General features: G+C 63.2%; 60 protein-coding genes and 2 tRNA genes (2 of these 62 running past the window's edge). 19 read left to right on the forward strand and 43 right to left on the reverse strand.

Annotated elements, in window-relative coordinates:
• From LZ496_RS03085 to thiE, 26 genes are all read right to left on the reverse strand, one after another.
• On the reverse strand, positions 1-391 hold the 5' portion of the coding sequence (locus tag LZ496_RS03085; protein ID WP_249903125.1) for a ribonuclease J. It extends 1,250 nt beyond the left edge of the window; 391 of the gene's 1,641 nt are visible here — the first part of the coding sequence; the start codon lies at positions 389-391; its stop codon lies beyond the left edge, outside the window.
• Positions 388-1,164 carry a type III pantothenate kinase gene (locus LZ496_RS03090; protein ID WP_249903126.1) on the reverse strand — a complete coding sequence of 259 codons (777 nt, stop codon included), beginning with the start codon at positions 1,162-1,164 and terminating at the stop codon, positions 388-390. Before LZ496_RS03090 ends, LZ496_RS03085 begins: the two co-directional genes overlap by 4 nt.
• A 39-nt stretch (positions 1,165-1,203) precedes the next feature.
• Positions 1,204-2,892 carry an FAD-dependent oxidoreductase gene (locus LZ496_RS03095; RefSeq protein WP_366516681.1) on the reverse strand — a complete coding sequence of 563 codons (1,689 nt, stop codon included), beginning with the start codon at positions 2,890-2,892 and terminating at the stop codon, positions 1,204-1,206.
• 55 nt (positions 2,893-2,947) lie between these two features.
• Positions 2,948-3,838: an alpha/beta fold hydrolase gene (locus LZ496_RS03100; RefSeq protein ID WP_249903127.1), complete on the reverse strand. Its 891-nt coding sequence runs from the start codon at positions 3,836-3,838 to the stop codon at positions 2,948-2,950.
• Positions 3,839-4,007: 169 nt separating this feature from the next.
• The gene (locus LZ496_RS03105; protein ID WP_283937931.1) at positions 4,008-4,703 is read right to left on the reverse strand and encodes a biotin--[acetyl-CoA-carboxylase] ligase; all 696 of its coding nucleotides are present in this window, start codon (positions 4,701-4,703) and stop codon (positions 4,008-4,010) included.
• Positions 4,700-6,136 (reverse strand): NADH-quinone oxidoreductase subunit NuoN, encoded by a 1,437-nt coding sequence (nuoN, locus tag LZ496_RS03110; RefSeq protein ID WP_249903129.1) that lies wholly within the window; start codon positions 6,134-6,136, stop codon positions 4,700-4,702. Before nuoN ends, LZ496_RS03105 begins: the two co-directional genes overlap by 4 nt.
• Positions 6,136-7,677, reverse strand: coding sequence for an NADH-quinone oxidoreductase subunit M (locus tag LZ496_RS03115; protein ID WP_249903130.1), 1,542 nt, complete (start codon positions 7,675-7,677; stop codon positions 6,136-6,138). Before LZ496_RS03115 ends, nuoN begins: the two co-directional genes overlap by 1 nt.
• Before the next feature lie 8 nt (positions 7,678-7,685).
• Positions 7,686-9,737: an NADH-quinone oxidoreductase subunit L gene (gene nuoL / locus LZ496_RS03120; protein WP_249903131.1), complete on the reverse strand. Its 2,052-nt coding sequence runs from the start codon at positions 9,735-9,737 to the stop codon at positions 7,686-7,688.
• A complete protein-coding gene (nuoK, locus tag LZ496_RS03125) occupies positions 9,737-10,042 on the reverse strand; it encodes an NADH-quinone oxidoreductase subunit NuoK (RefSeq protein ID WP_249903132.1) in 306 nt (101 codons plus the stop codon). Before nuoK ends, nuoL begins: the two co-directional genes overlap by 1 nt.
• Positions 10,039-10,644, reverse strand: coding sequence for an NADH-quinone oxidoreductase subunit J (locus tag LZ496_RS03130; RefSeq protein WP_249903133.1), 606 nt, complete (start codon positions 10,642-10,644; stop codon positions 10,039-10,041). Before LZ496_RS03130 ends, nuoK begins: the two co-directional genes overlap by 4 nt.
• 124 nt (positions 10,645-10,768) lie before the next feature.
• On the reverse strand, positions 10,769-11,251 hold the full coding sequence (gene nuoI, locus LZ496_RS03135) for an NADH-quinone oxidoreductase subunit NuoI (protein WP_249903134.1): 483 nt from the start codon (positions 11,249-11,251) through the stop codon (positions 10,769-10,771).
• Positions 11,248-12,306: an NADH-quinone oxidoreductase subunit NuoH gene (gene nuoH, locus LZ496_RS03140; protein WP_249903135.1), complete on the reverse strand. Its 1,059-nt coding sequence runs from the start codon at positions 12,304-12,306 to the stop codon at positions 11,248-11,250. Before nuoH ends, nuoI begins: the two co-directional genes overlap by 4 nt.
• Positions 12,307-12,400: 94 nt before the next feature.
• Complete coding sequence (gene nuoG / locus LZ496_RS03145) at positions 12,401-14,404, reverse strand: NADH-quinone oxidoreductase subunit NuoG (protein ID WP_249903136.1); 2,004 nt, start codon at positions 14,402-14,404, stop codon at positions 12,401-12,403.
• Positions 14,404-14,994 (reverse strand): hypothetical protein, encoded by a 591-nt coding sequence (locus LZ496_RS03150; RefSeq protein ID WP_249903137.1) that lies wholly within the window; start codon positions 14,992-14,994, stop codon positions 14,404-14,406. The genes nuoG and LZ496_RS03150 overlap by 1 nt, the downstream gene beginning before the upstream one ends.
• Positions 14,991-16,298, reverse strand: coding sequence for an NADH-quinone oxidoreductase subunit NuoF (gene nuoF, locus LZ496_RS03155; RefSeq protein ID WP_249903138.1), 1,308 nt, complete (start codon positions 16,296-16,298; stop codon positions 14,991-14,993). The genes LZ496_RS03150 and nuoF overlap by 4 nt, the downstream gene beginning before the upstream one ends.
• A complete protein-coding gene (locus LZ496_RS03160) occupies positions 16,295-16,438 on the reverse strand; it encodes a hypothetical protein (RefSeq protein WP_249903139.1) in 144 nt (47 codons plus the stop codon). The genes nuoF and LZ496_RS03160 overlap by 4 nt, the downstream gene beginning before the upstream one ends.
• The gene (locus LZ496_RS03165) at positions 16,438-17,103 is read right to left on the reverse strand and encodes a complex I 24 kDa subunit family protein (protein WP_249903140.1); all 666 of its coding nucleotides are present in this window, start codon (positions 17,101-17,103) and stop codon (positions 16,438-16,440) included. Before LZ496_RS03165 ends, LZ496_RS03160 begins: the two co-directional genes overlap by 1 nt.
• Positions 17,103-18,311, reverse strand: a complete 1,209-nt coding sequence (locus LZ496_RS03170; RefSeq protein WP_249903848.1) for an NADH-quinone oxidoreductase subunit D — start codon at positions 18,309-18,311, stop codon at positions 17,103-17,105. Before LZ496_RS03170 ends, LZ496_RS03165 begins: the two co-directional genes overlap by 1 nt.
• A 20-nt stretch (positions 18,312-18,331) precedes the next feature.
• Positions 18,332-19,153, reverse strand: coding sequence for an NADH-quinone oxidoreductase subunit C (locus tag LZ496_RS03175; protein WP_366516682.1), 822 nt, complete (start codon positions 19,151-19,153; stop codon positions 18,332-18,334).
• A complete protein-coding gene (locus LZ496_RS03180) occupies positions 19,150-19,698 on the reverse strand; it encodes a NuoB/complex I 20 kDa subunit family protein (RefSeq protein ID WP_436286448.1) in 549 nt (182 codons plus the stop codon). The genes LZ496_RS03175 and LZ496_RS03180 overlap by 4 nt, the downstream gene beginning before the upstream one ends.
• Complete coding sequence (ndhC, locus tag LZ496_RS03185; protein ID WP_249903141.1) at positions 19,689-20,066, reverse strand: NADH-quinone oxidoreductase subunit A; 378 nt, start codon at positions 20,064-20,066, stop codon at positions 19,689-19,691. The genes LZ496_RS03180 and ndhC overlap by 10 nt, the downstream gene beginning before the upstream one ends.
• Before the next feature lie 110 nt (positions 20,067-20,176).
• Positions 20,177-20,989 carry an inositol monophosphatase family protein gene (locus LZ496_RS03190; RefSeq protein WP_249903142.1) on the reverse strand — a complete coding sequence of 271 codons (813 nt, stop codon included), beginning with the start codon at positions 20,987-20,989 and terminating at the stop codon, positions 20,177-20,179.
• Between the two features lie 167 nt (positions 20,990-21,156).
• Positions 21,157-21,720 (reverse strand): elongation factor P, encoded by a 564-nt coding sequence (efp, locus tag LZ496_RS03195; protein ID WP_249903143.1) that lies wholly within the window; start codon positions 21,718-21,720, stop codon positions 21,157-21,159.
• Positions 21,721-21,907: 187 nt separating this feature from the next.
• Positions 21,908-22,435, reverse strand: coding sequence for a M23 family metallopeptidase (locus LZ496_RS03200; RefSeq protein WP_283937935.1), 528 nt, complete (start codon positions 22,433-22,435; stop codon positions 21,908-21,910).
• Positions 22,436-22,551: 116 nt separating this feature from the next.
• On the reverse strand, positions 22,552-23,706 hold the full coding sequence (locus LZ496_RS03205) for a L,D-transpeptidase family protein (RefSeq protein WP_249903145.1): 1,155 nt from the start codon (positions 23,704-23,706) through the stop codon (positions 22,552-22,554).
• Between the two features lie 59 nt (positions 23,707-23,765).
• Entirely contained in the window at positions 23,766-24,440 is a 675-nt protein-coding gene (thiE, locus tag LZ496_RS03210; RefSeq protein WP_249903146.1) for a thiamine phosphate synthase, read from the reverse strand.
• A gap of 35 nt (positions 24,441-24,475) precedes the next feature.
• Between thiE and LZ496_RS03215 the strand changes: the two genes are divergently transcribed.
• Positions 24,476-24,844 (forward strand): hypothetical protein, encoded by a 369-nt coding sequence (locus tag LZ496_RS03215; protein ID WP_249903147.1) that lies wholly within the window; start codon positions 24,476-24,478, stop codon positions 24,842-24,844.
• 9 nt (positions 24,845-24,853) lie between these two features.
• Here the strand turns inward: LZ496_RS03215 and LZ496_RS03220 are convergent, their stop codons facing one another.
• The 5 genes from LZ496_RS03220 to tkt all read right to left on the reverse strand — a co-directional run bounded on the left by LZ496_RS03220 (position 24,854) and on the right by tkt (position 31,000).
• Positions 24,854-25,639, reverse strand: coding sequence for a hypothetical protein (locus LZ496_RS03220; RefSeq protein WP_249903148.1), 786 nt, complete (start codon positions 25,637-25,639; stop codon positions 24,854-24,856).
• 81 nt (positions 25,640-25,720) lie between these two features.
• Positions 25,721-26,629, reverse strand: coding sequence for a fructose bisphosphate aldolase (locus tag LZ496_RS03225; RefSeq protein WP_249903149.1), 909 nt, complete (start codon positions 26,627-26,629; stop codon positions 25,721-25,723).
• A gap of 73 nt (positions 26,630-26,702) precedes the next feature.
• Complete coding sequence (locus tag LZ496_RS03230; RefSeq protein WP_249903150.1) at positions 26,703-27,908, reverse strand: phosphoglycerate kinase; 1,206 nt, start codon at positions 27,906-27,908, stop codon at positions 26,703-26,705.
• A 102-nt stretch (positions 27,909-28,010) separates the two neighbouring features.
• Positions 28,011-29,018, reverse strand: a complete 1,008-nt coding sequence (gene gap / locus LZ496_RS03235; protein ID WP_249903151.1) for a type I glyceraldehyde-3-phosphate dehydrogenase — start codon at positions 29,016-29,018, stop codon at positions 28,011-28,013.
• Complete coding sequence (gene tkt, locus LZ496_RS03240) at positions 29,015-31,000, reverse strand: transketolase (protein WP_249903152.1); 1,986 nt, start codon at positions 30,998-31,000, stop codon at positions 29,015-29,017. The genes gap and tkt overlap by 4 nt, the downstream gene beginning before the upstream one ends.
• 145 nt (positions 31,001-31,145) lie before the next feature.
• Here tkt and LZ496_RS03245 point away from each other — a divergent pair, with 145 nt between their 5' ends.
• The 5 genes from LZ496_RS03245 to LZ496_RS03265 all read left to right on the forward strand — a co-directional run bounded on the left by LZ496_RS03245 (position 31,146) and on the right by LZ496_RS03265 (position 33,901).
• A complete protein-coding gene (locus LZ496_RS03245) occupies positions 31,146-31,319 on the forward strand; it encodes a hypothetical protein (protein ID WP_249903153.1) in 174 nt (57 codons plus the stop codon).
• Positions 31,319-31,633 carry a cell division protein ZapA gene (locus LZ496_RS03250; protein WP_249903154.1) on the forward strand — a complete coding sequence of 105 codons (315 nt, stop codon included), beginning with the start codon at positions 31,319-31,321 and terminating at the stop codon, positions 31,631-31,633. The genes LZ496_RS03245 and LZ496_RS03250 overlap by 1 nt, the downstream gene beginning before the upstream one ends.
• Positions 31,634-31,801: 168 nt before the next feature.
• A complete protein-coding gene (locus LZ496_RS03255) occupies positions 31,802-32,392 on the forward strand; it encodes a 5-formyltetrahydrofolate cyclo-ligase (RefSeq protein ID WP_249903155.1) in 591 nt (196 codons plus the stop codon).
• Positions 32,393-32,527: 135 nt separating this feature from the next.
• Positions 32,528-32,746 (forward strand): DUF2842 domain-containing protein, encoded by a 219-nt coding sequence (locus LZ496_RS03260; RefSeq protein WP_249903156.1) that lies wholly within the window; start codon positions 32,528-32,530, stop codon positions 32,744-32,746.
• A gap of 84 nt (positions 32,747-32,830) precedes the next feature.
• Positions 32,831-33,901, forward strand: coding sequence for a cell wall hydrolase (locus LZ496_RS03265; RefSeq protein WP_249903157.1), 1,071 nt, complete (start codon positions 32,831-32,833; stop codon positions 33,899-33,901).
• Between the two features lie 51 nt (positions 33,902-33,952).
• On the opposite strand, the gene LZ496_RS03270 is transcribed toward LZ496_RS03265, so the two are convergent.
• From LZ496_RS03270 to LZ496_RS03285, 4 genes are all read right to left on the reverse strand, one after another.
• Positions 33,953-34,029, reverse strand: a tRNA-Asp gene (locus tag LZ496_RS03270).
• 67 nt (positions 34,030-34,096) lie between these two features.
• Positions 34,097-35,254: an AI-2E family transporter gene (locus LZ496_RS03275; protein WP_436286449.1), complete on the reverse strand. Its 1,158-nt coding sequence runs from the start codon at positions 35,252-35,254 to the stop codon at positions 34,097-34,099.
• 193 nt (positions 35,255-35,447) lie between these two features.
• Positions 35,448-35,533: transfer RNA gene (locus LZ496_RS03280), tRNA-Leu, on the reverse strand.
• A 42-nt stretch (positions 35,534-35,575) separates the two neighbouring features.
• On the reverse strand, positions 35,576-37,084 hold the full coding sequence (locus LZ496_RS03285) for a YifB family Mg chelatase-like AAA ATPase (protein WP_249903158.1): 1,509 nt from the start codon (positions 37,082-37,084) through the stop codon (positions 35,576-35,578).
• A gap of 101 nt (positions 37,085-37,185) precedes the next feature.
• Between LZ496_RS03285 and LZ496_RS03290 the strand changes: the two genes are divergently transcribed.
• The 8 genes from LZ496_RS03290 to LZ496_RS03325 all read left to right on the forward strand — a co-directional run bounded on the left by LZ496_RS03290 (position 37,186) and on the right by LZ496_RS03325 (position 42,919).
• Positions 37,186-38,349 (forward strand): alpha-hydroxy acid oxidase, encoded by a 1,164-nt coding sequence (locus tag LZ496_RS03290; protein ID WP_249903159.1) that lies wholly within the window; start codon positions 37,186-37,188, stop codon positions 38,347-38,349.
• Between the two features lie 67 nt (positions 38,350-38,416).
• Positions 38,417-38,833, forward strand: coding sequence for a hypothetical protein (locus LZ496_RS03295; RefSeq protein WP_249903160.1), 417 nt, complete (start codon positions 38,417-38,419; stop codon positions 38,831-38,833).
• 84 nt (positions 38,834-38,917) lie between these two features.
• Positions 38,918-39,052: a 50S ribosomal protein L34 gene (gene rpmH, locus LZ496_RS03300; RefSeq protein WP_037504084.1), complete on the forward strand. Its 135-nt coding sequence runs from the start codon at positions 38,918-38,920 to the stop codon at positions 39,050-39,052.
• Between the two features lie 5 nt (positions 39,053-39,057).
• Positions 39,058-39,375 (forward strand): ribonuclease P protein component, encoded by a 318-nt coding sequence (gene rnpA, locus LZ496_RS03305; protein ID WP_366516699.1) that lies wholly within the window; start codon positions 39,058-39,060, stop codon positions 39,373-39,375.
• Positions 39,376-39,454: 79 nt separating this feature from the next.
• The gene (gene yidD, locus LZ496_RS03310; RefSeq protein ID WP_249903852.1) at positions 39,455-39,667 is read left to right on the forward strand and encodes a membrane protein insertion efficiency factor YidD; all 213 of its coding nucleotides are present in this window, start codon (positions 39,455-39,457) and stop codon (positions 39,665-39,667) included.
• A gap of 30 nt (positions 39,668-39,697) precedes the next feature.
• Positions 39,698-41,416 carry a membrane protein insertase YidC gene (yidC, locus tag LZ496_RS03315; RefSeq protein ID WP_249903162.1) on the forward strand — a complete coding sequence of 573 codons (1,719 nt, stop codon included), beginning with the start codon at positions 39,698-39,700 and terminating at the stop codon, positions 41,414-41,416.
• A gap of 91 nt (positions 41,417-41,507) precedes the next feature.
• Positions 41,508-42,149 (forward strand): ribosome biogenesis GTP-binding protein YihA/YsxC, encoded by a 642-nt coding sequence (gene yihA / locus LZ496_RS03320; RefSeq protein ID WP_249903163.1) that lies wholly within the window; start codon positions 41,508-41,510, stop codon positions 42,147-42,149.
• A gap of 107 nt (positions 42,150-42,256) precedes the next feature.
• Positions 42,257-42,919 carry a glutathione S-transferase family protein gene (locus tag LZ496_RS03325; RefSeq protein ID WP_249903164.1) on the forward strand — a complete coding sequence of 221 codons (663 nt, stop codon included), beginning with the start codon at positions 42,257-42,259 and terminating at the stop codon, positions 42,917-42,919.
• Here LZ496_RS03325 and LZ496_RS03330 read toward each other — a convergent pair.
• Complete coding sequence (locus LZ496_RS03330) at positions 42,916-43,368, reverse strand: cupin domain-containing protein (protein WP_249903165.1); 453 nt, start codon at positions 43,366-43,368, stop codon at positions 42,916-42,918. The two genes, LZ496_RS03325 and LZ496_RS03330, sit on opposite strands and share 4 nt — an antisense overlap.
• A gap of 197 nt (positions 43,369-43,565) precedes the next feature.
• On the opposite strand from LZ496_RS03330, the gene dapE reads away from it, so the two are divergent.
• Positions 43,566-44,696 (forward strand): succinyl-diaminopimelate desuccinylase, encoded by a 1,131-nt coding sequence (gene dapE, locus LZ496_RS03335; RefSeq protein WP_249903166.1) that lies wholly within the window; start codon positions 43,566-43,568, stop codon positions 44,694-44,696.
• Here the strand turns inward: dapE and LZ496_RS03340 are convergent.
• The 4 genes from LZ496_RS03340 to LZ496_RS03355 all read right to left on the reverse strand — a co-directional run bounded on the left by LZ496_RS03340 (position 44,693) and on the right by LZ496_RS03355 (position 48,820).
• Complete coding sequence (locus tag LZ496_RS03340) at positions 44,693-46,300, reverse strand: putative bifunctional diguanylate cyclase/phosphodiesterase (RefSeq protein ID WP_249903167.1); 1,608 nt, start codon at positions 46,298-46,300, stop codon at positions 44,693-44,695. The two genes, dapE and LZ496_RS03340, sit on opposite strands and share 4 nt — an antisense overlap.
• Positions 46,301-46,474: 174 nt before the next feature.
• The gene (locus LZ496_RS03345) at positions 46,475-47,002 is read right to left on the reverse strand and encodes a Smr/MutS family protein (protein WP_249903168.1); all 528 of its coding nucleotides are present in this window, start codon (positions 47,000-47,002) and stop codon (positions 46,475-46,477) included.
• Positions 46,983-48,167, reverse strand: coding sequence for a murein transglycosylase A (mltA, locus tag LZ496_RS03350; RefSeq protein ID WP_249903169.1), 1,185 nt, complete (start codon positions 48,165-48,167; stop codon positions 46,983-46,985). The genes LZ496_RS03345 and mltA overlap by 20 nt, the downstream gene beginning before the upstream one ends.
• Positions 48,164-48,820, reverse strand: a complete 657-nt coding sequence (locus tag LZ496_RS03355; protein ID WP_249903170.1) for a Tim44/TimA family putative adaptor protein — start codon at positions 48,818-48,820, stop codon at positions 48,164-48,166. The genes mltA and LZ496_RS03355 overlap by 4 nt, the downstream gene beginning before the upstream one ends.
• A gap of 196 nt (positions 48,821-49,016) precedes the next feature.
• Between LZ496_RS03355 and secB the strand changes: the two genes are divergently transcribed.
• From secB to LZ496_RS03375, 4 genes are all read left to right on the forward strand, one after another.
• Entirely contained in the window at positions 49,017-49,556 is a 540-nt protein-coding gene (secB, locus tag LZ496_RS03360) for a protein-export chaperone SecB (protein WP_249903171.1), read from the forward strand.
• A gap of 15 nt (positions 49,557-49,571) precedes the next feature.
• Positions 49,572-51,137, forward strand: coding sequence for a murein biosynthesis integral membrane protein MurJ (murJ, locus tag LZ496_RS03365; RefSeq protein WP_249903172.1), 1,566 nt, complete (start codon positions 49,572-49,574; stop codon positions 51,135-51,137).
• Between the two features lie 14 nt (positions 51,138-51,151).
• Positions 51,152-52,147, forward strand: coding sequence for a tryptophan--tRNA ligase (gene trpS / locus LZ496_RS03370; protein ID WP_249903853.1), 996 nt, complete (start codon positions 51,152-51,154; stop codon positions 52,145-52,147).
• A gap of 140 nt (positions 52,148-52,287) precedes the next feature.
• Positions 52,288-52,941 carry a DUF4136 domain-containing protein gene (locus tag LZ496_RS03375; RefSeq protein ID WP_249903173.1) on the forward strand — a complete coding sequence of 218 codons (654 nt, stop codon included), beginning with the start codon at positions 52,288-52,290 and terminating at the stop codon, positions 52,939-52,941.
• A 162-nt stretch (positions 52,942-53,103) separates the two neighbouring features.
• Here the strand turns inward: LZ496_RS03375 and dnaA are convergent, their stop codons facing one another.
• From dnaA to mutM, 3 genes are all read right to left on the reverse strand, one after another.
• Positions 53,104-54,480 carry a chromosomal replication initiator protein DnaA gene (gene dnaA, locus LZ496_RS03380; protein WP_249903174.1) on the reverse strand — a complete coding sequence of 459 codons (1,377 nt, stop codon included), beginning with the start codon at positions 54,478-54,480 and terminating at the stop codon, positions 53,104-53,106.
• 396 nt (positions 54,481-54,876) lie between these two features.
• A complete protein-coding gene (rpsT, locus tag LZ496_RS03385; RefSeq protein ID WP_249903175.1) occupies positions 54,877-55,140 on the reverse strand; it encodes a 30S ribosomal protein S20 in 264 nt (87 codons plus the stop codon).
• Positions 55,141-55,254: 114 nt separating this feature from the next.
• On the reverse strand, positions 55,255-55,959 hold the 3' portion of the coding sequence (mutM, locus tag LZ496_RS03390) for a bifunctional DNA-formamidopyrimidine glycosylase/DNA-(apurinic or apyrimidinic site) lyase (RefSeq protein WP_249903176.1). The gene runs 111 nt beyond the window's last position; only the last 705 of its 816 coding nucleotides appear in the window; its start codon lies off the right edge, out of view — the gene reads right to left on this strand; it ends in the stop codon at positions 55,255-55,257.

Genomic DNA, 55,959 nt, shown 5'->3' on the forward strand with positions numbered 1-55,959 from the left:
ATGGATCGAGATCGATCGAGCCGCCACGGTCAATGACCCGCAACTCCACCTGTCCGGTCAGCCCCTCCTCCTCGAGCTTTCCGGCGATGAGTCCAGCAGTGAAGGGCGTGGCATAGAGCGGCACCTTGAGATCGGCGGCGAGATAGGGGAGCGCTCCGATATGGTCCTCATGGCCATGGGTCAGCACGATTCCGACCAGATCCTTCATCCGTTCCTCGATGAATTCGAGTTCGGGAAGGATGAGCTCAACCCCCGGATAGTCGGGATCCGCGAAGGTCAGGCCAAGGTCGGCCATCAGCCATTTGCCGCGACAGCCGTAGAGATTGACGTTCATGCCAATCTCGCCGGACCCGCCGAGGGCGAGGAAAAGCAGTTCTTCGCCCGGCGTCATTTCGAGCTTCCGGCCGCGAGCAATGCGAGTCCCTGGATCGTCAGGTCAGGTTCGATCACGTCGAATGCGTCAGTATTCTTGTCGAACAATATGGCGAGGCCCCCGGTGGCGATCACCGTCACCGGCCGCCCGATCTCCGCTTTCAGTCTGGCCACCAGCCCCTCGATCATTGCCACATATCCCCAGTAAACGCCGATCTGCATTTGCGTTTCCGTGGTTCGCCCAACGACGCTTTTGTCTTCCGGCGCGGCGATCGCGATGCGTGGCAATTTCGCGGCGGCTGAGACGAGCGCGTCGAGGCTGAGGTTGATGCCGGGCGCGATGATCCCGCCCTTATAAGCCCCGCTGTAATCGACGACGTCGAAGGTGGCGGCGGTTCCAAAGTCGATGACGAGCAGGTCGCCCTGATGCTTGGCATGAGCGGCCATGACATTGAGTGCCCGGTCGGCGCCGACGCTTTGCGGGTCGGCAACGTCCAGCGCTAGCGGCCACTCCGCATCCCCCTGCCCCGCGACCAGCGCCTTCACGCCGAAATATTTGGAGCTGAGCACCTCAAGATTGTGAAGCGCCCGCGGGACGACCGTGCCGATGATAACCTGGCTGACATCGTCCCGGCCATAGCCTTCCAGTTCCAGGAGCTGGTGCAACCAGACGGCATATTCGTCGGCGGTCCTCCGGGGATCGGTGGCAATTCGCCATCGCGCCTTGATCTCCTGCCCGTCGACCAGGGCAAAGACGAGGTTGGTGTTCCCGGCATCGATCGCAAGCAGCATGGATCGCGCCTTAAGGCATGAACCGAGGTTCTGGAAGCGTCAGACGGCGGCCGGCATGGGCTGGGCAGCGATGATCGGCCCTTCCCCTGCTGCCGCGAGGTAAAGGTGGATGGCAGCAACCACCTGCGCCCCATCGCCAACCGCCGCCGCGACGCGCTTGACCGAGCCCGACCGAACGTCACCGATCGCGAAGATGCCGCGCCGACTGGTGCCAAGCGGATAATGGTCGTCGCCAGCATCGGAGCCGGTCAGAACGAAGCCGCGCGGGTCGAGCTTGATGCCCGTCCCCGCCAGCCAGTCCGTGTTCGGTTCGGCGCCGATGAAGGAGAAGAGGTGGGATATCTCTCGCCGCTGCTCCTCTCCAGATGCCCGATTGCGCAAGGTGACGGCGGAAAGCTTGCCCTCTTCCCCCTCCAGCCCGGCGACTTCCGCCCCGATCACGACGTCGACGTTCGGCAGGCTTTCGATCCGTTCGACCAGATAGCTCGACATTGTCCGGCTTAATGGCCGTCGGGCGACCAAAGTCACCTTCTTGGCCTTGGACGCCAGATAGACCGTCGCCTGCCCCGCGGAATTCCCGCCGCCGACCAGCGCGACCTCATTGTCGGCGCAAAGATCCCCCTCCAGCGGGGAGGCCCAGTAATGTACCGAAATCCCCTCGAACAGATGAAGATCGGCAACCTCCAGCCGGCGATAGCGGGCGCCAGAGGCAATGACGATCGACCTCGCCTGCACCTCCTCGCCGTTGGCCAGCTCCAGCTTGCAGGGATCGTTGCCGCAGTGGAGCCTTATGGCTTCATCGGGAATCGCCATTTCGACCCCGAATTTTTGAGCCTGGCTATAAGCCCGGCCCATCAGCGCCATGCCCGAAATTCCGGTCGGGAAGCCGAGGTAATTCTCGATCCGTGAGGACGCCCCCGCCTGCCCGCCGAACGAACGGCAATCGAGCGCAAGCACCGACAGTCCTTCGGAGGCGGCATAAACCGCTGTCGCCAGGCCCGCCGGTCCGGTGCCGATGATTGCTACGTCGAACAGCTTCTCGGGATCGATCGGGCCAACCAGCCCGAGACAACGAGCCAGCTGCTCCTCTCCTGGATTTCGAAGCAGCTTCCCGCTCGGGCACAGCACGATCGGTAGCGCGCGCTCGTCGACGTGAAAGCGGTCCACCAGCGCCTGGCCGCAAGTATCGGTTTCAGGATCGAGCCTCAGGAACGGGTGGCCGTTCCGGCGGAGGAAATTGACCAGCCGGAGGACATCGCCGTTCGCTTCGACCCCAACGATGATCGGACCCGCGCCGCGCTCGATCAGGCCGACACGGCGCAGGATCAGGGCGCGCATGATCCGCTCGCCAAGCTCAGCTTCGGCGACCAGCACCGCCCGAAGGCGGTCCGGTGCGATCGAGATGAATTCGCCGTCGGTCAGCGCCTCCGCATTGACCAGCGACGGACGTCCGGAAAGCTGGGCCAGTTCGCCCATGAACGATCCGGTCTCATGTGTCACAATGGAGATGCGGCGACCGGTCTGGTCGTGCTGAAGAATCTCTACCTGCCCCGAAAGCAATATCTTGAGGCCGTGCCCCTCCTCACCGGCTCGGACCAGCATGTCGCCAGTGTTGAACGTTTGGAGCTCGCCAAAGCGCCGCAACCGATCGATTTCGAGCGCCGTCAGACGCGGGAACATCTGCTCCTCGCGCCCATCGAGCGTCGTCCGGGTCAGCGACTCGCTCACAGTTGGCGGAGGCCGGGCTTTCGCCCGGCCTCCCTCCCGAAATGACCGCCTGACATCATGCGGGGGTCGGCGCCTCCAGATGGACGTCGACCTTCGGCTGCTCGTCCGGCAGCTCCTCGCCGCGGAAGAATGCCAAGAGATCGGCGTTCACGATATCCGGGTGCGTCTGGGCACAGCCGTGCGGCAAGTCCTTGTAGGTCTTGAGGCTGCCGTTCTTCAGCAGTGCAGCGGACAAGGGCCCGGAATCCGCATAGGGAACGATCTGGTCGTCCTCGCTGTGGATGACCAGGACCGGCACATCGATCTTCTTCAGATCCTCGGTGAAGTCGGTCTCGGAGAATGCCTTGATGCATTCATAGCCGGCCTTGGCGCTGCCCATCATGCCTTGACGCCACCAATTGTAGATCAGGCCCTGGCTGACCTGTGCCCCCGGACGGTTGAAGCCGTAGAAGGGGCCGGACGGGATATCGAGGTAGAATTGGGCGCGGTTGTCCAACAGCGCCTTGCGGAAGCCGTCGAACACTTCGATCGGCAATCCGCCGGGGTTGGATTCCTTCTTCACCATGACCGGCGGCACCGCTTCGAACAGGACAGCTTTGGCTACCCGGCCAGGCTGCGCGCGCGCGACATAATGGGCGACCTCGCCGCCGCCGGTCGAATGGCCGACATGGAACGCATTTTTGAGATCCAGCGCAGTCACCAGGTCTTCGACGTCCGATGCGTAGGTATCCATTTCATTGCCGCCATCGGTCTGGTCCGACCGTCCGTGACCGCGCCGGTCATGGGCGATGACCCGATACCCTTCGTTCAGGAAGAACAGCATCTGATTGTCCCAATCGTCGGACGACAGCGGCCATCCGTGGTGAAAGACAATCGGCTGCGCATCTTTCGGACCCCAATCCTTGTAGAAGATCCGGGTGCCGTCCTTGGTGGTGACTATGCTCATCTGTGTGGCTCCAGCAGGGAGTGCCGGCCAACAGGACCGGCGCTGGGTCTCGTTAATGGGCCGTGGTGCGCGGGGGCACTGACGCACCGAATATACGCTCGACTCGGTCGCGAAACATCAATTGCATTATCAATAGGAGTTAACTTCGGCGAGATGTGAATTCGCCAGCTCAGCGAAGCAGCACGTCGCCCGAACGAATGATGTCGATCATTCCGTCGCGACGGAGACGCAGCGCACCATCGGATTCGATCCCGTCGAACGTCCCGCTGACCAGATCGCCGGGCGCATTATGCACGCTGAGCGCTGTTCCGACGGGATGGGCGCGGGCCATCCACGCCTGGGCGAACTGGGCCGGGTCAGCGGTCCGCCACATGGCGAGGATCTGGGCGAACCTGGCGGCCAGAAGCGGACAAAAGGCCTCAGCAGCTATTTCGGCCAGCGGCTTCAGCGCGGCGGTCTTCCGGCCCTCGATCTGCGGTGCTCCGGCGAGATTGACGCCGAAACCGACGACGACCCGGCCGCCCGACCGTTCGAGGAGGATTCCAGCCAGCTTGGCATCGGCCAGCATCAGGTCGTTTGGCCATTTCAGCGACAGAGGCGCGCCGGGCGCCGCAACCTCGACAGCTTCGATAAGCGCCAGTCCGGCGACCAGCGTCAGCGCCGGCGCGGTTGGATCGCCGGGCCGAACCTCGACGATCGTCGACCCCAGGAAATTGCCATCGATCGATTGCCAAGGGCGGCCCTGGCGGCCCTTTCCGGCGACTTGCCGACTGGCAATCAGCCAGTCACCCTCGTTCGCTTGGGAGTCCGACAGCAAAGCACTGTTCGTCGACCCGATTTCTTCGACGATGCGTATTCGGCTCAGAAGATCGACCCCGCGGCCCGGCCCGTCAGTTCGCCGAGCGGTCCGATCAGCAGATAGCCGAGCGGCGAGACGATCAGCGCGAAGAGGAAGATCATCGCGGTTTCAAGCGCATTGCCGCCGCGCGCATAAGGCTGGCCCGCCGGCGCGTCGAAATACATCACCTTGACGATGCGAAGGTAATAGTAAGCGCCGATAACAGTGCCGAGGATGCCCGCCACAGCCAATGCGATCAGGCCTTCGGTCACGGCCGCATTGAATACCATCAGCTTCGGCCAGAAACCGAACATCGGCGGGATGCCAGCCAGGCTGAACATGAAGATGGCCAGGGCGAAGGCCAGCCCGGGCCGGGTTTGTGAGAGCCCGGCCAAGCTATCGATCGACTCGATATACTCCCCGTCCTCGCCCTTCATGCGCTGCACGCAGAGGAAGGCGCCGAGCGTCATGACAACGTAGACGGCCATGTAGAACAGCACCGAGCTGGCGCCCTGCGGCCCGCCGGCGACGAGGCCGATCAGCGCGAAGCCGACATTGTTGATCGACGAGTAAGCGAGCAGCCGCTTGATGTTGGTCTGGCCATAAGCCGCGATCGCACCAAGGAAGATCGATGCTAGCGCGGCAAAGGTCATGATCTGCCGCCATGCGTCCATCGCCGGACCCAGCGCATCGAGGCAGACGCGGACGCCGAGCAGCACAGCGGCCACCTTGGGCGCCGATGCGAAGAAGGCGGTCACCGGCGTCGGCGCGCCTTCGTAAACGTCCGGCGTCCACATGTGGAACGGGACGGCGCTGATCTTGAACGCCAGGCCGGCGAGAAGGAACACGAGGCCGAACAGAAGGCCGATCGACGTGGTGCCGTCGCGCGTGAAGGCTGCAGCGACACCTTCGAACTGCGTCGTTCCGGTGAAGCCGTAGAGCAGCGAAATGCCGTAGAGCAGGATGCCCGAGGCAAGCGCGCCAAGGACGAAATATTTGAGGCCGGCTTCCGCCGAACGATCGTCCGTCCGCCGGTAGGAGGCGAGGACATAGGCCGACAGGCTCTGCAGCTCGAGACCGACGTAGAGCGTCACGAGACTGGTCGCCGATACCATCACCGACATGCCGACCGCCGAGAGCAGGATCAGCACCGGATATTCGGCGGCATGCTCGAAATCCCGCTCGAACCAGTTGTGCGCCATGACGATCGCGACCGCCGCGCACAGGTAGATGATCAGCTTGCCGAAGGCGCTGAACCCGTCCGCGACCAGCTGTCCCCCAAACAGGGCGCCTGCATGTTGCGGTTCACCGCCAAGGGTCGCGACCGCGCCCAGAAGCAGGGCAACCGAGGCCCAGCTGCACAGGTTGCTTCCGCGCTTGCCCATGAAGGCAGCGACCATCATCAGCACGATCGCGCCGATCGTCAGGATGAGTTCGGGAAGGATTGGGGCGAAGTTCATCAATGCGCTTCCGCGACAGGGGTTTCAGCATGGGCGGCATGCGCCGGAGCAGGCTTGCCAGCGGTCAGATGCGCATCGCCCGCGGGCTTGGCGCGTTCGACACGCTCCAGCAGCCGCCCGATATCGGCGCGCATCGGCCGCATGAAGCTTTCCGGATAGACGCCCATCCACAGGACGGCGGCGGCGATGGGTGCCAACAGCCACATCTCGCGCGCATCGAGGTCCGGCATTGCAGCCGCATCCTCATGGACCAGCCGCCCGTAGCAAATACGCCAGTAGAGGTAGAGCATATAGGCGGCGCCGAGGATGATCCCGGTAGTCGCAACGATGCCCGCCCAACTCGACACGGCGTAGGTGCCGACCAGCGACAGGAATTCGCCGACGAAGCCGCTGGTACCCGGAAGTCCGACGCTGGCCATGGTGAAGACCATGAACAGCAGCGCATACTTCGGCATATTGTCGGCCAGCCCGCCGTAGCGCGAGATCTCGCGGGTATGCAGGCGATCGTAGATGACGCCGACGCACAGGAAGAGAGCGCCCGACACCAGACCGTGGCTCAGCATGACGATCATCGCGCCTTCGATACCCTGCTGGTTGAAGGCGAACAGGCCGAATGTCACGAACGCCATGTGCGCGACCGATGAATAAGCGATCAGCTTCTTCATGTCGTTTTGCGCAAGCGCGATCAGCGACGTCACGACGACCGCGATGCCCGACAGGATGTAGACGAAGGGAATGAACTCGGCCGACGCTTCGGGGAACATGGGCAGGCTGAAGCGGATGAAGCCGTAACCGCCCATCTTCAGCAACACGCCGGCCAGGATCACCGAACCCGCCGTTGGCGCCTGCACGTGCGCGTCGGGAAGCCAGGTGTGGACCGGCCACATCGGCATCTTGACCGCGAAGCTGGCGAAGAAGGCCAGCCATAGCCACCATTGCAGCGACGGATCGAAATCATAGGCCATCAGCGCCGGGATGGACGTCGTCCCCGCCGTCCAGATCATCACCAGCATGGCGATCAGCATCAGGACCGATCCGGCCAAGGTGTAGAGGAAGAATTTGTAGCTGGCCTTGATCCGCTCGGCGCCGCCCCAGATGCCGATGATGAGGTACATCGGGATGAGGCCGCCTTCGAAGAAGATGTAGAACAGCAGCAGGTCCTGCGCGGTGAAGACGCCGATCATCAGCGCCTGCATCAGCAGGAAGGCCGCCATATATTCGGGCACGCGCTTTTCAATCGAACGCCAGCTTGCGCCGATGCAGATCGGCATCAGGAACAGGGTCAGTTCGATGAGCAGTAGCGCGATGCCGTCGATGCCCATCGCCCAGCTGATGCCGCCACCAATCGGGAAATGCTCGACGAACTGCCATTGCGGGCCGTTGGGATCGAAATCCATCCACAAAAGGACGCCAAGCGCCAGGCTGACCAAGGTCGCGATCAGTGCCGTCCAGCGCGCGCCATTGGCCGACTGGAACATGGCGATGATCGCCGCGATCAGCGGCAATGCGACCAGGATCGAAAGAATGGGGATACCCGTCATCATGCCGCTCATCGTACCCACCAGAAGACCCAGGTCGCGGCGCCGATCAGGCCAAGCAGCATCACAAGGGCATAGCTATAAACATATCCGTTCTGCAGCCGCGCGGTGATGCGGTTGCCGACGCCGACGGCATAAGCGGCGCCGTGCGGGCCGAAGCGGTCGATCGTCTGCTCGTCGCCCTTCTTCCAGAAGAAGCGGCCGAGAACCATCGCCGGACGGACGAACAGGAAGTCGTAGATCTCGTCGAAGTACCACTTGTGCATCAGGAACTTGTGCACGCCCGGGAACATGGCGACGAACGCGGCCGGAGCATCCGGCTTGGCGATATAGTTGCGATAGGCGATCGCAAGACCGATCAGCATCACGATCAACGGCGTATATTTCACGAGCGTCGGGACTTCGTGCATCGCATGCGCGAGATGCTCGTCGAACGCGACGCTGCCCGCCCAGAATGCGAGGCCATGTTCGGCTTCGACAAACGCGCCATGGAAGATCTGGCCAGCCGCGATCGCGCCGATCGACAACAGGATCAGCGGAATGAGGATGGTCCACGGGCTCTCGTGCGGATGATAGCCCGCGGTGCCTTCCTTGGCCTTCACGTCATGATCGTGCGCGCTGTCATGATCCGAAGCGATCTCGCCCGCATCCTCGTGCACATGATGGACCGCGTGTTGGATATGCTCGCTACCTGCCCACCGCGGTTTGCCGAAGAAGGTCAGGAAGATCAGGCGCCAGCTGTAGAAGCTGGTCAGCAGCGCGGCGAAAGCACCGACGAAGAAGGCGACATGACCGGAAACGCTACCGGCTGCCCAGGCGCTCTCAAGGATCGCATCCTTGGAGAAATAGCCGGCAAAGCCGATGCCGAAGATACCGACACCGGTGATCGCCAAGGTTCCGGCGACCATCGCCCAGAAGGTCAGCGGGATCTCCTTACGGAGAGCGCCGTAGAAGCGCATGTCCTGCTCATGGTGCATTGCGTGGATGACCGAGCCCGCACCGAGGAACAGCAGCGCCTTGAAGAAGGCGTGCGTGAACAGGTGGAACATCGCCGCGCCATAAGCGCCGACACCAGCCGCAAAGAACATGTAGCCGAGCTGCGAGCAGGTCGAATAGGCGATCACCCGCTTGATGTCGTTCTGGACCGTTCCGACGGTCGCCGCGAAGATCGCGGTCGCCGCGCCGACATAGGTGACGACGGTAAGCGCGGTCTCGCTGGTTTCGAACATCGGCGACAGGCGGCAGACCATGAACACGCCTGCCGTAACCATCGTCGCGGCGTGGATCAGCGCGCTGACCGGGGTCGGGCCTTCCATCGCGTCCGGAAGCCAGGTGTGGAGGCCAAGCTGCGCCGACTTGCCCATCGCGCCGACGAACAGCAGGAGGCAGAGCAAGGTCATCGTGTCGACCCGCATCCCGGCAAAGCCGATGGTCGATCCGGCCATGCCCGGCGCGGCCTCGAGGATCGCCGGAATCGAGACGGTGCCGAACACCAGGAAGGTGCCGAAAATACCGAGCGAGAAGCCGAAGTCGCCGACGCGATTGACGACGAACGCCTTGATGGCCGCCGCATTGGCTGAAGGCTTGTGGTACCAGAAGCCGATCAGCAGGTAGGAAGCGAGGCCGACCCCTTCCCAGCCGAAGAACATCTGCACCAGGCTGTCCGCCGTCACCAGCATCAGCATCGCGAAACTGAATAGCGACAGATAGGCGAAGAAGCGGGGCTGGCTCGGGTCCTCTTCCATATAGCCCCAGCTGTAGAGGTGGACGAGGCTCGAGACGCTCGTCACCACCACCAGCATCACCGCGGTAAGCGCATCGACGCGCAGCGCCCAGTCGACGTTGAGCGCGCCGCTCTGGATGAACTTCAAGACCGGGACGACCACCGGCTCGGCACTGCCGCCGAGGTAGGAGAAGAAGATCGGCCAGCTGAGCAGCGCGCCGATCATCAGCGCGCCGGTCGTCACGACCTTCGACGCGGTCTTTCCGATCACTCGGCCGCCAAGGCCGGCGATGATCGCGGCGAGCAGCGGCAGGAAGACGATGAGGAGTACTGGGTGCATCAGCCGCGCATCCGGTTGACGTCGTCGACGGCGATCGAGCCGCGGCGACGGAAGAAAATGACGAGGATGGCGAGGCCGATCGCAGCCTCCGCCGCGGCGACCGTCAGGACGAACATGGCGAACACCTGCCCGGTTAGGTCACCCAGATAGGCGCTGAACGCCACCAGGTTGATGTTCACCGCGAGCAGGATCAGCTCGATCGCCATCAGCATCAGGATGATGTTCCGGCGATTGAGGAAAATGCCGAGCACGCCGAGCGTGAACAGGATCGCCGCAACGGCTAGATAATGCATCAAGCCGATCACAGCTTTACCCCCTCGCCCACCTTCGGCTGTTCAAGCTTGATCGCTTCGTCGGGCCGGCGGTCGACCTGCCTCCACACCTTCTGCCCGCGGGCGTCGCCGCGGCTGCGGTGCGTCAGCACGATCGCGCCGATCATCGCGACCAAGAGGATCAGGCCGGCGATTTCGAACGGAAACAGGAAGCGGCTGTAGAGCAGCTCACCAAGCGCCTCGATGTTCGGCTGCGTGGTTGCCGCCGGTTGTACGCCGCCGGTGACTGGTCCGGCCTTCCAAGCCGAAACCGCGACGACCATCTCGGCCAGCAGAACCAGAGCGATGATGAGGCCGAACGGCAGGTTCTTGCTGAAGCCGGATCGTAGCGCCGCAAAGTCGATGTTCAGCATCATGACGATGAACAGGAACAGCACCGCCACGGCACCGACGTAGACGATCACCAGCAGCATCGCGATGAACTCGGCGCCCAGGAGGAGCATGAGCCCCGCCGCGTTGAAGAAGGCCATGATCAGCCACAGCACGCTGTGCACCGGGTTGCGCGCGAAGATCACCGCCACCGCGGAAGCGATGGTCAGTGTCGCGAACAGGTAAAAGGCTAGGACGGCTATCAAGACATCACCTCGTCATTCCCGCGAAAGCGGGAACCTAGCGAAACAAGAAAACTGGGTCCCCGCTTCCGCGGGGATGACGAAAATGGGGTCACCGAAAAGCCCTGTTCCAACACCAGCCGCGCCCCTACCGATAGGCCGCGTCAGCGGCAAGGTTGGCGGCGATTGCCTGTTCCCAGCGGTCGCCATTGGCCAGCAACTTGGCCTTGTCGTAGAGCAGCTCCTCGCGCGTTTCGGTCGAAAATTCGAGGTTCGGTCCCTCGACGATGGCATCGACCGGGCAGGCCTCCTGGCACAGGCCGCAGTAGATGCACTTCACCATGTCGATGTCGTAGCGGGTCGTGCGGCGGCTGCCGTCCTCGCGCGGTTCGGCTTCGATGGTGATCGCCTGCGCAGGGCAGATCGCCTCGCACAGCTTGCACGCGATGCAGCGCTCTTCCCCGTTGGGATAGCGGCGCAGCGCATGTTCGCCGCGGAAACGGGGCGATTGCGGCGCCTTCTCGTAAGGATAGTTGATGGTCGCCTTGGGCTTGAAGAAATACTTCAAGGTCAGCGCGTGCGCCTTGACGAATTCCCACAGCGTAAACGCCTTGATGGTGCGAGCGATCATGCGCCAATTCCAACCTTGGTCCACATCAGCCAGCCGGAGATGAGGACGACAAACAAGAGCGACAGCGGCAGGAAGATCTTCCAGCCAAGCCGCATCAGCTGGTCATAGCGGTACCTCGGCACGGTCGCCTTCACCCAGCCGAAGACGAAGAAGAAGAAGCACATCTTGCCGATCAGCCAGATCCAGCCCGGAATATCGAACCAGGGGATCCAATCGACGTTCAGTGGCGGCAGGAACCCGCCCCAGAACAGGATGGCATTGAGCGCGCACATCAGGATGACGTTGGCATATTCGCCGAGCCAGAAGAGCGCGAAGCTCATCGACGAATATTCGGTCTGGTGACCGGCAACCAATTCGCTCTCCGCCTCAACCAGATCGAACGGGGTGCGGAAGGTCTCGGCCATCGAGCTGATGAGGAACACCACCGCCATCGGGAACAACAGCGGGTTCAAGCCATATGCGCTGACGATGCCGAAGATATTCCCCTTCTGCGCCATCACGATTTCGGTGAGGTTGAAGGTGCCGGCATAGAGCACGACACAGATCAGCACGAAGCCGATCGACACTTCATAGCTCACCATCTGTGCCGCGGCGCGAAGAGCGGAGAAGAAGGGATATTTGGAGTTGGACGCCCAGCCGGCGATGATCACGCCATAGACGCCCAAGCTGCTCGCCGCGAGGATGTAGAGCAGGCCGACATTGATGTCGGTCAGCACCACGCCAACGTCGAACGGCACCACTGCCCAAACGATCAGCGCCACCGTGAAGGTGATGATCGGCGCGATCAGGAACAGCCCCTTGTTGGCGCTGGTCGGGATGATCGTCTCTTTAAGGAAGACCTTCAGGCCGTCCGCGAAGCTTTGCAGCAATCCCCAGGGCCCGACCACGTTCGGACCGCGCCGGAGGGCGATGGCCGCCCAGATCTTGCGCTCGGCATAGATGATCATCGCCACGGCCAGCATCAGCGGCAGGGCAATGACAAGGATGCCGATGATGGTCGCGGTGAACCACGCCCAGTCGTAGCTCATGCCCCAATTCTCGAAGGTAGCGGTCATGAACGAACCTCAATCGTCATTGCGAGCGAAGCGAAGCAATCCAGACTGGGTCGCCACGTCGCTGCGCTCCTCGCGATGACGGAAAAGCGGGGAGTCATTCCGCGGCCTCCGCATAGGTAGAGCCATGCACCAGTTCTTCCGAGCAACGGCGCATCGTCGGGCTGGCCCGGCAGATGGCATTGGTCAGGTAGAAATCCTTGATCGCATAGCCGACCGGCCCTGACGCCTTGGCGTCAAGCTTCGGCGGCGCCCACTTCATGTCGACGATGCCGTCCCGGCCCAGTTCCGGCACGTCGGCGATCATCGCCGCGCGCAGCTGGTCGAAGCGGTCGAACGGAAGCGGCTTGCCGATGAGGTCGGAAAGCGCGCGGAAAATAGTCCAGTCCTCGCGCGCATCGCCCGGCGCGAAGGCCGCACGCTCGCTGCGCTGCACCCGCCCCTCGATGTTGACGTAGGTGCCGTGCTTCTCGGCATAGGTCGCGCCCGGCAGGACCAGGTCGGCCTGCCCTGCGCCCTTGTCGCCATGATGGCCGATATAAACCTTGAACGCGCGGCTGAAATTGGCTGCGGGAACCTCGTCGGCACCCATCAGGATCACCAGTTCCGGCTTGGCCTTCTCGATGTCCGTGATGCCGCCCTTGCTCGAATAGCCAAGCATCAGGCTCGCCATCCGCGCCGCCGCGATGTGCAGCACGTTGAAGCCGTTCCAGCCAGTCTTGATGAAGGGGCCCGATGCTGCGAGCGCGGCGCCCAACGCCCCTGCCCCAAGAGCACCCGGTCCGACGATCATTACCGGCCGCTCGGCGCCCTTGATTGCATCGGCGGCCGCCTTGGGCAGCTTGCCGAGCACCGACAGATCGTCGCCGAGCCATTCGACCTTGTAGGTCAAATCGACTTCCGGCCCGATCGCGAACACCTTGGCGCCACGCCGCACGGCCTTGCGCAGGCGCGTGTTGACCAGCGGCGCTTCCCAACGGACATTCGATCCGACGAGCAGGATCACATCGGCCGTCTCAAGATCGGCGATCGGCGTGTTGAAGCGCACCGAGGCAAGGTTGGTCACGTCGTAATCGAGACCGGTCTGCCGTCCTTCGAGCAGCTTCGAACCCGCGCCGGCGAGCAGTGCCTTGGCCGCATACATCGTCTCTGCGTCCAGAAGGTCGCCGGCGATTGCCGCGACATTCTTGCCGGCTTTCTTGAACTGCTTGGCAAAGACGTCAAGCGCCTCAGCCCAGCTCGCCTCGCGGAGCTTGCCCTTTTCACGAACCCACGGCCGATCGAGCCTGCCGCGTACCAGCGCGTCGACATGGTGGCGCGTCTTGTCGTGCGCCCATTCCTCGTTCACCGCGTCGTTGATGCGCGGCAGGATGCGCATCACCTGGCGCTGGCGGACGTCCATGCGGATGTTGGTGCCGACCGCGTCCATGACATCGATGCCGGGAACCTTGCGAAGCTCCCACGGCCGCGCCTCGAAGCTGTACGGCTTCGACAGCAGCGCTCCGACCGGACACAGATCGACGAGGTTACCGGCCAGTTCCGAATTGAACGCGCCTTCCAGATAGGTCGTGATCTGCTCGTCTTCACCACGGAACATCATGCCGATGGTCGGCACACCAGCCACTTCCTCGGCAAAGCGGACGCAGCGCGTGCACTGGATGCAGCGGGTCATCGCTGTCTTGACGATCGGCCCGAAATATTTGTCGTCGACCGCCCGCTTGTTCTCGTCGAACCGCGAATGACCGCGTCCGTAAGCAATCGCCTGGTCCTGCAGGTCGCATTCGCCGCCCTGGTCACAGATCGGGCAATCGAGCGGGTGGTTGATGAGCAGGAACTCCATCACCCCTTCGCGCGCCTTCTTGACCATCGGCGTATCGGTTTTGATCGTCTGGCCGTCCGCAGCCGGAAGTGCGCAGCTCGCCTGCGGCTTGGGCGGCCCAGGCGCAACCTCGACCAGGCACATGCGGCAATTGCCGGCGATGCTCAGGCGCTCGTGGTAGCAGAAGCGCGGGATCTCCTTGCCGGCAAGCTCGCACGCCTGCAGCACGGTCGCGCCCTGCGGGACCTCGATCTCAACGCCGTCGACGGTAACCTTGGGCATCAGCTTTTTGCCTGCAAATTATAAGTGGCGAGCCGCCATGTGCCGAGCGCAATCAGCGCCCGAAGCGACTCCCTCGAGAATTCGGATGTGCTCCCGGCACGCACGCAGCCCGAAAGCGCGGGGCCCAATGGTTTGAACGCGGCCAGCTCGTCCTGCGTAGCCGGCCTCGTATCGAGAAGTGCCGCAACCCCCGCCGGCGAAGCGCGAACCACGCACATGGCAATTAATTCGCCTTCATCGCGCGCTTCGATTTCGGGCAAGTCAGTACGGTGCTGCGTGGCTTCGACAACGCGACCTAGGACATCATCCTGGTGAAGCATCCCCTCGGCCAGGCTGCCGGCTACCAGAAGTCCAGCCGAATGGATGTCAAAACGGATAAGCGCGTTGCAGACGTTCCTGTCGCGCATAAGCTTCCAGAGCTGGTCACGATATTCGTTCGAGCGATAGTCCAGCGCCAGGACCGACCGCACCCGCTCTTCCTGATTTTGAGCGAGGCATTGGCCGACGACGTGCATGTCTTCGACCAGATTTTCATGTGGCGGTGTTCCGGCTTGAGCCGACGCCAGCGCCATTGCCAAAAGCAGGCTCACTCCGCCGCCTCCTGCATGCCCGCGTGGCGCTCGGAGATGCGGCGCTCGATTTCAGGGCGGAAGTGCTTGATCAGGCCCTGGATCGGCCATGCCGCTGCGTCGCCAAGGGCGCAGATGGTATGGCCTTCGACCTGCTTGGTGACGTCGAGCAGCTTGTCGATGGTCGCAACATCGGCATCGCCTTCGCGCAGGCGCTCCATCGTGCGCCACATCCAGCCGGTGCCTTCGCGGCACGGCGTGCACTGGCCGCAGCTCTCATGCTTGTAGAAGTAGCTGATGCGGCTGATCGCGCGGACGATGTCGGTGGACTTGTCCATGACGATGACCGCAGCGGTGCCGAGGCCCGATCCGACGGCCTTCAGCCCGTCGAAATCCATCGGCGCGTCCATGATCTGCTCGGCCGGTACCAGCGGAACCGACGAACCGCCGGGAATGACGGCCAGGAGGTTGTCCCAGCCGCCGCGAATGCCGCCGCAATGCTTGTCGATCAGCTCGCGGAACGAAATCGACATGGCCTCTTCGACCACGCACGGATTGTTCACATGGCCGCTGATCTGGAACAGCTTGGTGCCGGCATTATTCTCGCGGCCGAAGCTCTTGAACCATTCCGCGCCACGGCGAAGGATCGTCGGGACGACCGCGATGCTCTCGACATTGTTGACCGTGGTCGGACAACCGTAGAGGCCCGCGCCGGCCGGGAAAGGAGGCTTCAGGCGCGGCTTGCCCGGCTTGCCCTCAAGGCTCTCGAGCATCGCCGTCTCTTCGCCGCAGATGTAGGCGCCAGCGCCCCGATGCACGAACAGGTCGAAGTCGTAGCCCGAGCCGCAGGCATTCTTGCCCAGCAGGCCGGCTTCATAAGCCTCGGCAACCGCTTTCCGCAGCGCTTCGGTCTCGCGGATGAATTCCCCGCGGACGTAGATGTATCCCGCCCGCGCCCGCATCGCGAAACCGGCGAGCAGCGCACCTTCGACCAGCGTATGCGGATCATGGCGCAGGATCTCGCGATCCTTGCAGCTTCCGGGCTCGGACTCGTCGGCGTTGATCACCAGGAAATTCGGCCGCCCCGGCGTCGGCGCCTTGGGCATGAAGCTCCACTTCATGCCGGTCGGGAAGCCTGCGCCGCCGCGGCCGCGAAGGCCGGACGCCTTTACGATCTCGATGATCTCGTCCTGGCCGATCTTCATCAGGTCGGCGGTCTTGTCCCAATTGCCGCGCGCCTGCGCCGACTTGAGGTCCGCGCCCTGGAAGCCGTAGACGTTGGTGAAGATCCGGTCCTTGTCGGTGAGGGAGGTGATGCCGGTCATTTCAGCTGCTTCCCGCCGAACTTGTTCTGAACGAGCATCAGTCCGCCCACGACCAGTGCAATGACGATCGCAATCTTCAGCAGCTTGAACAGCAGCCCAAGCAACAGGATCGCGATGATGATGCCGATGATCAGACCCATCACTGCTGTCCTCGATAGTCGTAGTTGCGCTCAGCCATCTTCTTGAGCGTGGTCGGGCCGCCTTCGGGGCAGCTCGTCTGGCGCGCAACCTGCGGGCCCGGCTTGGGCGTCTGCCCCATCGCCAGCGCGTCGAGGATCGCCTTCATGCTGGACTCTGTCAGGTCCTCGTAATTGTCGTCGTTGATCTGGACCATCGGCGCATTGGTGCAGGCGCCGAGGCATTCGACTTCGGTCAGGGTGAACAAGCCGTCCGCCGTGGTGTGGCCCTTCTTGAGGCCACGCTTGTAGCAAGCCGACAGGACATCATCCGAACCGCGCAGCATGCAGGGCGTCGTACCGCACACCTGGACATGGAATTTGCCCACCGGAACCAGGTTGAACATGGTGTAGAAGCTGGCGACCTCCATGACGCGCACGGGCGGCATGTCGAGCTCACGCGCGACGAACTCCATCACCGGTATCGGCAGCCAGCCCTGCGTCCCCGTCATCTCGCCAACCTGCCGCTGGGCAAGGTCGAGGAACGGAATGGAGGCCGAAGCCTGCCGCCCCGCCGGATAGCGGGTCAGGATGTCCGCAGCGGCCTTGGCGCGGGTCTCATCCCAGGCGAAATTGCCCCACTTTTCGCGGAGTTCCGGCGTGTCAGCGGCGAAGTTACGTTCAGCCATTAGCGGTCGCACTCCCCGAACACGACGTCGATGGCCGAAAGCACAGCGGTGGTGTCGGCGAGCATGTGGCCCTTCATCATGAAATCCATCGCCTGCAGGTGGCTGAACGCCGTCGGCCGGATCTTGCAGCGATAGGGTTTGTTGGTGCCGTCCGCGACCAGGTAGACGCCGAACTCGCCCTTGGGGCTTTCGGTCGCGACGTAAACTTCGCCTGCGGGGACGTGATATCCTTCGGTGAACAGCTTGAAGTGGTGGATCAGCGCTTCCATCGACTGCTTCATCTCGCCGCGCTTGGGCGGGAAGACCTTGCGGTCGAGGCTTCCGACCGGGCCGGCCGGCATATCGCGGAGGCACTGGCGCATGATGCGCGCCGATTGGCGCACTTCCTCGACGCGGACCATGAAGCGGTCGTAGCAGTCGCCCTTGGTGCCGACCGGGATGTCGAATTCCATCCGGTCATAAACCTCATAGGGCTGCGATTTGCGCAGGTCCCAGGGAATGCCGGCGGCGCGGATCATCGGGCCGGAGAAACCCCACGCCAGCGCGTCTTCTTTGGAAACCGTGCCGATGTCGACGTTGCGCTGCTTGAAGATGCGATTGTCGGCGACCAGGCTGATCGCGTCCTCGAACAGCGGCATGCGCTTGTCGAGGAACGCGGCCATGTCGGCCAGCACCTTTTCCGGAATATCCTGACGAACGCCGCCGACGCGGAAGTAGTTGGCGTGCATGCGCGCGCCCGACACGGCCTCGTAGAGCTGCAACGTGTCTTCGCGCACTTCGAACAGCCACAAGTTGGGCGTCATCGCGCCAACGTCCATGATGTGGCTGCCGAGGTTCAGCATGTGGTTGGAGATGCGGGTCAGCTCCGCCATCAGCACGCGGATGTACTGCGCGCGGAGCGGCACCTCGAGACCCATCAGCTTCTCGATCGCCAGCACGAAGCTATGCTCCATGCACATCGGCGAGCAGTAATCGAGCCGGTCGAAGTACGGGATGTTCTGCGCGTAGGTGCGATACTCGATCAGCTTCTCGGTACCGCGATGAAGCAGGCCGATATGCGGATCGACTCTTTCGACGATCTCGCCGTCCAGCTCCATGATCAGGCGCAGAACGCCGTGCGCGGCCGGATGCTGCGGGCCAAAGTTGATCGTGTAATTGCTGACCGTCTGGTCGCCTGCCGTCGGCTTGTCGCTGGGCGCGCCGACCATCAGATCGAGTGTCTGGGTCGTCATGCGTCACCCTTTTTCTTGCGCGGCTTGGCAGGCGCCTTCGCCTTCGGGGCGGCCTTGCTCTTCTTGGCCGCTTCCTTGTTGGCCTTCGCTCCGGCACCTGTTTGGGCAGGCGTCTCGGTCGTCTTGGGCGTTGGCGGCGGCGCCTTGGCCTCGACCTTAGGCTGGGAGCTTGGGGCGGGCGCCGGACTCGGCGCGCCAGGCGCTTCCGGGACGGCCTTCTCGTCGCCTGGCAGGCGATACTCCGGGCCTTCCCACGGCATCAGGAAGTCGAAGTTGCGGAAATCCTGGGGAAGCTGGACGGGTTCATAGACCACCCGCTTCTCTGCTTCGGAATAGCGCAGCTCGACAAAGCCCGTCTGCGGGAAGTCCTTGCGCAGCGGATAGCCCTCGAACCCGTAATCGGTGAGGATCCGGCGGAGGTCGGGATTGCCGGCGAAGGTCACGCCGTACATGTCGAAGGTTTCGCGCTCCAGCCAGCCCGCCACAGGCCACAGCGACGTGACGCTCGGCACCGGCGTGTCCTCGTCGGTGCAGACCTTGATGCGGATGCGGTGGTTATGGGTCACCGACAGCAGGTGATAATTCACCTCGAACCGCTCGGGCCGCTCCGGATAGTCGGCGCCGGCGATTTCCATCAGCTGCTGGTAGCCGAACTCATCGCGCGCCGTCCGGCACGCCTCGATCAGCCCTTCGCGCGTGACGGTGAAGGTCAACTCGTCGACAGCATCCTTGGTCGCGACATGCGCCTTGCCGATCGCCGCCTTGAACGTGTCGGCAAAGCCCTTGCGCGGCTTGATGACGGGATAGGGTACGTTCACCGCTCGATCGTCCCTTCGCGGCGGATCTTCCGCTGCAGCTGCATGATCCCGTAGAGCAGCGCCTCGGCCGTCGGCGGGCAGCCCGGGACGTAGACGTCGACCGGGACGATGCGGTCGCAGCCGCGAACGACTGAATAGCTATAGTGATAATAGCCGCCGCCATTGGCGCAGCTGCCCATCGAAATGACGTAGCGCGGCTCCGACATCTGGTCGTAGACCTTGCGCAGCGCGCTCGCCATCTTGTTGCACAGCGTACCGGCGACGATCATCACGTCCGATTGGCGCGGGGAAGCGCGCGGCGCGGCGCCGAACCGCTCAAGGTCATAGCGCGGCATGTTCACATGGATCATCTCGACCGCGCAGCAGGCGAGGCCGAAGGTCATCCACCACAGCGAACCGGTACGGGCCCAGGTGAACAGGTCTTCGGTCGTGGTGACCAGGAAGCCCTTTTCATCCAGCTCGGCGCGCATCGCCTCGAACTTCGCCTGCTCTTCAGGCGAGAGTTCGAACGGCGGGGGCGCCTTGGGGCTAAGCATCACTCCCATTCAAGCGCTCCCTTCTTCCAGGCATAGGCAAGGCCGAGGCCAAGCTCGACGAGGAAGATCATCATCGCGATCCATGCGGCCCAGCCGGTGCCGACGACACTGACCGCCCAGGGGTAGAGGAAGGCCGCTTCCAGATCGAAGACGATGAACAGGATGGCGACCAGGTAGAAGCGAACGTCGAACTGCGCGCGGCTGTCGTCGAATGCGGGGAAACCGCACTCATATTCGCTGAGCTTCTCGGCATCGGGGCGATGCGTGCCGGTCAGGCGGCTGACGAGCATCGGCAGCACGACGAATGCCGTCGACAACGCAAGCGCGATGGCGAGAAACAGGAGGATCGGCAGGTATCCGGCGGCGACTTCGGCCAAGAGTGGAGACTCCCGAGGGTGACTTAAGTTGGCGGCGCTTTAGGATGCTGTCCTGCTAGGGGCAAGCGCCTGAGACAGTGAGAATGATTCGCAATTAGTCGACCAAACGACTAGCGGAGCGATCCAGCCAGCAGCTTGTGCAATTTGCTGTGTAGCTCGCTGCTCGCCGCAAGATATTCGCGGCGCTCGAACATCCGGTCCTGACCGCGATAATCGGTGACGAATCCGCCTGCTTCCTTGACCAGCAAGAGGCCCGCGGCCGTATCCCAGATGTCGAGGTCGTCTTCCCAGAAACCGTCGAAACGGCCGGCCGCGACCCAGGCGAAATCGAGCGCTGCAGAACCAAGGCGGCGGATACCGCAGACTTCAGGAGCAATGGCGCCAAAGATCCGCGACCAGGCCGCCACATTGCCGCGCCCGAAATGGGGCACGCCGGTGCCGATCAGCGCCTCATCGAGATTGCGGCGGGCCGACACGCGCAGGCGGCGGTCGTGCAGCCATGCTCCCCTGCCCTTTTCCGCCCAGAAACTCTCGTCCGTCAGTGGCTGATAGATAAGGCCATGCGTGATCTCGCGCTTGCCGGCCGGTGTCCTGTCCTCGACCGCGATCGAAATGGCGAAGTGGGGCACGCCGTGCAGGAAGTTGGTCGTCCCATCCAGCGGATCGACGATCCAGCGCGGCTTGTCCGGGTTGCCCTCGATCTCGCCGGCTTCCTCGCAGATGATGCCCCAGTCGGGCCGGGCATTCTTGAGCTCTTCGATGATCGTCTGCTCGGCACGCTTGTCGGCCATCGAGACGAAGTCGGCCGGGCCCTTCTTCGACACCTGCAGCTGCTCGACCTCGCCAAAGTCGCGGCGAAGGCGCGGCGCGGCCTTGCGGGCCGCGCGGGTCATGACGGTGATCAGGCCGGAATGAGAAACCATAAGTTCGCTCCTCCCCTCCCTTTCAAGGGAGGGGGTTGGGGGTGGGTGAGCGAAGACGGAAGCTCAATGCTTCCGGCTTGGCTGAATTCCTTGGGCGGGACGAGATTCACTAGGCTCGCGGACGCTCGCACCCACCCCTGCCCCTCCCTTGAAAGGGAGGGGAAATATTAATCGGCGCGCCGGACGTAGGTCTGCTCGTAGACGTCGACGACGATGCGCGTTCCCGAGCTGATGTGCGGCGGGACCATGACGCGGACGCCATTGTCGAGCATGGCGGGCTTGTAGCTGGAGCTGGCGGTCTGGCCCTTCACCACGGCGTCGGCCTCGACGATCGTTGCTTCGACGGTATCGGGAAGCTGGACCGAGATCGGGCGCTCCTCGTGAAGCTCCATCATCACGTCCATGCCGTCCTGCAGGAAGGCCGCGGGCTCGCCGATCAGATCCTCGGGAAGCTGGACCTGCTCGTAGGTCTCCTTGTCCATGAACACGAGCTGGTCGCCGTCATGGTAGAGGAACTGGAAATCCTTGGTGTCGAGGCGGATGCGCTCGACCGTCTCCGCCGAGCGGAAACGGACATTGTTCTTGCGGCCGTCGATGAGGTTCTTCAGCTCGACCTGCATATAGGCACCGCCCTTGCCGGGCTGGGTGTGCTGGATCTTCACGGCGCGCCAGATGCCGCCTTCATATTCGATGATGTTGCCGGGACGAATGTCGACGCCGCTGATCTTCATTTTGATCGCCTATATGCCAGAGAGATGAAAAAGAGCCGTAGGCGGTCGCCCGCCCAAATCTGGCGCGGCCCATAAGGCCTGATCGCTGCGGTGGGAAGCCTTTGCTTCACATCGCAGCGTGAATCAGGCCTTCAACTTCAGACTCTGACCATGATTCACGTCTCAGGCTCGCCTGAGACGACCATGGTCAGCGACTTACGGGCTTTCCGGCAAGCAGCGGATAGGGATTGATGGCCGTCCCTTGCCACCACTTCTCACCGGGGTTCATCCGGTTGATCGCGAAATGGAGGTGTGGGCCAGCCGGATTGGCATTCCCGGTTGCCCCGACATAGCCGACCGGATCGCCTCGCCTCACCTGCTGCCCTTCGTGCAGGCCCGGCGCATAGGCGCTGAGGTGCGCGTAATAATAGCTCCACCGGCCGTCTTCCGACCGCACATAGGCGGTGATGCCCCCGCCGCCGTCGCTGAAGAAAAGCTTCTCGACTTTGCCGGGAGCGGCGGCGACGACGGGCGTTCCGGTGGCGGCCATGATGTCGATCGCATCATGCGACCGCGCACCGCCGGCCCGCGCCTGCGTATAGGTGTCGACCAGCTGGGCCGGTTTCACCCCCGCAACAGGGATCGCGAGCCCCGCCGGTCCGACCACTACGGCCTCGGCAACGACGACGGGCGGTGCGCCCGTCCGGTCGACCAGCTCCTTTTCGCCGGCGACCATGATGTCGTCGCCCGCTCCGCCGCCAAGGCCAATATTGTAATAGAAAACCCAGAAGGCGCTGACCAACACCACGGTCACGACAACCCATCCAAGCCGGTTGACGACCGTGCGGGCGCTCACGGCCTGAACACCGCCTGCATGCCCGGGCTGACCATCTGGGCCAGCCGGGCCGCGTCCCAATTGGTCAGCCGGATGCAGCCGTTGGATTCCGCCCTGCCGATGTGACTTGGCTCGTCGGTACCGTGAATGCCGTAATGCTCCTTCGACAAGTCGATCCAGACGACACCGATCGGGCTGTTCGGTCCGGGCGGGATTTCAAGCTTCGGATCTGACTTGTCCGCATTGGCGAGCAGTGCCGGATTATATTGCCACGGCGGATTATGCCCCACGGCCAGGATCTTCCACGTCCCGATCGGAAGCGGGAACTCGCTCGAACCCATCGTCGCCGTGTACTGAGCGATCAGCTTGCCGGACGCATCGAATGCACGCAGCACCTGGTCGGACTTGTCGACTTCGATCTTTGCAGCCTTGGGCTGCTCCGTGCCGACGCCGAGCAGCCTCAACGTATCGGCCCATTTCGGATCCTTGACGGCGGACGGATCGAACTTGTCGGCGCCGACATTGGGGACGCGCAGCTTCATTCCGGCCTGGTAGGCGATCGAAACGGGAGGCTTTGGCTGCGTGTCGTTCGCGCCCGCCTGGGCATCAGCGGGCATTGCCGGACCGCCGGTCAATTGCGGGTTGAGTTCGGCAAGAACCTCCTCGGTCGTGTGGAACCGCTCGGCGATCTTCTCGCCAAGCGAGGCATATCCCATGCGCTCCAGCTTGGCCTGGTCCTTGCGGTCCTTGGGTATCTGGACGAACTGGTCGCTGGCGAACTCGGCCGGAATGGTGACGACGCGCGTCGCCGGGATCCGCTGCCATTCCGCCAACGCCTGCTGCGTCGCCTGGTCCAGCTCGCCCGTGATCTGGAGCCCGCGGGCTTCCTGGAAACCCTTCAGCGCATTCACGGTCGACATGCCCATCTTCCCGTCGACCACACCGGGCGTGAAGCCGATCCGGTCCAGCACGACCTGGGCCTGCATCAGCGGGCGAGGCTGGTCTTCCGGGGGCAGCGTCGCAGATGGATCGTCGTTGGACGCCATTGCATCGGGGATTACCTTGGGTGCTTGGGCGACATTCTGATCGCCCTTTTCTTCAACGCTACAGGCCGCAAGCGGCATCAACGAAACGGCGGCTACACTAAGCGACAGCAACAATTTACGCGGCACGATCAATCTCCTGGCTTTGGGCCAAGAACGCCGCCGTAACAGTCTGGTTGCTTCTTACCTTAGGCGAACAGCGCCGCAAACTTGGCGACCTCGCCAGCCGGATCGTCCCTGCCCCAGACCGCATTGCAGACTGCAATGAAGTCCGCGCCCGCATCCACCAACGGCTTGGCATTGTCTGGCGTGATCCCGCCGATCGCCACGCAAGGTATCTCGAACAATGTTGCCCACCAGCTGAGGATGGCAGGATCGGGCCGATGTTCGCTCGGCTTGGTCAGTGTCGGATAGAATGCCCCGAACGCGACATAATCCGCCCCCGCCTCGCCGGCATCCATCGCCAGGTGGCGGCTTGCATGGCAAGTCACGCCGATCTGCTTGGTTGGGCCCAGGATCGCGCGCGCTTCGCGTGCATCGCCGTCGGATTGCCCGAGGTGGACGCCGTCCGCATCGAGCCGCTTCGCTAGGCTGACGCTGTCATTGACGATGAACGCGACATCATGGTCTGCGCAGATCTGCTGCAGCGGCGAGGCCAGCCGGGCGAGTTCGTGACTGTCGACGTCCTTAACTCGAAGCTGGAAGGCAGCGACCGGCCCGCCCGCAAGCGCCGCCTTCAGCCGATCGGGAAAATTGCCGCCGACGTCCTGCGGGCTGATGAGGTACAGCTGGCACGGTTCGGTCCGCGCCGGCGGCGGGAAGATCGAAAGGTCGGCCTCGTCATTCTCAACATCTTCATTCATGCACGGTGCATTAGCGAAAGGGGAAGCTTCGTCCAATGAAAGCCACCATAGTTCTTGTAGCTTTGGCGCTGACCGCTTGCGCAACGGTACCGCAAGCGAACGCTGGTCCGACCGCCGGCCTCGGACAAACGGCCGCCGTCAACGGCCTGATGATACGCCCGATCGCCGTGATCGAAGACAGCCGCTGCCCAGCGGAGGTGAAATGCGTTTGGGCAGGCAGGCTCACAGTTCGTGCAAGGATGAACGGCCCGGGCTGGACGCAGATTCGCGATTTCGAGCTCGGCGTCCCCCAAGCCGTGGATCAATATCGAGTAACGCTGATTGCTGCAGAGCCGCAAAAGCAAGCTGGGGCCGAAATCGACCGCCGCGCCTATCGATTCACCTTCGATACGCAGGGCTCTTAGTTCGGCGGGTCACACTGGCTTGAACGGGTTCCGGACGGGAGCCACGCAGGGCCGCCACTTGAAGCCTTCAGCGGCGGTGTCCTTCACTTCCTCCTCGATCAATCGATCCATCTGACTGGTGTCGTCCCACCCAAGACTCTTCATTTCCGCCGCGAAATCCCGTGAATTGACGAGGCCGAAGGTGAACCGGCTCCGGTCGACCTGGTAGATCGCTTCCAGCATGTGCGCTTTAAGTTCCGGCGTCAGCGTGAGCGGATTGCCGAGCGGAGAAAGCGCAGCGGCTGCCACGTCCTCACGATCACGAGCCGCACGCATCAAGTCGACCTGGGCATAAAGACCGACGAGTTTGGCAAATCTCTCGCGATCCATGGGCCCGAGCGCGCCCGTGGCGAGCGCAGAGGTCCATGCCGCATTGGTCAATGGTTCGACTGGTCTCTGGTAAACGCTTGGCGCCACCGAGCTGGTCATGATGCCCTCCATCTGGAGCGCGAGGGCATTCTCGTTGAGCCCCGGCCAACTATTGCTACCTGCGGCGATTTTCGACTGCAGCAATTTCGCCCGGTCGATATGGCACTGGCTGATCGCTTCACGCCACATCAGGCTACTGAGCGCAGCACGCAGTTCGTCGTGGATCGCGTCCTCTGCGGCATGCATATCCGCCAGTTCTTGCTGGCGCTCGCCCCATTGCTGCAGCCACAGCGCGAGCAGCACGCCGATGACCACAACAACGAACTCCATGCCCCAGTGGCGGACGTTCTTCTTCTGATCGTCTGTTAGTTGACGCAGCCCCAGCATCGCGACCCCCCGGTTGGAAACACTATCTCCAACCGGGGCCAAGTCTGCAATGGGGTGACTGAGGGGGCATTCGCCCCCGCCTTACGCTACCGAAGCGGCGTGGATATCGTCGATCGCTTGCCCAAGCGTGCTGTCGAATTCCTCGTCGCTCTGGTTGGCGCGAAGGTCCGACAGAAGCGCGCGGCTGAAGCTCGCGATCATGCCCGGGTTCTTGGCGAGTTCGACGCAAGCTTCGTCACGGCTGAAACCGCCCGACAGCGCAACGACACGAAGCACCTTGGGGTGGTCGACCAGCGGCTGGAACAGGCCGGCTTCGGCCGGGATGGTCAGCTTCAGCATGACCTTTTCGCCTTCCGGCAGCGCGTCCAGCTGCTTGACGATCTCGGCCAACATGAGGCGGTCGGCCGCATCGCGCTCGGGGCTCTTGATCGACACTTCCGGCTCGATGATCGGCATCAGGCCCTTGGCGAGGATACGCTTTGCTTCGTCGAACTGCTGGGCAACCGCAGCTGCAATCCCCGCTGGATTGGCGAGCTTGATGACCGAGCGCATCTTGGTGCCGAACACGCCCTTGGCATTGGCGCGATCGAGCAGCGCTTCGAGATCGGGATTGGGCTTCATCAGCTGGACGCCGTCCGCCTCGTCGGCGAGGCCCTTGTCGACCTTCAGGAAGGGAACCACGCCGCGCTCCCAGAGAAGCTCGGGAACCGGCTTGCCGCTGGCGGTGCCGTCCATGGTCTTTTCGAACAGGATTGCGCCGATCACCTTGCCGTTGCCGAACGACGGGGCAGTGATGATGCGGCTGCGCATCTCGTGAACCAGCCGGAACATCTCATCGTCGTTGGAGAAGGCGTCCTCGCCGATGCCATAAGCCTTCAGCGCACCCGGCGTCGAACCGCCGCTCTGGTCGAGGGCGGCGATAAAGCCTTGGCCCTTCGCGATTTTCGCGAGCATTTCAGGATGGCGGGTAGCGGTCGCGGTGGCGTTCATTTCATTCCCTGCAGGAGGTGGTTCAAAGCTATGCGGCGCGCTCTAGACGCCGCGTTCGAGACTCGCAACTCGGCTAGCGCTGGAGCGCGGCAACGCCGGGCAGTACGCGCCCTTCCATCCACTCCAGGAATGCGCCGCCAGCTGTCGAAACGAAGGTAAAGTCCGCCGCAACGCTCGCATGATTGAGCGCGGCAACGGTATCGCCGCCACCAGCGACTGAGACCAGGCTGCCATCCTGCGTCAGCGCCGCTGCCGTTTTCGCAAGCGCAACCGTTGCCTCGTCGAACGGCGGCGTCTCGAACGCACCTAGCGGCCCGTTCCACACCAGGGTTCGGCATGTCTTGAGCGCATCAGCGAGCGCCTCGACCGCAGCTGGACCGACGTCGAGGATCATCTCATCCGCCGCAACTTCATGGACGTTGACGGTGCGAAGGCTGGGCGGATTGGGCGCGAATTCCTTCGCCACTACTACGTCGTACGGCAAATGGATGGTGCAGCCGGCTTTATCGGCGCTCTCGAAGATGCTCTCCGCTTCTCCGACGAGATCCTTCTCGCACAGCGACTTGCCGACATCGACTCCGCGTGCGGCGAGGAAGGTATTGGCCATGCCGCCGCCGATGATCAGATGATCGACCTTGCCGACCAGGTTGCCGAGAACGGCGAGCTTGGTCGAAACCTTTGCGCCGCCGACAACCGTCGCGACCGGCCGCTCGGGATTGCCCAGCGCCTTCTCAAGCGCAGTGAGCTCCGCTTCCATCGACCGTCCGGCGAAGGACGGCAGCAAATGCGCCACGCCCTCGGTCGACGCATGGGCGCGGTGCGAAACGGAAAAGGCATCGTTGACATAATAGTCGCCGAGCGCCGCCATTCCCTTCGCCAACTCGGGATCGTTCTTCTCTTCTCCCAAATGGAAGCGGGTGTTCTCAAGGATCCCGATCGATCCCGGAAGCATGATGGAAATAGCGCGCGCGGCTTCCTCGCCCTGGCAATCCTCAACAAAGCGCACCGACCGTCCCGTCAGCTCCGCCAGCGGCTTCACGAGCAATGCCGTCGACATGTCCGGCCGAACAGCGCCCTTGGGCCGGCCGAAATGCGACAGCAGCAACACGATCGCGCCCTTGTCGCTAAGCTCTGCGATCGTCGGCACGGCAGCGCGAAGCCGCGTATCGTCGCTCACCGATCCACCCTGCATCGGCACGTTCAGATCGACGCGCACGAGGACGCGCTTGCCGGTCAGATCGGCCGGCAGATCGTCGAGGGTCTTGAAGTTCTGAGCCATACTATTCCGTCACCCCAGCGAAGGCTGGGGTCCATGCTGGTGAACCCCAAATGCCTAGTCGGACATGGATGCCAGCCTTCGCTGGCATGACATGCGAAAGAACTAGATCAGCTTCGCGATCGCGCCGGCCGTGTCGACCATGCGGTTCGAGAAGCCCCATTCATTGTCGTACCAGCTGACGACGCGGACCAGCTTGCCCTCGATCACTGCTGTCTCCAGGCTGTCGACGGTCGAGCTCGACGGATTGTGGTTGAGGTCGATCGAGACCAGCGGCTCGTCAGTGTAGGTCAGGATGCCCTTCAACGGACCATTCTCCGAAGCAGCCTTCAGCGCCGCATTGACCTCTTCCTTGGTCGTGTCGCGACCAGGAGTGAAGGTCAGGTCGACCAGGCTGACGTTCGGCGTGGGCACGCGGACCGCCGAGCCGTCCAGCTTGCCCTTCAGCTCCGGCAGCACCTCGCCGACCGCGCGGGCAGCGCCGGTGGTGGTCGGGATGATCGACATGCCGGCGGCGCGCGCACGGCGCATGTCCGGGTGGATCTGGTCCAGGATCTTCTGGTCATTGGTGTAGGCGTGGATGGTGGTCATCAGCCCGCGCTCGATGCCGACCAGGTCGTTCATCACCTTCGCGACTGGCGCCAGGCAGTTGGTGGTGCAGCTGGCGTTCGACACGATGGTGTGCTCGGCGGTCAGCTTGTCGTGGTTGACGCCGTAAACGACGGTGAGGTCAGCTCCCTTGGCCGGCGCCGAAATAAGGACGCGCTTGGCGCCTGCGTCGAGATGCTTCTGCCCGCCTTCGCGGTCGGTGAAGAAGCCGGTGCATTCCAGTGCGATGTCGACGCCCAGCTCGGCGTGCGGAAGCTTGGCCGGATCGCGTTCGGCGGTGACCTTGATCCGCTTTCCATTGACGATCATCGCGTCGCCGTCCGAGCTCACTTCGCCCGGGAACGGTCCATGGACGCTGTCGCGCTTGAACAGCATGGCGTTCGACTTGGCGTCGGCCAGGTCGTTGATCGCGACCAGTTCCAGGTCGTGATCGCTGCGCTCAAGGATGGCGCGGGCGACGAGGCGGCCGATGCGGCCGAAACCATTGATGGCGACTTTGGTCATGCAATTTCCCTAACTTTGATATGTGCGAGGACGCGCTCGGTGATCTTGGGCGCGGTTATCCCGAAATGGTCGTAAAGGTCGGTGGCCGGCGCGGACGCGCCGAACCGGTCGATGCCGATGCGAAGACCGTGGAGGCCGGTGTAGCGCTCCCAGCCGAAGGTTGTCCCCGCCTCGATCGACACGCGAAGGACCTCGCGGTTCGAAACGTCGGGCAGGATATCTTCGCGATAAGCATCGGGCTGGAGGTCGAACATCTCCGTGCAAGGCATGGAAACCACGTCGGCACCGATGCCTTCGCCTTCAAGGTTTGCCGCGACCGCCATGGCGATTTCGACTTCGGAACCGGTGGCGATCAGGATCACCTTGCGCGCAGCCTTCGCCGATTTCAGGCGGTAACCACCGCGAGCCGACAAATTCTCGTCGGATCGCTCGGTGCGGACCGGCGCCAGATTTTGGCGCGACAGCGCAAGCAGGCTCGGACCGTCATTGGCCAGCGCCGCCGCCCAGCACTCTGCCGTCTCGACCGCATCGGCCGGACGATAGACGTGCAGCCCAGGCATCGCGCGCAGCGATTGCAGATGCTCGATCGGCTGGTGGGTCGGTCCGTCCTCGCCAAGGCCGATCGAGTCATGGGTCATGACATGGACCGCCTTGGCGCCCATCAGCGCCCCCAGGCGGATCGCCGGCCGGCTATAGTCGGAGAAGACCAGGAAGGTGCCGCCATAGGGCAGGATGCCGCCATGCAGCGCCATTCCATTCATCGCCGCCGCCATGCCGAATTCGCGGATGCCGTAATAGATGTAACGGCCCGCGTAATTCTCCGCGGTCAGCGGCTGCAGCGCCTTGGTCTTGGTGTTGTTCGATCCGGTAAGGTCCGCTGAACCGCCGATCGTCCACGGGCAAGCCGAATTGATCGCTTCCAGCGCCATCTCCGACGCCTTGCGGGTCGCGACCTTGGGCGGATTGGCGACCAGCTCGTCGAGGTAGGGCTTCAGCCAGCTATCGCTGATCCTGCCGGCCAGTTGGTCGCGCAACTCCTGCGCCCTTCCGCTGGCTTCGAGGCGTGAAAGCCATTCCGAACGAGCCGAGCTGCCGCGGGTGCCGGCTTCGCGCCATGCCTTGGCGACATCGGCGGGAATTTCGAACGGCGGCAGGTCCCAACCCAACTCCTTGCGGGCAGCTGCGACTTCGTCCGCTCCCAGGGGCGAACCATGCGTTGCGGCCGTACCCTGCTTGTTGGGCGCGCCATAGCCGATGATGGTCTTGCAGCGGATCAGCGACGGACGCGGATCGGCAACTGCTTCGTCGATCGCCTTGGAAACCTTGGCCGAATCCATCCCGTCGCATTCGACGGTGTGCCAGCCCATCGCCTCATGGCGTGCCAGCACGTCTTCCTTGCGGCTGAGGTCGGTAGAACCGTCGATGGTGATCTTGTTGTCGTCCCACAGGACGATCAGCCGCCCGAGCTTCAGATGCCCGGCAAGCCCGACGGCTTCGTGGTTGATGCCCTCCATCAGGCAGCCGTCGCCGGCAACCACATAGGTGCGGTGATCGACAAGCTCATCGCCATAGACGGCGTTGAGATGCCGCTCCGCGATCGCCATTCCGACAGCAGAGGCCAGGCCCTGTCCCAGCGGCCCCGTCGTCGTTTCGATGCCCGGAAGCATGAAGTTTTCCGGATGGCCCGCACAGGGGCTGGAAAGCTGCCGGAAATTGCGGATTTCTTCCATCGTCGGGCGCGCATGGCCCGTCAGATGAAGAAGCGCATAGATCAGCATCGATCCATGGCCGGCGGACAGCACGAAGCGGTCACGGTCGGGCCAGTGCGGATCGGCCGGATCATATTTCAGATGCTTGGTGAACAGCGCGGTCGCGGCGTCCGCCATGCCCATCGGCATGCCGGGGTGACCGCTGTTGGCGGCTTCGACTGCATCCATCGCCAGGGCGCGAATGGCATTGGCGAGTCGGCGTTGGGTAGCCATTGAATCTCCATGGGTCGGCCGGGATGGAAATAATGGGCTGGCCGATGGTTTGGTGCCTATTGTCGGGAGAGTGCGTGGCGTCAACCTTGGGACGGATTCTGAGCCGCCTTGCGGACTGCATTCATTCTGCTACGCCTTGTGAACCATGAGCAGTAGGCCATTGGAAGAAGCCATGGATCGTGCCGAGCGCGCCTTGTTGCGCATCGAGCGAGCCATTGAACGCGGCGCGATGCATGATGGCCGCGACGACAAGCTTCGCGCCAATGTCGCAAGCGCGATCGCGGAACTGGATTCGATCATCAAGGAAGCGGGCCGCTAATGGCGGAGGTCGAGCTCACCATCGCCGGCCGTCCCTACAAGGTCGCGTGCCGCAATGGCGAGGAAGACACGCTGCGCGCTGCCGGCGCACTGGTCGACGCCAAGAGCCGGGAGGCGCTGGCAGGCCTCGGAACCCTGTCCGAATCGCGACAATTGCTGTTCGCGGCACTGCTGCTTGCCGACCAGCTGGTCGATGGACGGGAGGTTGAAATACCGACCGGCCCCGATCCGGAGCTGGTCGAGCGGACGCAACTTCTCGCTCAGCGGCTCGAATCCTTGGCCGACCGTCTTGAGCAAAACGGTGTCGAGCCCTAAATAGGACCCGACGGGTACTGCCTCGTACGAGCTTTAACGAAAATCCCTGAGGCGATATCGATCCGAAAGGGAGCTGTCCCTGCCCGGGCCAATTGGGTTACCAAGGGGTCCGAAGCACACGGCGCCCACCTGACGTTTTGGCGTCAGAGGATTTTAGGGCAAACGGCCATGGTGGTCCCGTCACATCCTTCCTTGCCGGCCGACAAGGTCTCGCTCCGGCGCCTGGCTCGCCAGCGCCGCCGCGCCTTCGTCGAATCGCTTGCAGAGGGAGAGCGCGACAATCTCGAAAGCCGCCTCGCGGAAGTGCTTGGACCAGCGCTGGTCAAATCTCGAATCACCGGCGGTTATTGCCCGATGCCGAACGAGATCAGCCCGCTTCCCGCGATGGAGGCGGCGACACATCGCGGCACCATCCTCGCCTATCCGGCCTTCAGCGATCATCAGAGCCAGTTCAAATTCCTGGCAGGCGAACCGGAAGAGCCGGGGCCATGGTCCTGCTTCCAGCCCTTGCTCGATTCTCCCGAAGTGTTTCCGGATCTGGTGCTGGTCCCTCTCGTCGCCATCGACGGACACGGAACCCGTCTTGGCCAGGGAAAAGGCCATTACGACCGCGTCCTCGCCAAGCTGCGCGAACATGGCGCGTTGCTGATCGGCGTGGGCTGGCGGGTGCAGAAGCTGGATGAGACGATTCCGGCAGAGCCTTGGGACGTGCCATTGGACGGGTTTGCTTCGCCGGACGGGCTGGAGATGTTCAGGTAGCCCCTGATCCCCCTATTCCGTCGCCCCAGCGAAGGCTGGGGCCCATGTCATCGAGACAATTCAACTGTAGGCGTGAGCCCCGCGACTTGGATGCCAGCCTTCGCTGGCATGACGATATGTTCTAGGACTGACCAAATGACCCCGCCCCAGCCCTCATGGCGCAAGCCCGCCGGAATATTCGCGATCCTAGCGCTAATCGCCATCTGGGCCGTGCTGATCGTTTCGCTGTCTAATGCAGTCAGCCAATGGCCGATCCTGGTCCAGGCGATCTTCTACCTGATTGCCGGAATCGCCTGGATTCTGCCGCTCAAACCGCTGCTGAGATGGATGGAAACCGGCCGGTTCCGCCAATAATCGTCAGTTCGCGCCCCGAAACGCACCGTTCGTCGACGGTTCATTGAAAATGCTGTATTGGGCCACCAATTCACCTCTTCGCTTATGCAGCATGTGACTACCTTCCAGCCCTTGAGGCCTTGGCGCACGCATCCGCGCGAGAGTGTTGCTGCGGCTATCCTCGGCGCGATCGGCCTCGTTGTTGCCGGGACGGGCGATGCGATGCCGTTGCTGCCCGAGTTCGCCAAGCAGGCTGAACCGGTCGCGGTTGCTGCACCGCCGGAATTGCTTCCGTCCCAGATTCGCGATCTCGCTCCGGAGACTGCGCTGCAAGTAAACGCGGGAATCCCGGTTGCCGGCGGTCCAAATCCGGCCGCAAGCCCATTCCTCTTCGGCAAGGCTTCGGCCGAGACGCGCGCCCGCGCGCTCGAATGCCTCACCAGCGCCATCTATTATGAAGCGGCGCAGGAACCGACCGACGGCCAACGCGCCGTTGCTCAGGTCGTCCTGAACCGCGTCCGCCACCCGGCTTTCCCGAACAGCGTGTGCGGCGTCGTCTACGAAGGATCGACGCGCAACACCGGCTGCCAGTTTACCTTCACTTGCGACGGATCGATGGCTTACGCGCCGATGCCGGCGCTGTGGAATCGCGCCCGCAAGCTGGCGGAAGAGGCTCTGAACGGCCGCGTCCATGCTCCCGTCGGCTATGCCACCCACTATCACGCCAACTATGTCGTTCCTTACTGGGCTTCCAGCCTGGTCAAGACCGACGTCGAGGGCGCGCACATCTTCTACCGCTGGTCGGGCAATTGGGGCCGTCCTGCCTCGTTCGCCGATCGCTGGTCGGGAATTGAAGGCAATCCTGCCGCGCTCCGCATGGCCGCGCTCAGCGCGCCGCGCGTGAAGGCCGCTCCGGTGGCAACCGCCGAGGCGACCGTCGAAAAGCTCGAGGATGCCGGCGCCAAGGTCATTCACGGCAAGGACGGCCGCGTCCGCCTGCTATTCACGCCGGAAGCGCGCGAAGTGGTCGAAAAGGTCAAGGTGACCCCCTACGTGGAACGCGTCGCTGCTTCGCAGAATCTTCGCAACGCCCTCGATGGCGGTTCCAGCGACGAGCCGGCCTTTGGCGCAGCCAAGGAAGAGCCGAAGCCGGTCGAGACCGCCTCGGCCCAATAAGCAAAAAGGCCCGCGTGAAAGCGGGCCTTTTGTTTTTCCACATGAATGGAATGGCGCGAGTGACGGGGCTCGAACCCGCGACCTCCGGCGTGACAGGCCGGCGCTCTAACCAACTGAGCTACACCCGCGCTTTGGCTGTGGCGGGGCAACTAGGAGAGCCGCCCTACCCTGTCAACACGCATCGGCCGTGTTTTTTCAGCCGTCCTTTTCTTCATCCTCGCCGACATGGGTCAGCGTCCCGTCCTCGAACAGGAAACCGGCGATGTCGGGCGTCCCGGCCGCGGCGAACACCGTCTTGAAGATGATCAGCAGCGGCACGGCCAGAAGCGCGCCCGTAGTGCCCCAGACCCAGGCCCAGAAAGACAGGGAGACCAGGATCAGCAGCGGATTGATGGTCAGCCTTTTGCCCACCACCAGCGGCGTGATGACGTTCGCCTCGATCATGTGGAGGCCGATGAACACCAGCGGCGGAAGCATCGCCGCCCAGGGATCGGAGAAGGTCATCAGGCCGCCCAGCGCGAGCAGCAGCGCGGCGACGATGGGACCTAGGTAGGGAATATAGTTGAGCACCGCGACGATGCCGCCCCACATTACCGGCGAATCCATCCCCATCGCCCAAAGGATCGCGGCGGTGAGGCCGCCCAGGCAGACGTTGATGATGGTGATGGTCGCGATGTAGGTCGACGTCGCATCGACGGTCTGCTGGATGACGCGTGCGGTGGTCAGCGCGCCTTCGAAGCTCCCGCGACTAACGATCGTGCGCTTCCGCATCCCCGTCCACCCGGCAAGGAAGAAATAGATCACCAGCAGCGCGAAGAAGAGCTGCACCGCCGCGTGCGGCGCCGAGGCCGTGATGATACCAAGCATCGAATTGGGCGTCTCGACCCGGACGGTCCTTGCCTGGCTTGCCTCGATCGAGATTCGCGCAGCCGTCTTGTCGATGAATTTCTCGAGGTTGGAATAAAGGTCGATCAGCGGCGCCAATGCCTGGGTTACCCGGTCGATCCGCTGCGGGATCAGCACCACCCAGTCGATCGCCGGGATGACGATCGCCGCCACCGCGAAGATCGCAATCGCCAGGAACACTAGCACGCACAGCAAGGCCGCAAGCTTTGCCGGCACTCCGCGCCGCTCGAACCATTCCAGCATCGGCACCAGCGCGATCGCAACCACCAGCGCGGCGGTGACCGGAAGGAAGAATTCCGCCCCATATCTTAGCGCGAACGGAAGCGAGATGATCAGCCCTACGCCGGCCATCAAGGTCAGCGACGCCAGCAGGCGGACGCGCTTTACCTGCAGCGCCTCCATGTCATGGGCGTGCGAATCGCCGGGCTTTTCTGTGCGCGCATCCATTAATCCGGCATCTTAACCAAGGTTTGCCGGCAAGCCAGATGGGACTGAAGCGAAAGGGTCGCAGCGTTGCGGTGGCGCAACAAGCGAGCGAGCCTGTGCCGCGCTTTGCGCGATCGCGCTGCTCGGCAATCTTCCGGATTGCCTGCGTCGAGCCACATGCTCGCCAGTCCCCCGGACTGGCTGTGCGTGTGGCTGGTGCCCCCGGTCCGGGTCGAACGGACACTCCTTTTGGGAACTCGATTTTGAGTCGAGCGCGTCTACCAATTCCGCCACGGGGGCCCGAGGCTGGAGCCTGCTAGCGAAGCCTTTGGTCGCTGGCAATTAGTTCCTCGGTGCCTGTCTCCGATAGCTGAGCGCTTCGGCGACGTGGATGCGGCCCACCTCGTCCGATCCGGAAAGATCCGCGATCGTCCTCGCCACCCGCATGACCCGGTGAAATCCTCGAGCGGACAGGCGCATTGCCGATGCGGCTGCGGCCAGCAGCTTCCTGCCCGCTTCGTCAGGCGTCGCCACATCGTCGAGCAGTTCGCCGTCCGCCTCGGCGTTAGTCCGCACCCCGCGCCCCTCGTAGCGCCGGGTCTGAACAGCCCGAGCCGCCGCTACCCGTCTCGCGACCTCTGCGCTCCCCTCGGCCGGCGGCGGCAGGGTGAGGTCGGCCGCGCTCACTCCCTGAACCTCGACATGCAAATCGATCCGGTCGAGCAACGGCCCCGACACCCGCGCCTGATAGTCGGCGGCGCATCGCGGCGCCCTTGCGCAGGCCAGCGCCGGATCACCAAGATGCCCGCAACGACAGGGATTCATCGCCGCCACCATCTGCACGCGCGCCGGGAATGTGACGTGCATGTTGGCCCGCGCGACGCTGACCGTGCCCGTTTCCAGCGGCTGGCGAAGCGAATCGAGCACCGGCCGCTGGAACTCCGGCAGTTCGTCCAGGAACAACACGCCAAGATGCGCCAGGCTGATCTCGCCCGGCCGGACCTTCAGCCCGCCGCCGACGAGCGCGGGCATTGACGCGCTATGATGCGGAGCGCGGAACGGCCGCCGCCGCCGCAGCCGCCCGCCTTCCAGTTCGCCCGCAACGCTGGCGACCATCGACACTTCCAGCGCCTCTGCCGGCTCCAGCGGCGGCAATATCCCCGGCAAGCAGGCCGCCAGCAGCGACTTTCCCGCCCCCGGAGGTCCGCTCATCAGCAGATTGTGCCCACCCGCCGCCGCGATCTCCAGCGCCCGCTTGGCGACCTCCTGTCCCTTGACCTGCTTGAAGTCCGGTCCCGAAGCGAGCGGCTCTGCCTCCCCAGGCTCCGGCGCGGGCAGCAACTGCCGCCCCTTGAAGTGGGACAGCAGCGCCAGCAAGTCCGGCGCCGCCAGCACCTCGATCCGCCCCGCCCACGCTGCCTCGCTCCCTTGGGAAGCCGGGCAGATCAGCCCCATTTCCCGCGAGCTCGCATGGATCGCGGCCAGCAAGACGCCCGGCGACGCCGCGATCCGCCCGTCGAGGCTCAGCTCCCCAACCGCGACATAGTGCGAAAGGCTCTCGGCGTCGGTCGCCCCGATCGCGGCCAGCAGGCAAAGCGCGATCGGCAGGTCGTAATGAGAGCCCTCCTTGGGGAGATCCGCCGGCGACAGGTTGACGGTGATCCGCTTGGGCGGAAGCGCGAGGCCGATCGAACTCAGAGCCGCCCTCACCCGTTCACGGCTCTCGGCCACCGCCTTGTCGGGGAGGCCGACGATGACGAACGCGGGCAGCCCGGCGGACAGCTGCACCTGCACTTCGACGGCCCTCGCCTCGAGCCCCAGATAGGCGACGGTGGAAACGGTTGCTGTCATTGTCGCCGACGACGAAGCAGCGAAGCTCGGCGCCCGCTATCAAGATCTGCTCGTGATCAAAGCGCTGGCGCCTCATCGCCAAGCGATGCATCGTCCGGCCGATGAAAGCACTCGCGCGCGCCAACAACATCGCCGATCTGCGCGCCCTCGCCCGCCGGCGCCTACCGCGCCCGATCTTCGACTATATCGACGGCGGCGCTGACGATGAGCTCACCCTCCGGCGAAATTCATCTGCATTCGCGGATTATGAGTTGATCCCCGACGTTCTGACCGACGTCTCGAACATCCGTACAGAAACCCGCCTGTTCGGCCAGGAGGTGCGCTGGCCGCTGATGTTGTCGCCGACCGGCCTCAACCGCATGTTCCACCCCGATGCCGAACTGGCGGTCGCCCGCGCCGCGGCAAGGCACGGGCTGCTCTACGGCCTTTCGACCCTCGGCACGACGCGGATCGAGGAGCTGGCGAAGGAATTTGCCGGGCCCAAGGTGTTCCAGATCTATGTGTTCAAGGATCGCGGCCTTACCGCCGAGTTCGTCGCCCGCTGCAAGGAATCGGGTTTCCACGGCCTCGCGCTCACCGTCGACACCCCGGTCGCCGGCAATCGCGAGCGCGACCGGGTCAACGGCCTCTCGCTCCCGCCCCGCCTGACCCTCAAATCCTTCATGAGTTTCGCGCTTCATCCCGGCTGGTCCCTGCCCGCGCTCACCGGTTCCAAATTCGACTTCGCCAATGTCAGTCATAAGGTCGACGCGCTGGCATCGGGCCCGATGAGCCTGTTCGATTATATCGGCGGGCAATTCGATCGCAGCCTTACCTGGCGCGACGTGGAGTGGCTCGCCTCCGAATGGGGCGGCCCGCTCGCCATCAAGGGCGTGATGACGCCTGAGGACGCGAAGCACGCGATCGCGTCCGGCGCGACGGGCGTCATGATCTCCAACCACGGCGGGAGGCAGCTCGACAGCGCTCCGGCTCCCATCGATCAGGTCGCGGCCATCCGCGACGTTTTAGGCGACGGCCCCGACGTCATCTGCGACGGCGGCGTCCGGCGCGGCGCCGATGTGGTGAAGGCGCTCGCTCTGGGCGCGACGGCCTGCTCCATCGGCCGGCCCTATCTCTACGGCCTCGCCGCGGGCGGTGAAGCCGGAGTCGACCGTGCACTCTCCCTCCTGCTCGAAGAGCTTGAGCGGACGATGATCCTCGCCGGCATCAACGATATTTCCGGAATCCGGGCCCGGCACGTCCGAAGCCGGGGCAGTAGGCGGTAGAATTCAGTCGGTCGGCTTTCGGCTGCAACCCTTGTCGGGCCGCATACCGAAGCCCACATGCCCCGGAATGTGGAAGAGGGAACAGTGGCGTCAGTTCTTCGACCATCCGGTGGTCGAATGGTCGATTCTCATCCTGGGCATCGTTCTGATGGTCCTGTCCCCGCTGGCCGGCGTGGTTCCGGGACCCGGCGGCATATTCGTGTTCGCCATCGGCCTGGCGATGGTTCTTCGGACCAGCATGTGGGCCAAGCGCCGCTACGTCCACTTCAAGCGCTGGCAGCCGAAGGCCGGGCGCTGGACCGACTGGGGCCTGCGCCGAGACAGTGCCAAGCGCCGCGAAGCGATCCGCAAGGAACGGGATGAAATCGGCTGCCCGCCGCCCGAGGACGAACGAAATGAAGGGCCGATCGAGTCCAGGATCCCCGGCCCACCAGTCACTCAGCCGGAAATGCCCGGCGATCCCGAAGAGCCTTTGCGGCGTTGACTTTGCTGCCCTTGCCCAGTATCGGCGCCTCCAACAACGGCCGCTTCGGCGGCCCTTTTTCATTCGATTTTGAAGGCATGAGCGATGAAGCGCACTTTCCAGCCGAGCAATCTGGTCCGCAAGCGGCGGCACGGGTTCCGCAGCCGCATGGCGACGGTCGGCGGCCGCAAGGTGCTGAACGCGCGCCGCGCACGCGGCCGCAAGAAGCTCAGCGCCTAGTTACAATCCAGAAGCGCTCGGACTTCCTCGCCGCCAACCGCGGCAAGCGCGCCCCCATGCCCGGCTTCGTCCTTCTCGTCCGCCCGCGCGGCGACGACGATCCGACGATGCGCATCGGCATTACCGTGACCAAGAAGATCGGCAATGCCGTGGTTCGCAACCGCATGAAGCGCCGTTTCCGGGCCCTCGCCCGCGAAACCCTTCCGGATCTTGGAATTGCCGGCGCGGATCATGTGCTGATCGGACGGGCCGGCGGCGTGGAACGCGACTATGCGAGCCTGGCCGCGGAGCTGAAGCGGGCGCTGAAGAAGGTGCAGCAATGATTCCCGTTTTCGTCATCGCGAGGAGCGCAGCGACGAAGCGATCCAGACTGGATTGCTTCGCCTTGCTCGCAATGACGACATGTTAGCCAAGATCCTCATTCTGCTCACCCGTGGCTGGCAGAAGGGGCCAAGCAAGGTCCTTCCGCCAAGCTGCCGGTTCCAGCCGAGCTGCTCGGCCTATGCGATCACCGCACTTGGGCGCTATGGGGCGCTGAAGGGCGGCTGGCTCGCCCTTAAACGAATCTTCCGTTGCCACCCCTGGGGCGGACAGGGTCTTGATCCCGTCCCCTAAGTAACAACTGCATTTTTCAAGGACAATTTTGTGAACGATAATCGCAATATGCTCCTGGCCATCGTGCTGAGCGCGTTCGTGCTGATCGGCTGGAGCCTTTTGTCCGACAAATTCTTCCCGACCCCTCCGCCGCAAACGCACAAGGTCGAGAACGGCAAGGTCCAGCCCACGCCGGCTCCCGTGACTGAAGCCGGCTCGCCCAAGGGAGGCCCGGAGCCTTTGCGACCGCGCGAGCTGGTGCTCGGCGAAACGCCTCGGCTGAAGATCGAAACGCCGCAGCTCACCGGTTCGATCAACCTCAAAGGCGCGCGATTCGACGATCTCGACCTCGTTACCCAGCGCGAGACCATCAAGAAGGATTCGCCGCCGGTTCGCCTCCTGTCGCCGGCACGTGCCAAGGACAGCTATTTCGCCCAGTTCGGTTGGAGCGGTCAGGGCGTCGCGGTTCCTGACGCCAACAGCCTCTGGACGGCCAGCGCTCCGACGCTCGTTCCCGGGCAGCCGGTGACGCTTAGCTGGTCCAACCCGACCGGCCAGCGCTTCGAACTCATCCTGTCGGTCGACGATGGCTATATGTTCACTGTCAAGCAGCGCGTCGTGAACGGCGGCAGCAATGCAGTTGGCCTTCGCACCTACGGTCTTGCCAGCCGCTCGGCGAAGAGCCCCGACCCCTCGACCTGGACCAATCACGTCGGACCGATGAGCTTCCTCGCGGACAAAGCCGACTATAGCGTCGATTGGGATACGCTCGACGAGAACAAGGCCGGCGTTACGCGTGACAGTCGCGGCGGTTGGCTCGGCTTCACCGATAAATATTGGCTGACTGCGCTTATCCCCGCCGATGGCGCACCGGTCGAAGCCAGCTTCCGCAAGAGCGAAAGCGGCGCCTACCAGGCCGATTTCGCCGGATCGCAGTTCGTCGCGGCCCCGGGCCAGGCTGTAACCAGCGAAGCCCGCCTGTTCGCCGGCGCCAAGGAAAAGAAGTTTCTCGACCGCTACGAGAATGAAGGCATCACCAAGCTTTCCAAGTCGATCGACTGGGGTTGGTTCGAATGGTTCATGCGGCCGATCTTCAACCTGCTCACCTGGCTGTTCAGCGTGCTCGGCAACTTCGGCCTGGCGATCATCAGCCTGACCTTCATCGTTCGCCTGATCCTGTTCCCGATCGCCGACAAGCAATTCAAGTCGATGGCCGGGATGCGCAAGGTCCAGCCGAAGATGAAGGCGCTCCAGGAACGCTACAAGGACGACAAGCCGAAGCTGCAGCAGGAGATGCTGAAGCTGTACCAGGAAGAGAAGATCAATCCGGCTGCCGGCTGTCTTCCGATCCTCCTCCAGATCCCGATCTTCTACGCGCTCTACAAGGTGCTGATGGTCAGCGTCGAAATGCGCCACCAGCCCTTCTACCTGTGGATCAAGGACCTCTCGGCGCCCGATCCGTTGACTCCGGTCAACCTGTTCGGCCTGCTGCCGTTCACACCGCCGGGCTTCCTCGCGATCGGCGTGCTTCCGATCCTGCTCGGCATCACCATGTGGATCCAGTTCAAGCTCAATCCGCAGCAGATGGACCCCGTCCAGCAGCAGATCTTCAGCTTCATGCCGTGGATCCTGATGTTCGTGATGGCGCCCTTCGCCGCGGGCCTTCAGCTCTACTGGGTGGTTTCGAACCTCCTCACGATCGCGCAGCAGACCTGGCTCTACAAGCGCTACGACATGCACCTGTCCGACACGCATCCGGTGAAGACGTGATCCGTTCTTCGTCATTGCGAGCGGAGCGAAGCAATCCAGTGGTGCATTCCTGGATTGCTTCGTCGCTGCGCTCCTCGCAATGACAACCGATATGTCAGAATCAGCCGAAGACATCGCCGAGCGCGCTCGCAAGCTTTTCGCGGGGCCGATCGACTTCCTGAAGTCGGCCCCGAAGCTTGAGCACCTGCCGGATCCGACCGCGCCGGAAATTGCCTTCGCGGGCCGATCCAACGTCGGCAAAAGCTCGCTCATCAACGCGCTCACCAACCGCAACAAGCTGGCGCGCGCCTCGAACACGCCGGGCCGGACGCAGGAACTCAACTATTTCGATGTCGGCCAGCCGCTGGTTTTCCGCCTCGTCGACATGCCCGGCTATGGCTTTGCCGAAGCACCCAGGGACATGGTCAAGCGCTGGCGCTTCCTGATCAACGACTATCTGCGCGGCCGGGCGGTCCTGAAGCGGGCGCTGGTGCTGGTCGATTCGCGCCACGGTCTCAAGGATGTCGATCGCGACGTGATGAAGATGCTCGACGATGCGGCGGTCAGCTACCACCTCGTCCTGACCAAGGCGGACAAGATAAAGCCGACGGAATTGGCGAAGACCATCGAAGCTATTCGGATCGAGGCGGCGAAGCATCCGGCCGCCCACCCGCTCATCCTGCCGACATCCAGCGAAACCGGCGCGGGCATCGCCGAGTTAAGGACAGCGGTACTGGAGGCTGTGCTAACCTAGTTGCACCGTCATCCCGGGCTTGACCCGGGATCCGCCTTTTCTTCAGGTGGCCAGAAAGTAGGCAGACCCCGGATCAAGTCCGGGGTGACGAAGGAAAGAGGGGCTACATGAAGCTCATCATCGGCAACCGCGCCTATTCCAGCTGGTCCATGCGTGGATGGCTGGCACTGAAGCATGCCGGTGTGGAGTTTGAAGAGCTGGTCGTCCCCTTGTTCGACGAAGCCTGGGAGCAGCGCCGCGAAGGCGATGAATTCGCGCCCTCGCTCGGCAAGGTGCCGATCCTGTGGGACGGCGAAACCGTCATTTGGGACAGCCTGGCGATCATCGAGCATTGCGCGGAATTGGCTGGCCGGGATCGCTTCTGGCCGGAGGACGAAGCCGCGCGCGGTATGGCCCGCTCCATGGCCGCGGAAATGCACAGCGGCTTCTCGGCCCTTCGCCGCGAACTGCCAATGAACGTCCGCCGCAACTTCGGTTCCGTCGAGCTGTCGCAGGAAGTCGAAGCGGACATCGACCGCATCCTCAATCTTTGGGCGCAAGCGCGGGCCCGCTTCGGCGGAACCTGCGAATATCTGTTCTGCAACTGGAGCGCGGTCGACATCATGTTCGCGCCGGTCGTCACCCGCTTCGTCACCTATGGCGTCCGCGTTCCGCCCTTCGCCGCTACCTATATGGAAGCCGTCCTTCACCGCGCCGATATCGTCGAGTGGATCGAGCTCGCGCAGGACGAGCCCTGGGTGATCGAGGAATATGAGGCCGCGCCGGCCTAATAGGCGGAGCCATCCTTGTGGGTCATCTTTCCGGCGACCGCGTCATAGTGCAGGTCGATATCGGGATAATGGCAATCCCCTTCGCCATATTGGCAATCGAAAGCCAGGAACGTGCAAGGCTGCTCACTGCGGTTCACCAGATGGTGGCCGTTGGGGACATCCTTGGGAAATGCGGCGCAGTCCCCTGCCCTTAGAACCGTCTCGCCTTCGTCCTCGATCAGCACTGCCTCGCCGAACAGCATGACCAGGAACTCGTCGATGCCGTTGTGCCAGTGGCGCTGGCTCGACCATGCGCCGGGCTGCAGCACGACATGGCTCACCCCAATGTCTTTCAAACCGGTGCTAGGTGCGATCCGGCGATAGAAGCGCCCGGCGACGTCGGTTGCAAATGGCTCGGGATATTGGGTGCGATTGGTCTGCTCGATTTGGGAAAGGTCGACCTTCGGCATGGTTTGCCCACCTCCATTGAGGGCTGTCCTACACGGCTTGAGATGACTAAGTCAGTTGCGATGTTCGTCGACCGGTTTCCGCTGTCCTACCTCCCCAGCATAACGTCACTAAGGTCACACGAAATGTCGCCTCTCCTTGAGACTTTAGTGACTTTAGAGACTTTAGGCGCGCCATTACGCTTGCTAGGCAAGCTCCCATGACATCGTCCATCGACCCGGTCGACCTCGCCGCCCGCCTCATCGCCTGCCCGAGCATCACGCCAGCGCGCGGCGAGGTGTTCGACCTGCTCGATGCCGAGCTCACGGCAATCGGATTCACTGTCCATCGCTGGGTGATGGGCGAGGAACCGGACGGCCCAACCGAAAATCTGGTTGCGATCCGTGGCTCCGGCGGATCTCACTTCGGATTTGCCGGTCACCTCGACGTCGTCCCTCCCGGAGATGGGTGGGCCACCGACCCGTTCGAACCCGTTATCGAAGATGGCGTCCTCACAGGCCGCGGCGCCAACGACATGAAGAGCGCCATCGCCGCCTTCGTCGCGGCGGCCTCGGAATTCCAGGAGCAGGCCGGCACTATATCCCTCCTCATCACCGGCGACGAGGAAGGCTATGCCACTTACGGCACGCCGCGCATCATCGACTGGTTGAACGAGCGCGGCATTCGCCCCGACATGATCCTGATCGGCGAGCCGACGTCGGTCGACCGGCTGGGCGACACAATCAAGATCGGCCGCCGCGGCTCGGTCAACATGTGGATCGACGTTCCCGGGACGCAGGGCCATGTCGCCTACCCGCACCGCGCCGATAACCCCATGCCCAAGCTGGCCCGGGTCATTGCAGCGCTCGACGCCCTCCATCTCGATGACGGCACCGACGCCTTCCCTCCATCCAACCTGGAGTTCACCGGCGTCTCGACCCCGACCCATGCCAGCAACGTCATCCCCGCCTCGGCAACGGCCCAGCTCAACATCCGCTTCAACAACCTCCAGCAAGGCCAGAGGCTGGTTGAACTGGTGGAAGAAATCGCGGAGCGCGAAGCGCCCGGTTCGACCGTCCGCGCGCGAATTTCCGGTGAGGCCTTCCTCACACCGCCGGGTGAACTCTACGATGTGCTTGTCTCGGCGATCCGCGACGAAACCGGCATCGATCCGGAGCTGTCGACCAGTGGCGGAACCTCCGACGGGCGGTTCCTGATCCAGCTTTGTCCGGTGGTCGATTTCGGCCTGCCCAACGCCTCGATGCACAAGATCGGGGAACATGCAGCGGTGGAGGATATTCGCGCGCTCAGCCGAATCTACCGCCGCGTTCTGGAAAAGGTCTTCGGTTAGGCGACGTTGCTGCCGCGCGATCCCCGGTCGGCATTGCGGGTCCAGCTCAGGAACTCGTCCTCGAACATCGGCCCGGCGAACACAAAGCCCTGGACGATGTCGCAGCCCATGGCGCGAAGGATATCGGCCTGCGCCACATTCTCGACCGCCTCGGCGACGATCTCGGCCCCGACGCCCTTGATCAGCTGGATGACGGCCTGGACCACCACCCGGGCCTGCTCGCTATATTCGATATCGGCGATCAGCGACTGGTCGAGCTTCACCCGATCGAGCGGCAATGCCCTGAGGCGGGCGAGATTGGAGTAGCCGGTCCCGAAATCGTCGAGGGCGATTGACAGGCCGTCTTTCCGCAGCGCCGCGATTTCATGCAGCACGGCTTCGGAGCAATCCATCGCCGCGCTCTCGGTGAACTCCAGCTCGAGGTGGCTCAGCGGGACGCCCGCATCGGCGAACGCTGCCCGCATCCGCGGCAGGAAGTCGTGCCGGTCGAGTTGGCGCGGGCTGACGTTGAACGAGATCCGGCGCTTGACGCCCTGCGACTGCCATTCCGAAGCCATGGAGGCAACTTCGGCAATGACCCAATCACCGATGTCGGCGATGATCCCTGTCTGCTCGGCAACCGGGATGAAGGTCCCGGGAAGGCGCATCCCGTCACGCGGGTGGTTCCAACGGAGCAGCGCTTCGGCACCGCATACCTCGCCCGTCGCAAAGCTGAGCTGCGGCTGGAGAGCAAGCACGAACTCACCCCGCTGAACCGCCTCGCTCAATGCCGCTTCGGTATCGATCTTCTGCTGATGCTCCGCCGCCAGTTCCTCGCTGAACAGGCAATAACGCCCGCCGCCCTGCTGCTTGGCACGGTACATCGCGATGTCCGCGGCACGCATCAGCGTTTCGATAGTCGTGCCATGAGCCGGGCAAATGGCAACGCCGACCGAAGCGCCGATATCGACGCTGTGCCCATGCAGTTCGAACGGCTCGGAAATGGCCAGCGCGATCCGGCGGGCAATCCGCTCGGCGTCGGCTACCTCGCCGATTTCGGGGAAGAAGATGGTGAATTCGTCGCCCGCCAGCCGTGCCAGCAGCGGACGGAGCATCTGCCCGTCGCCCAGTTCGGCGGTCACGACCACACGCAAGCGGTTGGCAACCATGATCAGCAATTGGTCGCCGCGGGCATGACCGAGGCTGTCGTTGACATTCTTGAAGCGGTCGAGGTCCACGAACAGCATGGACGCCATCGTTTCCGGCGGACGCGCGGCAAGCATCTTGTCGGCCTCGGCCCGGAAATGCAGGCGGTTTGGAAGCGACGTGACGGGGTCGTACATGCCCAGCGCGTGGGCATTTTCGATCGAGGCCCGGACTTCGGCGAACAGGCTGTCCACCGCGGTCGCAAGCTTGGGCATGGTATCGCGGACGATGCGCGGCGTCGGGCTGGTCAAATCGCCCTGTTCAACGGCCAGCAGCCGGTCTCCGAGCGCGGCCAGGGCACGGGCACTTTCGCTGTTCGGGCGTTCGGAGGCGATGTAGCTGACCAGCAGGCAAAATGCGCCGGCGACGATCGACGCGACCACCTTCTCGTTGAAGCTGGTGATGTAGATGAACGCCATCAGGGAAAAGAGGAACGAGGCAACGCCAGCCGCGCCCGATAGCAGGGCGTTGCTTACCTTTTGGGCCGTTCCTTCCTGAGAACCTGAAATCTGCCTGCCCCTTGCCATCCGCTTCCTGGCGGGAATTCCATCGGACAGGCCTAAACAGGTGAGGTTAAAAAAGGGTGGAAATCGCTAATTTTTCCGAAGGATTATGTAGAGGCTGCCACCACCCCCGTGGCGACGATGCGCTCCCCGGACCGCTGCGATCCGCGACGAATGGCGGGAAGCGGCCAACCAATCGTGAACGGCGGCCCGGATCCGGCCACGCGTCAGGGGCGGATCACCCTTGCGTTCGTGCCCCGTGATCAGCAGCAGAACACGATCGCCGGAAGCAATGGATCGCTCCAATGTCCGGTCAATCGCCTGCCACGCCCAATCGAGCGTATGGCCGTGAAGGTCGAGCACCCGATCAGGATCCAGCCGACCGGTGCGAATTTGACGGTCCCAGCTACCATCAAGTGTCGCTTGCTGGAGGGTCTCGACCCGCTTCGGCTCGCTCGCCGGGGGTCGCGGCGCCGGTATCCGGCCGCGCGGCGCAGCGATGGGCTTCGGGTCAAGTGCCTTCGGCGCCTCGATATCAAGTGGATCGCGCGATAGCGGCCTGATTGTTGCGGTAACTTTTGCCCAAAGCGCCGCTTCGTCAGCGGACAGCTTGCGCACGGGCCGCCACTCCCTTTGGAAGCAGGATCAGCGCCTGGCCTTTCGCGGACATACCGCCTGCGGTTTGCTTGGCGGCCTCGCCAGCGCCCCAGAAAGTGTCGAACCGGTTGGCACCCTTGATCGCGCCGCCGGTGTCTTGGGCCACCCAAAGGCCTGACGCCTCGGACCGGTCGAGAGTGAGGAAAACCGGGGCGCCCAAGGGCACGAACTTCGGATCGGCTGCGACCGATGCGCGGCCGGTAACGGGCAAGGCCAAGGCGCCAAGCGGCCCGGGTCCGGTCAGCTCCTTGAAGAAAATATAGCTCAGATTTTCGCGCATCAGCGATTTTCCGCCGTCGGGCTGCGACCGCATCCACCCCACGATCGCGTCCATGTCCGCACCGCCAGGCGGCAGGATTCCGCGATCCCGAAGCAGTCGTCCGATCGCAACATATTCACGGCCGTTCTGATCGAGGTAGCCGATCCTCATTATTTGCCCATCCGGAAGCAGCAGACGCCCTGAACCCTGGATCTGAAGAAAGAATAGTTCGATCGGGTCGGCAGCCCATCCGATCTCCAGGTTGCGGTCCCCAAGGGCACCGTCCTCGATCTCGGGCCTGGTAAAGTAAAGGACGCAACTATTCGTTTCGTCGATCCGGCCACGGCCTGTCCCGCCATCTGGTCGCGTGCAGCGGATCAGGTCGCTGGGCTTGGTGTAGATCGGAATTTCGTAGCCAGGCTGTTTAGTCCGCGATCCGTGAATTTCAGGCTCGAAATACCCCGTGGCAAACGCCTCCCCGCTACCGACCCGGACCCAATCGAAACGATCGCGGAAAAATGCGACGGCGTCGGAAACGGTCGAGGCCTCACTGCACAACGATTGCCAATCCGACGGCGAGACCAGACCGCTAGCATCTTGTCTGCGAACCAGTGCCGGGCAGCTCAACCGGAACGCCGCGAGGGCGCGGTTCGCCTCCGTTGGATTGAGAGCGGCCGGTCCCGCAACGGTTACCCCGGCCTCGCGCGCGGTTGCGGGAGGCGGAGGAGCCGGCGGCGTCGGAGGTGTTGGAGTAGGAGTTGGCGCCGGAGCCGGTGGAGGCGGTGCAGGCGGCTCGGGCTGCCGCGTCGCGCAGGCAGCAATGAACAGCGCCAGGCTAAGCGCGAGACCGCGTACGAACGGCCTCACTCTTCCTCGTCAGTCTCGACTAGAATCCAGTTGGGATCGCGCGAGCTGATATCGCGGCGGAATGTCCAGCGATCGCGGGTCTGGACCGCGTCAGACATGGAGCCCGCGACGACTTCGCCGGCGGCATTCTTCGTGATCGCGGCGATGTCAGCTTCGAATCGGACGGTAACGAGCGCGATGCTGCGATCGACCTCGGCACCCGCGATCACCGCTTGATCGATCCCGATCAGGCGGTTGTCCAGCGCCAGGCCATCTTTCGTGCGCTGCTCGACGGCACCCGCGAAGGTTTCCAGGACATGTCCGTCGACGTAAGGCCGCATCGCCTCGACATCGCCCTTCCAGAAAGCCTCCAGGATCATTCGATAGGCAGCCTTTGACCCTTCCAGGAAGCGGCCGACATCGAAGCTAGGGTCGGCGGCCAGGAGAGCTCGGACACCCGGCCCGGCAGTCGGCAAATAGGCAAGTTCATCCGGCTCGGCCAATGCGACACCTGCTGGATTGCTGGCCTGCGCACGCGGAGTGAGGCGGGCATCGGCCTCGGGATCGGCAGGCTTCAGAATGGGCTGCTCATGTCCAGTTCGTTCGCCAAGGACGCTATACAGCCGGAGGCCGATGAACAGCGCAACGAGCGCGAGGATGATGATTGCAGTCAACGATGATTCCGATTCAGCGCAAAAGTAATTTGGCCCAACATAATGCCGATAACGCCTTTATTCAAAGTGCGCTCCGTTAGGCCCGTCGGCATTGCACCGCAACAGCGCGGCTGCTAGTCGCACGCCCAAAGCGGAGCATGGCCCAACCGGCTACCCTCCAACATGTCAACCTACCTGATTTTCTCAAGGATTTTCCATGGCCGACCAGGACTCGATCGTTCCCACCCCCGAAGGCAATGGAGAGGCCCAGGCCGTCGGCCCGCAGGCCGTGACGATTGCCCAGTACATCAAGGATTTTTCGGCCGAGAGCCCGTCGTCGCCGCAGGTTTTCCAGTGGCAGACCCAACCGAGCCTGGACGTCCAGTTCGGAATTCACGGCAACAAGGTCGCCGACGACATCCAGGAAGTCATCTTGAAGATCGAGCTGACCGCCAAGTCGGACAGCGGCACCCATTTCATCATCGACCTCAGCTATGCCGGCCTCTTTGCGTTCCGCAATTTCCCGGAAGGCGCGATGCCGCCGTTCCTGCTGGTCGAAGCGCCGCGCCTGTTGTTCCCGTTCGCGCGGCAGATCGTCGCTGAAACCGTTCAGAACCTGGGCTTCCCGCCGGTGCTGCTCGATCCGATCGATTTCGCAGCCGCTTACATGGCTCAGGCAGAGGCAACACAGCAGGCCCAGGATCAGGTGGCTGGCCAGCCCGGTGGCGACGGCGAGCCGCCGGTCGGCCACGCTTAAAGCGGCCGCCGCCAGGTGAATCTCTATCGGGCGATCGGCTCGATCGGCGGGCTGACCATGGTCAGCCGCGTTCTCGGCTTTGCGCGAGACATGATCGGGTCACGGGTCTTGGGCGCGAGCCACGCCAACGACGCCTTCAACCTGGCGTTCCTGCTGCCCAACATCTTCCGTCGGCTGTTCGCCGAAGGTGCTTTTTCCTCGGGCTTCGTGCCGCTGTTCAGCCGCCGGCTGGCAGCGGGCGGACACGAGGACGCGCAGGCATTTTCGAACGAGATCCTCGCCGTCTTCATGCCGGCGCTGCTGCTGGTCACCGTCGTCTTTGAAATTTTCATGCCCGGCGTCTTGCTCCTGGTCGTGCCTGAATATGGCAATGTCCCGGGCAAGTTGGAGCTTGCGGTTGAGCTCACCCGCTGGACCTTTCCATATTTGCTGTTCATCAGCCTGGTCGCGCTGCTCTCTGGTGTCCTGAATTCGCTGACCCGCTTCGCGGTCGCCGCCTTCGCACCTGCACTCCTCAACCTCGCGCTGATCATCGCGCTACTGGTCTCTCCGCCCGACACGGTCGAAACGGTGCGCTTCATGGCGATTGCCGTTCTCCTCGGCGGGATTGCCCAGTTCCTGTTGTGCTGGGTCGCAGTTCGGAAGGCCGGGGTGCACCTGCATTTCGGCCGGCCAAGGCTGACCCCCGCGGTTCGCGAATTGGTCGTCCTGATCCTGCCGGCGACGGCGGCCGCGGGCGTCTACCAGATCAGCCAGCTCTTCTACGCCTATTTCTCGGCGAGGCTCGGCGAAGGCGCGCTGACAAAGCTCAGCTACGCCGACCGCCTCAACCAGCTTCCGCTCTCGATCATCGGGACGGCGCTCGGAGTCGCGATCTTGCCGGCAATCAGCCAAGCCATCGCCAAGGGCGAAGATTCGGAAGCGGCCGACGTTCAAGCCCGTGCCTTCGACCTTTCGATGCTTCTGACCCTGCCCGCGACCCTTGCTTTGATGGTGGCGGCAGGTCCGATCATCGGCGCGCTCTATCAGGGCGGCCAATATACCGTTGAAGCAGCCCGCGTGACTGGCAATATCCTCGCGATCCTGGTGACCGGCCTGCCGGCCTATGTGTTGGTGAAAGTGCTGACCCCCAACTTCTACGCCCGCAAGGACGTCAAGACGCCGGTCCGGATTGCGATGGGTGTGCTCGGCGCCGGCATCGTCGCCAATTTCATCCTCATTCCGTACATGGGGATCTACAGCCTCGCGACCGTCACTTCGGCCAGCGCCTGGGTGAACTTCGGGCTGCTGTTCATCATCCTGCACTCACGCGGCCAGTTCAGAATGCCGGCCTGGCTGGTTGCGCGGCTCGGCAAGCAGTTGCTGGCGGCAGTTGCAATGGCCGCATCGCTTTACGCCGTGAAGATCGCGGCTGGCGGCCTGTTCTTCGGCGGCGTGCTTGAGCGGATCATTGGCCTCGGCGCGCTCGTCGGCGTCGGCGCTGTCGTTTATTTTGCGGTCGCCTGGATGATCGGGGGAATGGATCGGCAGGCGATTGCCGCGCTGCGCCGCCGCGCGAAGACAGAAGAGCTCCCCGAATGACCAGCGAGAAATCCATGCGCGTCGTTTCCGGCATCCAGCCGACCGGAGATTTGCACCTCGGCAATCTGCTTGGCGCGATCTTGCGCTGGGTAAGGATGCAGGATGAGGCCGAGTGCCTCTTCTTCCTGGCCGATCTTCACTCGCTGTCCGACTTCATCGATCCGAAAGTCCGCCGCAACAGCGTTCGGGAAATGGCGGCAGCACTGATCGCCAGCGGGATCGACCCCAATAAGTCGACCCTATTCGCGCAAAGCGCGGTCCCGGCTCATTCGGAGCTTTGCTGGATCCTCAACGGTGTCGCCCGGATGGGCTGGCTGAACCGCATGACGCAGTGGAAGGACAAGGCCGGCAAGAATCGCGAAGGCTCGTCCGTCGCTCTATTCGATTATCCGGTGCTGCAGGCCGCCGACATCCTGCTTTACCAGGCAACCCATGTACCCGTGGGTGAAGACCAGAAGCAGCATATCGAGCTGACCCGCGACATCGCGCTAAAGTTCAACTCCGACTACGACGTCGAACTGTTCGTTCCGCCCGAGCCGTTCATCGGCGGCGGCACCGCTGCCCGGGTGATGAGCCTTCGCGACGGATCGATGAAGATGTCGAAGTCGGATCCTTCCGAGCAGAGCCGGATTCATCTGACCGACGACAATGATGTGATCGCGCTGAAGATCCGCAAGGCCAAGACCGATCCCGACCCGCTACCCGAGGATCCCGCGCTGCTGGAAAGCCGGCCCGAGGCTCGAAATCTGGTCGGTATCTATGGTGCCATGGTCGGGGAGACGGACGAACAGGTGCTGCAACGCTTTGCAGGTCAAGGCTTCGGCGCGTTCAAGCCGGCCTTGGCGGACGCGGCGATCGCCCTGCTCGAGCCGCTCCGCAACCGCCTGGTCGAGCTGCGCCAGGATAAGGCAGCGCTCGACGCGATCCTCGCTGCCGGTGCGAACAAGGCCGCCAGCCTGGCCCAGCCTACGCTCGACGCGGCTTACCGCGCGGTCGGCTTAAAGGACTGAACAGCCACTGAAATTGCGCGAGTCGTAAAGTCGACGCCGGTGCTTCATCGCTTATTCAGAACGTTTTATGGTATAAGTCCCTATTGAAACGGTGCCCGCTCCACATGAAAATGGGGTCGTCACTTTTGATGGGTGTCACAATGCGTATCAACAAGCTCGCCGCAACGGTTCTGCTGGGCATGTCCGCGCTAGGCCTATCGGCATGTGCGACGGGACTCACGACTCAGGTTTCGCGTTTCCAGGCACTGCCTTCCCCGGAAGGGCAAAGCTTCGCCATCGTCCCAATGAACCCCGCCGACCAGGGCGGCCTCGAATTTTCCGGCTATGCCGAGCAGGTCGCACAGCATTTGCAGGCCGTTGGCTATGCACGCGCTCCGTCAGTCGACCGCGCAACCTTGGTCGTCCAACTCGGCTATGGCGTCAGCGATCCGCAGACCGAAATCGTAAGCTATCCTTCCTACGGCTATGGATATGGCTACGGCCTAGGCTATCCCTACTATTGGGGACGCCGGGCATATTATTGGGGTTGGAACGACCCCTTCTGGTACGGTGGCGGCTACGGCGATATCCGCACCTACACCTACTATGTGACGGAGTTGGATCTCGATATCCGCCGCAGGATCGACAATGTCGCGCTGTTCGAGGGCAAGGCCAAGGCGCGCTCGCGCACCGACACACCCAGCAAGGTCGTGCCGAGCCTGGTCGAGGCGATGTTCACCGGTTTCCCAGGCAACAGCGGCGAGACGGTGAAGATAACCATCCCGCCCGAAGGCAAGCAGCAGGCCAGCTACTGATCGCCTGAACATTTGTGAAATGGCCCGCCAGGCATCTTGCCTCGGCGGGCTTTTTCATGGGCGGAAAATTGAGAGGGCCCGCCCAGCTTCCCGGACGGGCCCCCGACCAGTTGGGGACTGGACCTTTACCCAAAGAGCCGAGAACGACCCCTACCCCCCAGATCAGCCCTCCAGCTGGCGTGTCAGCAGCCGGATATCTGCGTCGAGCTCCGAGTCCGCGGCACGCAACCGCTCGATCTGCTTGACGGCGTGGATGACGGTCGTGTGGTCGCGACCGCCAAAGCGGCGACCGATGTCAGGGAGCGACTTCGGAGTCAGTTGTTTCGACAAATACATGGCGACCTGGCGCGGCCTTGCCACTTCGCGAGCGCGACGGGCCGACGTCATCTCGGCCTTGCGGATCCGATAATGCTCCGCGACCTGCGTCTGGATTTCGTCGATCGAAATCCGCCGCTGGTTGGCGCGAAGCACGTTGGCGAGCACTTCCTCGACGAACGCGACATCGATCGCGCGGCCGGTCATCATCGCATAGGCCGCGATCCGGTTGAGCGCGCCTTCCAGCTCACGGATCGAGCTGGTGATGCGCCGAGCCAGGAATTCGACCACGCCGCGCGGCATTTCGACGCCCGGCAGCACCGCCAGCTTGGCATCGATGATGTTGAGCCGAAGTTCATAGTCCGCCGGGTTGATGTCGGCGACAAGGCCCCAGCTGAGGCGCGACAGGATTCGCGGCGCAATTCCGTCGAGGTCCTGCGGTGCCCGGTCGGACGTGATCACCAGCCGCCGTCCGGCGGTGATGATCTCGTTCATCGTGTGGAAGAATTCTTCCTGCGTCGAATCCTTGCCGGCGATGAACTGGACATCGTCAATCAGCAGCAGGTCGGCGGAACGCAGCCGGCTCTTGAAGCCGATCGTGTCATTTTCCTTCAGTGCCCGGATGAACTCGACCATGAACTTTTCGGCCGACATCGAGACGACACGGGCATTTGGCCGGCGCTCCATGAACGACTGGCCGATGGCGTGCAGCAGGTGCGTCTTTCCGCGCCCGGTTCCGCCATGAATGAACAGCGGATTGAACGAAACAGAGTCGGCGGTCGCCAGCGTTCGTGCAGCAGTTGCCGCCACTTCATTGGCCTTGCCCACAACGAAGGTCTCGAACCGGTAGCGCTTGTCGAAATTGGGCGCCGACGGATCGCGTACGGCTTCGGCCGGTGCCGCCGCCGGAATTTCCTCGAGGATCAGGAGCGGCGCGGGCCGCGGTCCATCTGGCGCAGCGACGATCTTGACGTCCTGGACGATCGGCAGCGACGTTCGCCACGCAAGACGCAGCCGGTCTCCGAAATGGCTCTCTACCCAGTCGGCCATGAACTGGCTGGGCATGAAAATCTCTAGTTCGCCGGAATCACCGTCGAACGCCCCAAGCTCCGCTGGCTTCAGCCAACCGTCGAACGTGCGAGCGCCGCAATCACGGCGAAGGCCGAGGCGAATGGAATCCCAAGCGGCTTCAAGGGGTGCTGCAACGGTACCGGCGTCAGTCACACACAAATTTTCCCGACTGCCCTGCACTGGCGCGCGCCTCCCTGACTCTGACTTTGCCCAAGACACGAGGTACCGATGACAGCGACCCGAGTCGCGTCACCAATATCCCCTTCAGTCTCTAGCCCCCCGGTGCGGATTCGCCGCCGGAAAGTGTTTTTTGAGGGCCTCGCGCGTTCGATTCAAGCATTCAATTTTCACGGATGTGAAATAAATTGGCTTGACAGAGGGCGGTGGTGAAAAGCGGCTGAAAACCGCCAAAATAGGCGCTATCGCCTCGGCAACCAATCAACGATCGGGTGCGAATCGCGGGAATTCCTAGACTTTTTTCAGTCACCGAAATGAAACGGGCCGCCGGTAATCCCGACGGCCCGTTTCGAACTCAGGGTAAATGCGGAGTTAACCGAGCGCGGCTACCCGCTTGGTGAGGCGCGAGAACTTCCGCGAAGCGGTGTTTTTATGCATCACGCCACGCGCGACTCCGCGAGCCATCTCCGGCTGAGCCTTCTTCAGCGCGGCAACGGCATCGTCCTTCTTGCCGGCGGCAAGGGCGGATTCGACCGCCTTGATGAAGGTGCGGATGCGGCTGACGCGGGCGCCGTTGATCGCCGCACGATTGGCGTTGCGGCGGATGCGCTTCTTAGCTTGCGGCGTGTTCGCCATCGATCGACCTCTAAAATTCTTGTGTTTTCAACGAAAAAGCGGCGCGAAACCCGTGGGTCGCACCGGCGTGGCGCTCCCCTAGCGAAGGAGGCGATTCGCGTCAACCACCGTGCACTAGCGCTGGCACGTAGCGCAGAAGAAGGTCGAACGCCCACCCTGCACGATGCGCTTCACCTTGCCTTGGCAATTGCGACACGTTTCGCCTTCCCGATCGTAGACATCGAACTGCTTCGAGAAATAGCCCAGTTCGCCATCCGGCGCCGCAAAATCCTTGAGGCTGGATCCGCCGGCCTCGATCGCTTCTTCCAGAACTTGCGGGATCGCAATGGCCAGCGCGTCGAGCTTTGCCTTGCTGACCTTATCTGCCGGTTTTCGAGGGTCGATCCGCGCGCGATACAGCGCTTCACAGGCGTAGATATTGCCGAGGCCAGCGACGACGCGCTGATCGAGCAACAGCAATTTTACCGCCGCCGTCCGCCCAGCAAATTCATACCTTAGCCATTTGCCATCAATCGCACCGTCCAGCGGTTCCGGACCCAACGCCTTGAATGCAGGCCATTCTTCCAGTTCATCCGTTTGCACCAGGTCGACCGATCCAAACCGCCGCGGATCGCGCAGATGCAGCGTCCGGCCTTCGTCGGTCTCCAGAAGCAAATGGTCATGCTTGCCGATATCGTTGGGATCGACCCGCCACGCCCCCGACATGCCGAGGTGAAAGATCATCGTGTCCCCACGATTTGTGTGGACGAGTCCATATTTGGCACGCCTGCCCAGATCAGTGACCGTTGCCCCCGTAAGGCGCTGCCCAAGGTCTGGTGG

Origin of the sequence: Sphingomonas caseinilytica (genome assembly GCF_023516455.1) — a bacterium.
Taxonomy (GTDB): domain Bacteria; phylum Pseudomonadota; class Alphaproteobacteria; order Sphingomonadales; family Sphingomonadaceae; genus Sphingomicrobium; species Sphingomicrobium caseinilyticum.

Bases quoted from the DNA above. Each gene is read 5' to 3' on its own strand.
- LZ496_RS03090 (WP_249903126.1), bottom strand. From the start codon at position 1,164: ATGCTGCTTGCGATCGATGCCGGGAACACCAACCTCGTCTTTGCCCTG.
- LZ496_RS03100 (WP_249903127.1), bottom strand. From the start codon at position 3,838: ATGAGCATAGTCACCACCAAGGACGGCACCCGGATCTTCTACAAGGAT.
- nuoN (WP_249903129.1), bottom strand. From the start codon at position 6,136: ATGAACTTCGCCCCAATCCTTCCCGAACTCATCCTGACGATCGGCGCG.
- LZ496_RS03115 (WP_249903130.1), bottom strand. From the start codon at position 7,677: ATGACGGGTATCCCCATTCTTTCGATCCTGGTCGCATTGCCGCTGATC.
- nuoL (WP_249903131.1), bottom strand. From the start codon at position 9,737: ATGCACCCAGTACTCCTCATCGTCTTCCTGCCGCTGCTCGCCGCGATC.
- nuoI (WP_249903134.1), bottom strand. From the start codon at position 11,251: ATGATCGCTCGCACCATCAAGGCGTTTACGCTGTGGGAATTCGTCAAG.
- nuoH (WP_249903135.1), bottom strand. From the start codon at position 12,306: ATGACCGCTACCTTCGAGAATTGGGGCATGAGCTACGACTGGGCGTGG.
- nuoG (WP_249903136.1), bottom strand. From the start codon at position 14,404: ATGCCCAAGGTTACCGTCGACGGCGTTGAGATCGAGGTCCCGCAGGGC.
- nuoF (WP_249903138.1), bottom strand. From the start codon at position 16,298: ATGACCGGCATCACCTCCCTCACCGACAAGGACCGGATCTTCACCAAC.
- LZ496_RS03160 (WP_249903139.1), bottom strand. From the start codon at position 16,438: ATGGGTCTGATCATCGGCATCATCATCGCGATCCTGTTGCTTGGGCTG.
- LZ496_RS03165 (WP_249903140.1), bottom strand. From the start codon at position 17,103: ATGGCTGAACGTAACTTCGCCGCTGACACGCCGGAACTCCGCGAAAAG.
- LZ496_RS03170 (WP_249903848.1), bottom strand. From the start codon at position 18,311: ATGGTCGGCGCGCCCAGCGACAAGCCGACGGCAGGCGACCAGACGGTC.
- LZ496_RS03180 (WP_436286448.1), bottom strand. From the start codon at position 19,698: ATGGGAGTGATGCTTAGCCCCAAGGCGCCCCCGCCGTTCGAACTCTCG.
- LZ496_RS03190 (WP_249903142.1), bottom strand. From the start codon at position 20,989: ATGGTTTCTCATTCCGGCCTGATCACCGTCATGACCCGCGCGGCCCGC.
- efp (WP_249903143.1), bottom strand. From the start codon at position 21,720: ATGAAGATCAGCGGCGTCGACATTCGTCCCGGCAACATCATCGAATAT.
- LZ496_RS03200 (WP_283937935.1), bottom strand. From the start codon at position 22,435: ATGGTCGCCGGCGAAAAGGAGCTGGTCGACCGGACGGGCGCACCGCCC.
- thiE (WP_249903146.1), bottom strand. From the start codon at position 24,440: ATGAATGAAGATGTTGAGAATGACGAGGCCGACCTTTCGATCTTCCCG.
- LZ496_RS03215 (WP_249903147.1), top strand. From the start codon at position 24,476: ATGAAAGCCACCATAGTTCTTGTAGCTTTGGCGCTGACCGCTTGCGCA.
- LZ496_RS03220 (WP_249903148.1), bottom strand. From the start codon at position 25,639: ATGCTGGGGCTGCGTCAACTAACAGACGATCAGAAGAAGAACGTCCGC.
- LZ496_RS03225 (WP_249903149.1), bottom strand. From the start codon at position 26,629: ATGAACGCCACCGCGACCGCTACCCGCCATCCTGAAATGCTCGCGAAA.
- LZ496_RS03230 (WP_249903150.1), bottom strand. From the start codon at position 27,908: ATGGCTCAGAACTTCAAGACCCTCGACGATCTGCCGGCCGATCTGACC.
- gap (WP_249903151.1), bottom strand. From the start codon at position 29,018: ATGACCAAAGTCGCCATCAATGGTTTCGGCCGCATCGGCCGCCTCGTC.
- tkt (WP_249903152.1), bottom strand. From the start codon at position 31,000: ATGGCTACCCAACGCCGACTCGCCAATGCCATTCGCGCCCTGGCGATG.
- LZ496_RS03245 (WP_249903153.1), top strand. From the start codon at position 31,146: ATGAGCAGTAGGCCATTGGAAGAAGCCATGGATCGTGCCGAGCGCGCC.
- LZ496_RS03250 (WP_249903154.1), top strand. From the start codon at position 31,319: ATGGCGGAGGTCGAGCTCACCATCGCCGGCCGTCCCTACAAGGTCGCG.
- LZ496_RS03255 (WP_249903155.1), top strand. From the start codon at position 31,802: ATGGTGGTCCCGTCACATCCTTCCTTGCCGGCCGACAAGGTCTCGCTC.
- LZ496_RS03260 (WP_249903156.1), top strand. From the start codon at position 32,528: ATGACCCCGCCCCAGCCCTCATGGCGCAAGCCCGCCGGAATATTCGCG.
- LZ496_RS03265 (WP_249903157.1), top strand. From the start codon at position 32,831: ATGCAGCATGTGACTACCTTCCAGCCCTTGAGGCCTTGGCGCACGCAT.
- LZ496_RS03275 (WP_436286449.1), bottom strand. From the start codon at position 35,254: ATGGATGCGCGCACAGAAAAGCCCGGCGATTCGCACGCCCATGACATG.
- LZ496_RS03285 (WP_249903158.1), bottom strand. From the start codon at position 37,084: ATGACAGCAACCGTTTCCACCGTCGCCTATCTGGGGCTCGAGGCGAGG.
- LZ496_RS03290 (WP_249903159.1), top strand. From the start codon at position 37,186: ATGAAAGCACTCGCGCGCGCCAACAACATCGCCGATCTGCGCGCCCTC.
- LZ496_RS03295 (WP_249903160.1), top strand. From the start codon at position 38,417: ATGTGGAAGAGGGAACAGTGGCGTCAGTTCTTCGACCATCCGGTGGTC.
- rpmH (WP_037504084.1), top strand. From the start codon at position 38,918: ATGAAGCGCACTTTCCAGCCGAGCAATCTGGTCCGCAAGCGGCGGCAC.
- yidD (WP_249903852.1), top strand. From the start codon at position 39,455: ATGTTAGCCAAGATCCTCATTCTGCTCACCCGTGGCTGGCAGAAGGGG.
- yihA (WP_249903163.1), top strand. From the start codon at position 41,508: ATGTCAGAATCAGCCGAAGACATCGCCGAGCGCGCTCGCAAGCTTTTC.
- LZ496_RS03325 (WP_249903164.1), top strand. From the start codon at position 42,257: ATGAAGCTCATCATCGGCAACCGCGCCTATTCCAGCTGGTCCATGCGT.
- LZ496_RS03330 (WP_249903165.1), bottom strand. From the start codon at position 43,368: ATGCCGAAGGTCGACCTTTCCCAAATCGAGCAGACCAATCGCACCCAA.
- dapE (WP_249903166.1), top strand. From the start codon at position 43,566: ATGACATCGTCCATCGACCCGGTCGACCTCGCCGCCCGCCTCATCGCC.
- LZ496_RS03340 (WP_249903167.1), bottom strand. From the start codon at position 46,300: ATGGCGTTCATCTACATCACCAGCTTCAACGAGAAGGTGGTCGCGTCG.
- secB (WP_249903171.1), top strand. From the start codon at position 49,017: ATGGCCGACCAGGACTCGATCGTTCCCACCCCCGAAGGCAATGGAGAG.
- trpS (WP_249903853.1), top strand. From the start codon at position 51,152: ATGCGCGTCGTTTCCGGCATCCAGCCGACCGGAGATTTGCACCTCGGC.
- LZ496_RS03375 (WP_249903173.1), top strand. From the start codon at position 52,288: ATGCGTATCAACAAGCTCGCCGCAACGGTTCTGCTGGGCATGTCCGCG.
- rpsT (WP_249903175.1), bottom strand. From the start codon at position 55,140: ATGGCGAACACGCCGCAAGCTAAGAAGCGCATCCGCCGCAACGCCAAT.